The sequence below is a fragment of the Collinsella sp. An7 genome (genome assembly GCF_002159335.1).
Taxonomy (GTDB): Bacteria; Actinomycetota; Coriobacteriia; order Coriobacteriales; family Coriobacteriaceae; genus Coprousia.
Genome location: NZ_NFHP01000007.1, coordinates 1 through 57671, shown reverse-complemented (window position 1 = coordinate 57671; position 57671 = coordinate 1). Strand labels below are relative to the sequence as shown.

Below are 57671 nucleotides of genomic sequence, written 5' to 3'. Positions count from 1 at the left end.
GGCCCTGCGTTCTGCGCGGGGCCGTTTTGGTACGGGGCACCGCGTTGCGCCCCCCGTCCCGCCTCAGTCCCATTCTCCCGCGTTCCATCCCGGTCCCACGAATTGGATGGATGCAAATTGGTCCATCATGGGGCCGAATTCAGCCTCATCATGGACCAATTTGCATCCAATTCGGCAAGCCATCCGCCCCGTCGCTGCGGGGCGCGAAAGCCCTTAATCGGCATCTCTTTGGGGGCCATAGAAAACTCGACCCTTAAGTGAGAGCCTGTTTTTGAGCCTGTCGAGTACACTGTATCATACTAAAGTGCTCAACTGGCCTTTTGCTGAGGTTTTGGGGCTGATTTCGGCGGTCTACTCGCCATTTCCAAAATAAGGCTCTCACTTAGGGGTCGAGTTTTCAATCTGGTGCGGGAAACCCACGGGCTGGGCCCCCGACGGCCTCCCGCGACGGGCCGGCGTGCAGCCGCCGTATTCACGCGGTCTCTACCACGGCCTCATATCGCGTTGAGCCCTTGTGTCGAAGGTGTCGGGTTGCCGTGGAGGTGCGACGGGTTGGGTACGATGGAGACCTTGCCAGGCCCGAGCAGCGACGGAAAGGAGGGGCCATGGCGCAGCGGGAGTATAACGACCCCTCGTATAACAACGCGCAGTGGGAACCCCTCTCCGACGATGCGTGGCGAGCCCAGAATGACCCGGCTGGTGTGGGGGACGTGGCAGCACAGGCTGGTGGGCAGCATGCGGCACCGGCGTATGCCGCGCCCCGCGCGGCACGGCCGGATGCCCGACGCTCCGGTGTGCCGGCGGGGTATGTCCCTGCGGCAGGACCGCAGGATGGCGCGCCGGCGGGCGGTCGGGCAGCGCAGCCGCACGATCCCTTTGCGGGGTCTGCCGCTCCCGAACCGCCGGCGTACCGGCCGGTAACCGACCGTGCGGCATCCGATCAGACGGTCATGCGCCCTATGGCGTGGGCCGGCTCTGCCCGAAGTGCCGAGCGTGCTCGCACTCCCGCAGGCTCCACGGTGCCCAGCTATGGCGTCACCGCCGCCCGGCAGTCGCGCGGGAGCGCGTTTAGGCGCTCCGGCGCGCGGGGAGCGGCAACTTCGGCAGTCCCGTCAACCGCTTCCGCCGGCGGCGGAGACGGCACGCCGCCGCGTTCCCGGCGCGAGCGCGCCCCGCGTGCGCCAAAGCCTGCCAAGCACGGCTGCCTCAGCATGTTCCTGTGGCTTGCGCTCATCGTGTGCGCCGGGTTCATGGCGCTCCGCTGCCTGCCGGCGAGCCTCGCCAACGGGCGCGCGGTGCCCGAGCTCGTCTCCTTTGTGCCGCTGCTCTTTATCCCGCTGGTTGTGTGCCTGGTGCTCGCCTTCCTATGGCGCCGCCGGGTGCTGCTCGTGTTCACCGTTGCCGCACTCGGTCTTATGGGTTGGTGGCACGCGGGGTATTTCTTGCCCACCGCCGGGGTCTCCGCCGCGGCCCAGACGGCCGTTGCCACCGCCTCCGTCGATGACGGGGCGGCGCGCATCATGACGCTCAACACGCTCGCCGGCCGCGCCTCTGCGGCTGAGATCGTGCAGCTTGTGCGCGAGCAGCACGTGGAGGTGCTCTGCCTGCAGGAGCTCTCGGACAGCTTTGCCTCGGAGCTCTCGGCGGCGGGTATCGATGAACTGTTGCCCTACCACGTGATCTCCGACCGGGCCTCGGGCGTCAACAACGGCGGCCGCAACGGCATCTGGACGCTCGCCCCCATGAGCAACATCTCGCAGAATCTGTTGCCCATCGAGACGAGCTCCATGCCCGCCGCGACCATCCAGGTGGGCAGCGCGACCGTCCGCGTAGTGAGCGTTCACCCCAACTCGCCGGTGCGCGGCGCGCAAGACCTGTGGGAGGAGGGGCTCTCGACCATCGGGTCGCTCTCGGGCTACGACCATACCTACCTCATCATGGGCGACTTTAACTCCACGTGGGACCATGCGCGCTTCCGCGAGCTGCTGGGCTCGGCGTTTGTGGACGCCGGTGCCACGGCGGGCGAGGGCTTTCACATGACCTATCCGTCCAACACCGTGATTCCGCCGCTGGTCGAGATCGATCATATCGTCTACGCCAAGGACTCGGGCATCGTGGTGAGCGAGCTCGCCACGGCGACCATCTCGGGCACCGACCACCAGGCGCTTTTGGCAACGCTCGAGGCAGTGGGGTAGGGCGTAGGCCCCAGCAAGTAGCGGCGATCGTTCCGGTGGCGCCGGCCCTCTGGCCCGGCACCGTTGCTCGAGTATGTCGCCTTTCGGCGACTCCGGGCTCGCCACCGTCGCCCAAGCATGCGGCCGCGCGGCAGGCCACGCCCCACCGTCGCCCAGCCACGACGCAAGCCTACCCTCGCCCGCCCACAAAACGTTACGCTGCGGTTACATTGCCCCGGTCTTTGCCGCCCGGGGGTACAATCGGACGCAGGTTATACGCGCACCCCGCGGGGTACGGCCCCGGACGGCGTGCAACGTGTGTTTTCGGCTTGCAAAGGAGCACGTCATGGCAGTGGAGAAGAAGGATATCGATTGGGGCAACCTCGGGTTTGCCTATCAGCCGACCGATTACAGCTACGTCTGCAACTACAAGAACGGCGCTTGGGAGGAGGGCGGCCTCACGACCGACCACACCCTCACGCTCTCCGAGTGCGCCGGCATCTTCCATTACTGCCAGGAGGTCTTTGAGGGCCTCAAGGCCTACACCACCGAGTCGGGCGACATTGTCTGCTTCCGCCCCGACCTCAACGCCAGCCGCATGGCCGACTCCGCGCGCCGCATCGTGATGCCGCCCTTCCCTGAGGACAAGTTCATCGAGGCCGTTAAGATGGTCGTCAAGGCCAACGAGGCCTGGGTGCCGCCGTTTGGCTCGGGCGCCACGCTCTACGTGCGCCCCTTTATGGTGGCAACCGGCGAGGTCATCGGCGTTGCCCCGGCCGACGAGTACCAGTTCCGCATCCTCGTGACGCCTGTGGGCCCGTACTACTCGGGCGGCGTTAAGCCCGTGGCGGTGAAGGTTCCCGAGTTCGACCGTGCTGCACCGCACGGCACTGGCAACATCAAGGCCGGCCTCAACTACGCCATGAGCCTCTACCCGAGCGTGCAGGCGCACGCCGAGGGCTTTGCCGACAACATGTTTCTCGACCCCGAGACCCACACCTACGTTGAGGAGTCCGGCGGGGCGAACTTCCTGTTTGTCGACCACGAGGGCACGCTCGTGGTGCCCAAGTCGCACACCGACTCCATCCTGCCGTCGATCACGCGCCGCAGCCTGGTGTACGTGGCCGAGCACATGCTCGGCATGAAGGTCGTGGAGCGCCCCGTGCCGTTCTCGGAGGTCGAGATGCACGAGTTTGTCGAGTGCGGCATGTGCGGCACCGCGGCGGTTATCAGCCCGGTGGGCAAGGTCGTCAAGGGCGACGAGGAGATCGTCTTTGGCAAGGGCGGCATGGAGCACGTCGGCCCCGTGATGCAGAAGCTCCGTGAGACCCTGACCGGCATCCAGTCCGGCGAGATCGAGGGCCCGGAGGGCTGGGTCGTCAAGATTTGCTAGGTTTGGCGTTTGGACAAGCTGATTGGTTGATGAGCGGGACGTGCTGCGCAGGCGCGTCCCGCTTTTTGCGTACAACGCGCTGCGGGGTGCGGCGGGCTCGACCCCTCCCTGCCTGCTCCTCTCTTTTGGCGGACGGGGAAGGGGAAAGAGCGGTGGCGAGCGTTCGCGGGATGACGAGCGGGCGCTTGGTCGTGACGCAAACGGCAGATTGCTGCGGAGGTCGGGTACGGTGGGCCGTTGCGGCAATGGCGTGGCCCTCATTTATCGGGCTGGGCAGCTTGCTGAAAGCCCGGGGCTGACGCCGAAGGAAAAAAAGAAGGCGTCTGTGGCCAAAAACGGCCTCGAAAAAGTAAAATGCGCCTGTAAGATCGGCGGCTGACCGGTCGTTAGCGCCTTGGGGAGGCGCTGGGTCCTCGTTTAGATGGTCGATGGCATGCGGTGGGGCCCTGTAGGATGACCAAAATACTTTTTCGACGCCGTTTTTGGCCACAGAGTCAATTCGTTTTGCCCAAAGGCCTTGCGGATGCCAGGGCAGCGGGCTCTCCCGGGCTGTTTGGCGGTGGTTCTTGTTGGGCACGCCGGCGCAGCCTTGTCGCGAGTGGGATATGGCTCGGTTGGGCCGCGGGCGACGGGGACAGCGTGCTGGCGTGCCGCAGGGGTGCCGGCCGGCTCGCGGCATGCGGTGTGGGGGCGGCACCGTTCAAGTGGGACTTATGCCCCAGGCTATTGCGTTGCGATAAGAAACGGGCGGAGAGAGAGGGATTCGAACCCTCGAGACGCTCACGCGCCTAACGGTTTTCAAGACCGCCGCATTCAACCGCTCTGCCATCTCTCCGTAACGCGTAATGATAGCATCGAATGAACGAATGCGGCGAGGCGAGGAGCACCTGTGGGCGAGTCGTGGACGGATAAAGCGGCATCGGCCGGTGGAGATGGGCGAATGCCGACGGCGGGTGCTGCGGAGGAGCCCCGCGCGGCAGCGACGGTCCGTCTGCCTGTGTCGAGGTCCGCTCTGGCGGAACATGCGCCGGCTCCCGGGCAGTCCGTGCAGGGGTCGACGCTCGTCCCGGCGACAGATGGCGCGCAGGGGCCGGCGGACGCTCCAACGGGGGGCCGGCGGGAGCCGGGGTCAACGCCAGAGGACACGCCGACGGGGGACCGGCCGGAGCCGGGGCCAACGCCGGTGGACGACGAGCGCTTTATGCGCGAGGCGCTGGCCGAGGCGCGTGCTGCGGCGGCGGAGGGCGAGGTGCCCATTGGCGCCGTGGTGGTGTACGAAGGACAGATCATTGCACGGGCGCACAACCGTCGCGAGCAGGACGAGAATCCCTCGGCGCATGCCGAGTTCTCGGCCATGCTCGCCGCGGCGCGCGCACTCGGCTGCTGGCGCCTTACGGGCTGCACCGTCTACGTTACGCTCGAACCCTGCGCCATGTGCGCGGGCCTTATGGTCAACGCGCGGGTGAGCCGCTGCGTGTACGGCGCCGCCGACCCCAAGGGCGGGGCGCTCGGCACCCTGTACCAGCTCAATGACGACAGCCGGCTTAATCATGCCTTTTCGGTTACGGCGGGCGTACTGGAGGACGAGTGCGCCGAGGTGCTGCAGTCGTTTTTTGCCGAGCTGCGGGCCGCGCGCCGCTCAGAGGCTCAGCCTAAGGAGGCTTGCACTCAGTGCGCCGGCCGCGCAGAGGCGGCTGGCGGCGCGGGCGCGGAAAACTCGCAGGCAAAAGGCGAGGGCGATGCTCGGGAAGCCGCTGGCTGCGCACAGCAGGGCGGCAAGCCGCGGGTTGCGCTGACGGGGATCCGCGCGCCCCGGGTGCTCGTTGCTATCGACTCCTTCAAGGGTTCGGCTACGAGTGGGCAGGCAGAGCGGTGGGTCGCCGAGGGTATCCGCCACGCTGCGCCGGAGGCACAGGTGAGCTGCATCCCCGTTGCCGACGGCGGCGAGGGCACCGTGGAGGCGGTGCGCGCGGCTTGCGGCGGTACGCTGCAGGAGCTTGAGGTGACCGGGCCCTTTGGCCGTACGGTGCGTGCGCATTACCTGCAAGGGGAGTCCGAGCTGGCGGATGGCGATGCAACGGGTGCCTGGGCGGTTATCGAGATGGCCGAGGCGGCGGGCATCGGCTACTCGCCCTGCACCGCTCAGGCGGCGCTCGCAGCCTCTACGCGAGGCGTTGGCGAGTTGGTGCGCGACGCTGTGGCGCAGGGCACGCGCCGCATCTACCTGGGCCTGGGAGGAAGTGCTACAAGCGACGGCGGCGCGGGCTTTCTGCAAGCCCTTGGTGCGCGCGTAGCCGATGCGGCGGGCGATGACGTGGCGCCGGGGCTCTTTGGTCTGCGCGACGTGGTGCGCATCGACCTTGCGCCGGCTCTGCGAACGCTTGCCGGCGTCGAGCTCGTGGTGCTGGCCGATGTGCGCAACCCGCTGGTGGGCCCGCGCGGTGCGGTCCGCGTGTTCGGTCCGCAAAAGGGGCTCGCAGAGCTTGACGGGGAGGAGCTTGCCGAGGCCGATGGCTGGACGGCTGCCTACGCGGCGCGGCTCACGGAGGCGCGCGACGCCCTCGACGGCACCGATATGCAGGTGGGGGCGCCGGGCAAACGGCCGCGTTCCTTGGCGGGTGTGCCGGGTGCGGGTGCCGCCGGCGGGCTTGCGGCTGCCGCGCTCGCGTTGGGTGCGCGCCTCTCCTCAGGCGTCGACGCCGTGCTCGATCTTGCGGGCTTTGATGCGGCAGTGCGTACGGCGGACCTGGTCATCACCGGCGAGGGCACGCTCGACGCGCAGACGGCGGCGGGCAAGGCTCCCGTGGGTATTGCGCGCCGAGCCAAAGCGGTCAACCCCCGCGTGCCGGTCATTGCGGTCTGCGGCGGTCGGACAGACGATCTTGATGCGGTTTACCAGGCGGGCATCGACCTCGTGCTCCCCATCGTGCGCCGCCCGATGCCGCTTGAGCAGGCACTCAGCCCGGAGGAAACGCGCGCGAATCTTCGTACCGCCGGCGAGGCTGCGCTCCGCGCCTACCTTCTACGCGCCGGACGCTAACGGGAGATTCCGGGGCGAGGCTTGCCCCGTCGCTGCCGAGCGGGTAAGATAACTGCACGCGCCCTGCGCGTTCGATGGGTTCGGGTGACGATATGTTCCGAACCTGGTCAGGTCCGGGAGGAAGCAGCCATAAGGAGCCTCTGCCGGGCACCCGTTCCCATCGAGCGCACGGGGCGTTTTGCGTTCTGCGCCCGCCGCCCGGCAATGCCGCCGCCCGCGCCTCAGCTTTCTGTTACGGCGCTGCGGAATAACGAGCTGCGCCCCGCCGATGCCGTATCATTAGACAGGTCGTGCGGCCCGCGGCGCGGCCGTGCCCCATCGTTCCCAGGCGCGCCGCCAGGAGATGCCTATGCTCCAGATCGCCCGGCGCTTCTTTGGCCGGTTTCGCGTCAACCTTATCGTAGGGCCCCTCTGCAAGTTCATCGAGGTCGTCTTTGACGTGCTCACGCCGCTTGTGGTGGCGGCGATGATCGACGAGGGCGTTACCCACCGGGACCTCTCGGCAGTGTTGTACTACGGCGGCATGCTGGGCGTCTTTGCGCTCGTGGGCATTGCCTTTGCGCTCGTCTGCCAAAAGATGGCGAGCCGCGCGTCGCAGGGCATCGGCACCGATATCCGCACCGCGCTCTACCATCACATCAACGAGTTCTCGTACGCCGAGCTCGACCGTTTTGGCACGCCCTCGCTCATCACGCGCATCACCAACGACGTCAACCAGGTGCAGCTTGCCGTGGCGCTGGCCATCCGTCAGCTCATCCGCTGGCCGTTTTTGGCGGTGGGCTCCATGATCGCCGCGTTGCTGATCAACGTGCAGCTTGGGCTCATCTTCCTCATCTCGACGCCCATCATCGCCGCGGTGTTCTGGTGGGTCATGTCCCGCAGCGTCCCGTTCTTTCGCGAGGTGCAGGCCCGGCTCGACCGCATCGGCCTCCTCACGCGCGAAGGGCTCTCGGGCGTGCGCGTGATCCGCGCCTTCTCCCGCGAGGCGCACGAGCGAAAGCGCTTCCGCAAGGCAGCGGACGACCAGGCGGCCGTGGCGATCGCCGTGGGCAAGCTCTCGGCGGTGCTCAACCCCGTGACCTTTTTGGTGATGAACCTCGCGGTGTGCGCCATCCTCTGGCAGGGTGGCCAGCTCGTAAGCGTGGGCAGTCTTTCGCAGGGCGAGGTCATGGCCTTTGTAAACTACATGACCCAGACGCTGCTTTCCATTGTGTACGTGGCGAATCTCGTGGTCGTCTTTACCAAGGCGAGCGCGAGCGCCTGGCGTATCAACGAGGTGTTTGACTGTACGCCGAGCATCATCGATACGGGCAACACAAAGGTGGAACTGCCCAATGCCGCAAATGCGGTGGCGGAGGAAGCAGCGAACTTGAAGGCCGCTCTTGCGGCCGAAACCGCTGGCGGTGTGAGCGCTCTTGCAGCCGAGGACGCCGCGGACCCCGTAGGATCCGCCCCCGCCATCCGCCTCCGCGACGTCTCCTTCACGTACCCCGGTGCCTCCGCACCGGCGCTCGACGCAGTGGATCTCTCGCTCATGCCCGGCCAGACGCTCGGCGTGATCGGCGGCACGGGTTCGGGCAAGTCGACCCTCGTCAACCTCATCCCGCGTCTCTACGATGCGAGCGAGGGCGCGGTCGAGCTCTTTGGCACCGACGTGCGCAGCTGGCCGTTGGCGCAGCTCAGACACGAGGTTGCGGTGGTGCCGCAGACGGCGAGCCTCGTCTCGGGGACCATCCGCTCCAACCTCTGCTGGCGCTGGCCTGACGCCTCCGACGAGGAGCTGTGGCGCGCGCTTGAGGTCGCGCAGGCGGCCGACGTGGTCCGTGCACTCGAACAGGGCCTCGACGCACCGGTTGAGGCCGGCGGCAAGAACTTCTCGGGCGGGCAGCGCCAGCGCCTCACCATCGCCCGTGCGCTGGTGGGCGAGCCGTCGGTGCTCATCTTGGACGACTCCGCCTCGGCGCTCGACTTTAAGACCGATGCGGCGCTCCGCCGGGCACTCCGCGAGCTCTCGGCTGCACGCGCTGCGGAGGGCGGACTGCCGTTCACCACGGTCATCGTGAGCCAGCGCGTCTCGTCGGTGCGCGAGGCCAGCCTGATCTGCGTGATGCGCCGCGGGCGCGTCGTGGGGCTTGGCACGCACGCCGAGCTCGTGCGGAGCTGCACCATTTACCAGGAGATTTGTACCTCCCAGGGCGAGGAGGTGCCGGGTGCGGAGGAGCGGCTGCGCGCGCAGGGCGGCATGGGACCGGCCGCCGTCCAGCCCGGCGAGGTCGTGCCGGGCAATGCCGAGTCGGCGCCGGGCGCCACGTCCGCGCCGGAAGCCCCCGCCTCGTCCGTGCTTCCCACCGAGGAGGTGACCGACCGTGCCTAATCCCTACGCATCGACCGGATCGGTGGCAACCGTCACCTCGAGCATCGCCGGCGGCTCCTCCTCCGGCCCCAACGCACCTGGCGGTCCGGGTTCGCTCGCGGGCGGTCCCGTACTTTCTCCGGCAACGGTTGTCCGCCGGCTCGCCCGCTACGTTCGTCCGCATGCGGGACTCTTTGTGGTGTCGTTCGTCACCGCGGCGGTGTCCGTTATCCTCCAGCTCTACGTGCCCATTCAGGTCGGCCAGGCCATCGACTGCATCATCGGGACGGGCAACGTCGATTTTGCACGGCTCGGCGCGATTGCGGTGCAGCTTGCCGTTGTGGTTACGATTGCCGCGGTGACCCAGTGGGTCCAGGGCTACTGCATCAACCGGCTCTCGTTCCGTGCCATTCGCGACCTGCGCGTCGATGCGTCCGAGAAGATCGGTCGCATGCCGCTTTCGTTTATCGACGCGCACCCGCACGGCGACCTCATCAGCCGCGTGGTCAACGACGTTGAGCAGATCGGCGACGGCCTGCTCCAGGGCTTCACGAATCTCTTTACCGGCGTCGTCACCATTGTGGGCACGCTTGTCTTTATGCTCTCGGTGTCGGTTCCCATGGCCATCGTGGTAGTGCTCGTCACACCGCTCTCCATCCTTGCGGCCTGGCTCATCGCCAAGCTCTCCAACCGCAGTTTTGCCACGCAGCAGCGCATCCAGGGCAATCTCGGTGCGCACGTGGAGGAGTACGTGGGCCAGCAGAAGCTCGTGGACGCGTTTGCCTTTGGGCCGCGCGCCGAGGAGCGCTTTGAGGGGCTTAACAGCGAGCTGTACGTGGCGGGCGAGCGCGCACAGTTTTTGAGCTCGCTCTCTAACCCCGGGACGCGCTTTATCAACAACATCATCTACGCCGTGGTGGGCGTGCTCGGCTGCGTGTGCGTTATCACCGGCTGGCCCGCGCCGCTCACCGTGGGCGGGGTACAGACGTTCTTGAGCTACGCCAACCAGTACACCAAGCCGTTTAACGAGGTCACGAGCGTAATCACGCAGATTCAGATCGCGTTTGCCTCGGCCCGGCGCATATTCGCCCTGCTCGACGCAACCGAGGAGGCCCCCGACGCGCCCGATGCCGTGGAGCTTGTCGATCCCCGCGGCGATGTGGCGATCGAGCACGTGGATTTCTCGTATGTGCCCGAGCGCCCGCTGTTGCGCGACATCTGCGTGCACGCGCGGCCCGGCATGCGGTTTGCGCTGGTGGGACCGACCGGCTGCGGTAAGACCACGCTCATCAACCTGCTGCTGCGCTTTTACGACGTAAACGCGGGGCGCATCGCGCTCGACGGGGTGGACATCCGGCAGCTCACGCGGCGGAGCCTGCGCGCAGCGTTTGGCATGGTGCTGCAGGACACATGGCTTTTTGAGGGCACGGTGGCTGAGAACATCGCCTACGGGCGGCCTGATGCCACGCGCGAGGAGATTGTGGCGGCGGCCGAGCGGGCGCACGCCGACTCGTTTATCCGGGCGCTGCCCGCGGGGTATGACACGGTGATCGGTGAGGACGGCGGGACGTTCTCTCAGGGGCAGCGGCAACTGCTCTGCATCGCCCGTGTGATGCTCACCGACCCAGCGATTCTTTTGCTCGACGAGGCTACGAGCTCGATCGACACCCGCACGGAGCTGCAGGTTCAGGCGGCTTTTGACCAGCTCATGGCTGGGCGGACGAGCTTTGTGGTGGCGCACCGCCTGAGCACGATTCGCGAGGCGGATTGCATCCTCATGATGCGCGACGGCCGGATTATCGAGCGCGGCACGCACGACGAGCTCATCGCCGCGGGCGGTGCCTACGCGGAGCTGTACCGCGCGCAGTTTGCCTGATCTGCGAATCTCACCATTGCCGCCTATTGTCGTCTAAGGGCAGGCAAACGACCCGTTACGTGAACGACTGGTAGAGGCGCCGGTAAAGCTCGAGGGCCCGTGCGGTGCTGTGCGCGGGGTCGTGCTCGATGAGGCCGCGGTCTTTGATGAAGACGATGCGGTCCGCAATGGCGTCGATGTTGTCCAGGATATGCGAGCTCATGACCACGGCGGCCCCACGCCGCGCGATGCCGCGCAGAATCTGCGAGTGCAGCTGCACGTTGGTGGGGTCGAGGGCGTTCATGGGTTCGTCGAGCAGGAGGTAGCGCGCGCAGGTGAGATAGGCGATGGCGAGTGTGAGCTGCTGCTTCATGCCCTGCGAGAGCGCGCGGACGCGCTTGTGCGCAAACGCGTCCGTGCCGGTGCGCCGGGCGACGACGTCTGGGTCGAGTGGGCTTGCCCACAGCCGCGCCGCCATGCGCAGGTGGTCGCGCGCCGTAAGGTTAGGGTAGAGGAGCGTAGCGTCGCCCGGAGCGTAGAAGACGAGGCGGCGCAGGGCGCTCCCATCGCGCGGGCCTGTGCCATCGACGTCGAGCGCGCCGCGCGCCCGCGCCCCGTCGATGCCCGCAAGGGCGCGCAGCAGCGTGGTCTTGCCAAAGCCGTTGGGTGCAACGAGCCCGGTGACGGTTCCCGGCTCGAGCGTGAGCGAGACGTCCTCCAAAAGTACGGTCCTGCCGTATCCAAGGCTGAGATGGGTTGCGATGAGCATGAGGCCTCCTTACCGATGGCGTGATGAAGGGATGCGGTGCAGGGTGCGGCGCGTATCGCGGGAGAGCGCGGCGCCGGCGACGCCTGCGATAAGCGCGATGCCGAGGATGACGAGGGAGACGGAGAGCGCTTGCCGGGCGATCACGTCGCTTGCGGGGGCGAACGCCGCCGCGGAGACGAGGGACGGCGTTTGCGGGTCTCCCCAGCCGTTGCGCGCGCATGCGAGCGCCATGGCGCCGGCGAGTGTGATCGCGCAGGCGATGACTCCCGCGATAAGCGCCACGAGGCATGCCACGGCACCGCGCCCGCGCGCGGGGACGGGCGCCTGCCGCATGATGCCGCAGCGTACGCGCGCCACCGTCACAGCGCCTGTCGCGAGGGAGGGCATACCCCAGAGCGGGACGGGTGCGAGACGGGCGAGGTGGGCGAGGTACGCAACAGCGGGGAGCTCGGAGCTCAGCGTGATGACGCGTGGGTCGGGGAGGCCTGCGAGGGCGGTGTAGAGCTCGGCGCGGCGCGCGGCGTCCGCGGATGCGCCGGGATCGCTCGGCACGAGCTCGCCCGAGGCGATGAGCTCGCAGCGCCAGGTTTCGTAGGTGGCGGCTGCCTCGGCAAACGCTCGGTCTCCGTCGGCGTAGGCGGCGTTGTGCACAAGGCGTTGCTCCTCGGTGGCGAGCGCGGCGTCAAATGTGGCTGCCTGGGGGTCCTGGGTCTGCCGATGCTGCCGGATCCGCTCGCGATAATGCTCTTGGGTGAACGGGTCCATGCCGGTGCGCAGCGGCAGCGCGGCGGGCGCCGTAGCGACGATGACGAGCGCTGCTACGGCGACGGCGATCACAGGCGCGTGTGCGACGGTGAGGGCAAGGCTCGCAAGGAGGTGTCGCGTCGTACGCGCGGCTGGCCGGCTGTCATCCGCCGTGCGCGCGCTGCGGTGACGCTCGGTCCCGCGCGCATCCGGGCCGCTCTCGTCGTTGTGATGGCGGTTTGTCACGTTCTTATGGCCGGGCGCGGGCAGGCTGCCGGGGGCGGTGCCCTCGCTGCCGGATGTGGGCAAATCGCCGTGCGCGGCGCCCTCACTGCTGGGCGCGGGCAGATCACCGGGGGCGGTGCCCTCGCTGCCAGGCGCGGTGCCCCCACCGCCGGTTCGGTCCGCTCTCGCGCCGTGCCGCAAGCCGCCGGTGCTCCAGCGGAGCGCCTCGATTCCCGCACTGAGCGCGAGCGCTGCCAAGGCGGTGGCGCCAAGCACTGCCCGTCCGCGCGCTACGCTCACCCCGGGCAGGCTCATGATGGCGCTGGTAAGCGAGGGGATGCTCTCCGCCGCTCCTATGGTCTCGGGTATGCAGAGGTATGTGCTGGGGAGCCAGGGGACGATGTCGGCGAGGGGCCCCAGATGGTCGAAGTATTGCGGTGCGAGGGGGAGCGCGGCGAGCGCACCCAGAACGATTGCACCGGGCAGCACGCGGTGCGAGATCGTGGCCGCGGAAAGGGCCAGGGCGGACACGCAGAGCGCTACGAGCAGGATGCGACAGACGAGGGCACAAAGGGCGAGCCCCGCTGTCGTGAGCACGGGCTCGGTGCCAAAGTAGTACGCCACGGGGTAGGCAGCGTCGCCCATGCCGTTGCGTAGCAGCACAAACGTGGCGGTCGGCAGCATGATCGCGCCGAGCATAGCCGTGGTGAGCACGGTGGAGACGACGAGCGTCGCCGCGAGCGCGCCTGCGCGCGGAACGGGCGCCTGCGCGGCGAGGCGGCGGTGGGTCTGCCAGCGCGTCGCTACGAGCGCCACGGCAACGAGCGGTATCGTAAAGAGCGCATGCGCCGCATAGCCGATGGGCGGCTGCAGAGCGGGGTCGTCGGCCGCACCGCTGGCGAGCACGAGCGCGTCGGTGAGCGCGCTGATGAACGGGATGCGTCCCAGTCTCTGCCAGTGCGCGGTGAGAAGGGTCAGAAGGGGCATATCGGCGGTCCGCTCAAAGACGCGCGGATCGTCGAGTGTGACGAGTTGCTCCAGAAAGGCAGCCTCGAGCGCGTAGTCGCCCGCGTTGCCGCCCAAGAGGTTGCCCGCGCGCGTCTGCTGCTCAAACCATCGGAGCTGTCGCGCGAGGGCGGTGTAGAACGCGCGGTCGCCCTCGGCGGCGAGCAGGTCCTCGGCTAGGGCGGCGCTTGTGCGTGCGTCCTCGAGCGCTCGGTGGTCGGCGGCGCTGAGGGGGCGCCCTGCCTCGATCATGCGGGCAAATACCCCTTCTGTCGTCTGCGCGCCCTCAAGGGCGAGGCGGGCGCCCGCCGTCGCATCGGCGCGGTTGAACGGAGTGGGGATCAGCTGCCCCGGTGGTAGGGCGAGGGTGAGGCACAAGAGCAGCGCCTCGGCCGCGGCGAGGGCCCACAGCAGGCGGTTCTTGACGGTGGTGCGGGTGAGTTCTCGCGCGTAGCGCACGGTGAGGCCGAGCGCTCCCGGAGTAGCACGGGTGCCTTGTCGGCGATGCGCGCCATGGACTTTCAGCATGTGAATCATCTCTCTTTCGCTCTCGTGATCATTTGCTCCTTGGGCTATGGGGGAGGAATGCGCGAGTGCGTAAGGGAGACGAGTCGACACCACGCGACGTACGGGGACGCATTGAGCTGTGCCGGTACCGGCTTTGGCGGGCCGTGGGCAAGAGGATCGCCGGGTGCGCGAGCAGCGCAAGCGCGTGGGGCGTCGCCGATGCGAAAGAGTACGCGCCGGGAGGGCAGCGGCAGACGCACGGCCGCGCCCCTCCGCCCGTTGCGGCCGAGCCATCGCGCGACCGAGCGCGCGAGAAGGCCCGCGGCAAGGGTGCAAGCGAAAAGAAACGCTGCGCCGCCTGCGATGACCGCGATCCCGGTTTGTGCGTCGATGCCTCCGAACCCGGCCGCTGGCAGGCCGCTCATGTCGGCCTGGGCGCTTCCCGTCGCACGGCTGGGGTCGAGGTACGTTGTGGGGAGCAGCGGAGCGACCCCGCGCAGAGGGCTGAGCGGGGCGAAGTACCAGGATTGCGCCGCGAGGACGATACTGCCCGCAATGAGCGCCGCTGCGGGGATGCGCGAGCGGGTGAGCGTGCGAAGCGCCACCGCGACGGCGGACGCAAGCGCCGCGATGCCGAGCATGAGGGTGCCGCGCTCCACAAGGACGGCGCCCACCGTGGTGGAGACGGTGGCGTTTCCGCCGGTGAGGTAGACGATCGGGTAGGAGGGGTCGCCGACCCCGTTGCGCAGCGCCGCCGCCATCGCCCCGGAGAGCGTTACTGCAAGCGCGGCACCGGCGCCCCACGCCGTACCCCGCACCCACGCGTGCCCAAGGCTGCGCGCCCAGGTTCCGTTGCGCATCCGTGTACCTGCGGCGCAGGCGCCGCCGCGGGTGCTGCCCCGACGGACGACGCCGCTTTCCACCCCGGCGAGCACGCCCGCTGCGAGGGGGATCATCCAAACCGCAAAGTCGAGCGACCCATCGTAGCCCGGCACGTCGTCTGGGAGCAGCCACGCGCCCCAAGGGCTGAGCGCGAGCGGTGCGAGCACATAGAGATCGGAAGTGAGGTACACGAGCGCGGGCATGGTTTGGGGAAGCCGGTACACCACGGGCGTCGCGAGCTCGGAAAGGGCGCGCTCAAATGACGCCCGTGCGCTCCAGTAGGTGCGCATGCTGTTGGTATCCTCGGCATTCAGCTCATGGAGTTCGGCATAGGCGCCCCAGTACGCTGAGGCGTCGGGTGCTTCAACGATGCGCGCAAGAATCGCCACGGAGCGCTCCAGCTGGTCTTGCATGCGCTCAAGCGCGGGGTCGGGACCTTTTTGTGCGAGCAGGCGCTCTCCCATCTCAATCAGCTCGCGATAGGACGCAAGAGCATCGCGCGCCTCGGTGAAGGTGGGGTCAGAGCGAAAGGCCTGCTGCTGCGCGGAGGGGTCGTTCGACCAGCCGACAACCGGTCTGAGCGCGGGCAAGGCGGCGAGTGCGGCCGCAAGGAGGGTCACCGCGACGAGTGCGCGGTGTCGCGCGATTGCCCGCTGCAAGCTCAGAAGCACCCGACGCACGAGCCCTCCCTCTCCGTGCCGATGTTTCCATCGTACCCAAAAAAGAACTTGCACTGTGTATATGAGTGTATATACTGTACTTATCGAGTATATACAGTGTACCCGATGCGGAGACGGTCGAAGACGTCGGGCCGTCGCCGCGCCGCGCTGTGGGGACGCCCGCCGCGCGGCATCCCGGCAAGGGACGCCCCGCCGGGCGCACAGAAAGGATATCGATTACGTGGAACTCATCATCTCAAATTCCAGCTCGGCCCCCATCTACGAGCAGATTACAAGTCAGATCAAGGGCCTCATCCTCACCGGCGAACTCACCCAGGGCGAGCAGCTGCCGAGCATCCGTGCACTGGCTAACAGCCTGCGCGTGAGCGCCATCACCACCAAGCGCGCCTACGCCGACCTCGAGGCCGCCGGCTTCATCGAGACGGTTCAGGGAAAGGGCAGCTTCGTGGCGGGCGGCAACGCCGAACTCATCCGCGAGGAGCAGCTCCGCCATGTCGAGGGCTATCTGGGGCAGGCGATCGATGCCGGGCGCTCGCTCGGGCTCACCGACGCCGAGCTCACCGAGATGTTCGAATTTGCGCTCGAAGAGGGGGCGCAGCCGTGAGGGGATGGAATGAACCCGTCCCCATCCATCCCCATCCAGGGGATGAAATGAACCTGTCCCCATCCATCTCCATCCGACCGAAAGAGTGATTCGCATGGCGATTATCGTCGATGATACAAAGGACTCCCTCGCCACGAGGGGCCTTGCCGAAACCTCGGGCCGATCCCGCTTTACCCTCAGCGATCGTGGGCACATCATCGAGGCGCGCGGCATCACCAAGCACTACGACGGCTTCTCGCTCCAAGACGTGAGCTTCGCCGTCGACGAGGGCGAGATCGTGGGTTTCGTCGGCCAGAACGGTGCCGGCAAGTCCACCACGATCAAGGCGCTGCTCGGACTCATCGCGCTCGACGGGGGCGAAGCCCGCGTGCTGGGCATGCCGTCCCATGCGCTCTCGCGCCCGGAGCGCGCGGAGGTCAAGGAGCGGGTTGGCGTGGTCTTCGACACGGTCTCGATGCCCGGACATCTGCGTGTGGTCGACGTGGGACGGGTCTTTGCGCACGCCTACCGCACGTGGGACCAGCGCGGTTTCGAGCGCCTGACGCACGAGTTCGAGCTCGCGGGGTCAAAGCAGGTCAAGGACCTCTCCCGTGGCATGGGTATGAAGCTCTCGCTCGCCTGCGCCCTCTCGCACGATGCCCGGGTGCTCATTTTGGACGAAGCCACCGCTGGCCTCGACCCCATGGCGCGCGACGAGCTGCTGGACCGCCTGCGCGACTTCGTGGCCGAGCCGGGCCGCGCCATCTTCATGTCGAGCCACATAACCTCGGACCTCGAGCGCATCGCCGACCGCGTGCTCTGCATCGACGCGGGGCGTATCGTCTTTGACCTCGCCAAAGACGAGATCACTGACGAGATGGGTATCGCCCGCTGCCGCGTGGCAGATTTTGAGCGCGTGGCGGCCTCGGGGCTCATTCCCGAGCGCGAGCTGCGCTACCGCAAGCACGACTACGGCATCGACGTGCTCGTGCCCGACCGCTTTACGTTTGCCGAGCGCTTTCCGGAGATCCCTGTCGACCGTATGGCCATCGACGACTACCTTACCCTCACCCTGAAAGGCGGTGTGCGATAGATGAAGCGCGCATACCTTATGGAGCTGACGATCTTTCGCGACTACATCAGGCAGCTCATGGGCGTCGGCTTTTTTGTGGCGATCTTTGTGAGCGCCGGCATGGGCTCCATCGTGGCTGCGCCCGCCATCCTCACCATGATGTTCTTTATGATGGGTACCATGGCGGCGGCTGCGTACGACGAGCAGAACGGCTGGGGGCGCTTTAGGCTTACCATGCCGGTGAGCCGCCGCGACATCGTGCTTGGGCGCTACGGCGTTATCGTGACGCTCGGTCTGGTGGGGCTTGTGGCAGGGTGGGCCGCCTGCGCGGTGCTGCTTGCGCTCTCGGGCGTTGTCGACCTGCCGTTTGGCCTTTCGCAAGCTATCGCCTTTGACCAGGAGATGCTGCAGGGGGCGGTCTTTGCCACGGCGTTCTGCCTGGCGCTGGGCGCGCTCATCGCCGCAATCGAGACACCCATCTACTTCAGGTTTGGCCAGAACAAGACTACTCAGTGGCTGCCCATGATCACGGTGCTCCTCTTTGTAGGGCCCATGCTCATCGTCAACGGCACGGGCATCCTCGATAGCGGCGCCGTCCACATGGAGACGATCACCCGGCTCCTCGGCTTCATCGAGACGCCGATGGGTGTGGCGGTGTGCTTCGGTATCGCCGTGGCCTTTGCCGTCGTGGTGCTCGGCATTTCGGCCGCCGTCTCGCTCAAGCTCTACGAGCGCCGCGAGCTGTAATGGGTCAGTTGGGGACGTGTTCCATCTGATCCATGTTGCGCGGCATGACTCAAAACAACCCCGTCCCGAAATGCATGGGGGCAAGTTGGGTACAAGACGGGGGATACCAATGGCAGGAGGCAGAGATGACGTGCTTGATCGTGGTGAGCAGCAAGAGTGGTAACACACGGCTCGTGGCAGATGCGTTGGCGAGCGAGCTGGCCGGTGCCGGCGTGGCAGCGGCCGGCCCGTTTGCGCCCGAGGAGGTTGCCGAGACGGAGCTCGGCGGGGCGGACACCGTGCTCGCCGGGTTCTGGACCGACAAGGGCGACTGTGCGCCCGACCTTGCCGCGGTGCTCGAGCGGCTCGGCGGTAAGCGTGTCTTTCTCTTTGGCACGGCGGGCTTTGGCGGGAGCGAGGCGTACTTTGCCCAGATTCTCGACCGCGTGCGCGCCCACCTGCCCGAGGACGCAACCTACCTGGGCGGCGCGATGTGCCAAGGCAAGATGGGCGCCGGCGTGCGCGCCCGCTACGAGGCGATGCTCGCGGAGCATCCAGGCGATGAGCGCATCCGGGGTATGATCGACAACTTCGACGCGGCGCTCGCGCACCCCGACGAGGCCGATCTGGCGCGTATCGTCGCAGCTGCCCGCGAGGCCCTGGCGTAAGGGCCGCTGCCGAGCCCGCACGTAGGGTAGCGGCCGATGCGTCCGAGTGCATCCCATGTTGCATGTGGGCGTCGAGCCCGCGGGCCGCGTCCGTGCACTGGCCCGCGGGCTCTCCATGGCCGGGCGGGGCTGTGTGGGGGCGTCCCGCAGTATGGCGATCGGCCTCGCTGTAGCGCCCTGCTGCCAGCGGGATCTCGGTGACGTCCGGCCGCGGCGCCCTGCGCGCATGTCCAGCCGCGGCGCCTTGCGGCCAACGGGCCCCACCCGGCGATGTCCAACTGCGGCGCCCCGCTCATGTATTGCGTAAGCGTTCGGTCAGCATTCGGCAAGACGGACGGCGTATCGGGTAAGGTACATCATATGGTTACCCTGACTTCCCCCGCCGGAGGGGTCCGCATCATGCCCGCGCCCAAGCCCTATACGTCCCAGCCGCTGCCGCTCGTCGGCGTGCGCAACACGCGCGACCTGGGCGGCTTTCCCTTTATGGACGAGCAGGGGCGGAGCGGCACCACCGCGCGCGGCGTCTTTCTCCGGTCCGGTTCGCTCACCCGCCTCACCCTGCGCGACCGCGATGAGCTTGAGGCGTACGGTCTCGTGCGGGTGGTCGATGTGCGAAGCAACTTTGAGCTGCGCTTTTTGTCCGACCCGTACGCCCGCCGCCCGCACCCCGGAGTGTCGTACGCGCACATCCCCCTTATGGACCAGCTCAACTCCAACGGCTTTGCGGGGCTCTTGCCCGAGAGCATGTTCGCAAGCTATCGCGACCTCCTCGACGGCGACGCCCCAAACGTGGGCCGCGTCATGGCGGCGCTCGACGTGCCGGAGGGCTGCGTGCTCTTTCATTGCCGCGTGGGCAAGGACCGCACCGGCGTGATCTGCATGCTGCTGCTCGAGCTTGCCGGCGTGCCGCGCGCCAACATCGTTGCCGACTACGCCGTCACCCAAAACTATATGGGCGGCTTCTTGCGGCTGCAGCGCGCAGCCGTGTCGGTGGCGCTGCGCCGTCGCGTGCCCCGTTGCCTCTTTGAGGCGAATCCCCGCGAGATGGAGCGCACCATCGACCACCTGCACGGGCGCTACGGCGGCGCGCGCCGCTACCTTGTGGAGCAGGCGGGCTGCGACCCGGCTCTCCTTGACCGACTTGCTGCGCGACTTCGGGGCCGGGCGTAGCCACGGAGTCGCGCCTAGCGCAAAAACTCGACCCCCGATGTGAGTGCATCTTTTGGAATCCCCGAGTAGACCGGGTAAATCCGCGCGAAATTCTCGGCAAAAGACCAGTTGAGCACTTTATCTCAATGGAGTACTACCGAGCCATTCTAAAAGATGCGCTCACATCGGGGGTCGAGTTTATCCAGCGACCCTCGTGGCCGGGCGCCCCCACCGCGAGGGGCGCCCGGACAGGCTGTCTTACTTGATCTTCGTCGTTCCCGGGGCGAGGTTGGGGTCGGTCTCGTTGGCGGCGTCTTGCTGGTGCTTGGTAAAGATGCCGCCTCCGTGTCCAAAGAGCTCAAAGTACTGGATCATCGAGAGGTCGTAGCGCGTGGTCGCTGCGCGCTCCGCGGCGGAGCCCTCGGGCGCATCGATCTTCTCGCCCGTGAGGAACCACGTGCCGTCGGCGTCGCAGTAGCCGGTCGTGTTGATGGCCGGCATCTCCGTGCGTGCCGCAATCTGCGCCTTCTGGTAGTCGGTGAGCGGCGCCCCGATGAGCTCGAGCAGCATCGAGCCGAGGTAATTGGTGGAGGTGTCGACCTGCTCGCTCGTCTGGCTCGAGCCCGCCACGTCGTAGTTTGCCCAGATCACGTAGTCGGTCTGCCACAGGCGCTCGGCGTGCACGGCCTCGTCCTCGTTGGTAAACCAGGCGTCGTTGTACGTGTCGGGGAAGAACGGCTGGTGGTCGCCAAAGAACACCAGCACAACCTTGCGGTCAAGCTTCTCAAGCTTGCTCAGGAACTCCTCGAGCGCGCGGTCGGATTCCTGGATGAGCGCAAGGTACTCGTTGACCTCGGGGTCGGACACGCCGTCGACGAGATAGTTGACCTGCTTGTCGTACGGCAGAAGCCCCGTCTCGTAGCCGGAGTGGTTCTGCATCGTCACGTCAAAGATAAACTGCGGATCGCTGTTCTCGTTCAGCAGGTCGAGGATTTTGTCGTAGGTCGCCTCGTCGGTCACCATGCCGCGCAGACGGTCGGCATCGGCAAAGTCGTTGATGGTGAGGAAGTTGTCAAACCCAAAGTCGCGGTAGACGTTCTCGCGGTTCCAGTTGGTGCCGTGGTTGGGGTGCATGGCCGTGGTGGCGTAGCCCAGGTCGCTGAACTGCTGGGCGAGGTTCTTGGTCTGCGTGAGGTTGTAGGTGGAGTAGGGGTACACGCCGTTGCCGAGGTAGGCCATGGAGTTGCCGGTGAGGAACTCAAACTCGGTATTGCACGTGCCGCCGCCGTACGCCGAGACGTAGAGCGTGCCGCGCGCCACGGCGTCGGAGATGCTCTTAAAGAACGTGGGGCCCTCGTAGCCGGCGTGGAGGTTCTGGTAGATGGAGAGGTCGGAGAAGGTCTCGTTCATGATGGCGATGACCGTGGGCTTTTCCTCGTCAAACTGCGCGGTGGCCTGGGTGCGCGCCTCGTTGGCGGCATCCTGCTCGTCGTAGGTGGCAACGTACTCGTCGAGCAGCTTTTCGGCGGTGCCGGTGGAGTAGTTTTTGGGCTTGGGCGGGATGATGGTCTGCGCGCTCGAGATAAACGAGGGCAGGTAGCCCTGGCGGTAGTAGCTCTCGAGCGGGCGCCAGGTGTAGATCTGGATGCCGAGGGTGTTGTAGTAGTCGATGAGCGTGACGTGCGCGGTGATCCCCGCAAGGCAGAGCACGCCCACGATGAGGTTGATTACCAGGCCGCGGCGGCTGCGCTGGGCGCGCTCGGGGCGCCACGCGCCGGCGGCGAGGCAGAGGAGCGCGGCCACGGCGGCGAGCGCGATGCCGTAGAGGCAGTAGGCCGAGAGCGTGTAGGTGTAGCCGGCGCTTACCGCGGCGGCCGTGCTGAGGGCAAAGAGGTCGCCGGGCTGGATGGGCATCGACTTGAAGAGGATCACGAAGTACTCGGCGATGCCGAGCATGCAGAGCGCGAGCGCGAGGAAGGCGCTCGCGCCGCCGCGGCGCTGCGAGATAAAGAAGAGCCCGGCCATCGCGACGGTGATGAGCGCAAACTCGAGCAGCAGGCAGAGTGGGTACATCCAGGTGATGTCGTGGTTGCTGGGAATCTCGAGCCCAAACGTGGCAAAGACGCCCGCGAGCACGAGGGCGATGATGCTGGCTGCGAGCGGATGGGGGAAGCGTCCGCCCTCCGCAGTGAGGGCGCGCAGGCGCGCGGTGAGGTGGGGGCGGGTAAAGCAGGCCACGGCGCAGGCGGTGATCACGAGGTTCATGATGAGCGACGAGAGGACGTCGTTCTGCACAAGGCCGAGTGCCGCCCACACACCGATAAAGACCTGGAGGGCGGTAAAGACGACGCCCCAGACGATGCCGCTCGTGCGGAAGGGGAGCGCCTTGGTGCGATTGGCAGGCGCGTCAGCATTGCCCGCGGGTGCTCCGGCCTCCTCGGCAGGCAGGGCGGCAAAGCGCCGGTTGGCGAACACGCCGAGCGCGATGCTCGCTACGGCGGCGATGAACGATATGATGGCGACGACCATAGAGGACCCTCCATCTCGGTGGCGCGCGCCTTGCGTTGCCTTGACACGCACCTCACGAAACCCTGATATGCAACAACCCACTATCGTAGCCGCAGATTGTCTAGAATCTGCCGACGACCTGCAGCTTGTATGGAAAAGCTATAAGGTCGTAAGGGTTTGATAAGGATGATGGATTTCGGGCGAAGTGGAGGCCTTGTTACGGCGGGTATGGCGGCTCCGGTGCGCTCGGGGAGGGCCGGCGACCCGCGCAACCGCTACAAAAGGGCGGGGCTTTGTGGCGGGGATGCCCGCGACACCCAGGGAGGGCCGCGACCCCGTCCTCTCGGTTCCTTTGGTTGTCCGTACATTTCTCGGCCGCGCCCGCGCGCTGGGCGGCTAAGATGATGCGCGGCAAGATATTGCACGTGCGCAGGAGGACTACATGCCCAAATTCGACCTCATTGCCTTCGACCTGGACGGCACCGTCTACGTCGACCACGCCAAGTACATTCGCCCCCGCGTGATCCGCGCGTTTGAGACCGCCCACGAGGCGGGTGTGATGCTCTCCGTGGCCAGCGGCCGGCCCGTCGGCATGCTCGGGGCAAGTTTGGTCGATGCGCCGTGGCTCGACTGGAACATCACGGTCAACGGGGCCTGCGTGAGCAGCGCGCGCGACGGCCGGGTGCTGAGCGCCCGCATGATGCCGGTCTCGCAGGTGCGCGCCGTGGTGGAGGCGGTGCGCTCGCTCGGCGGTACGGCGGGGCGCGGCGGCTGGAGCCTCTTTGCGCCCAACATCAGCGGTTTTGACCGCGAGCTCAACCGCGAGAAGTTCGCCAGCCGCGGCACGGGCGACGGCGACCGCACCAACTTCAGCTTTGTGGAGAACGCTCTCGCCGGCGGTCAGGACGTGGCGGAGATCCCCAGCATCGACGAGGCGCTCGACGAGCTCGATACCGATGTGTACAAGGTGGGCTGCATGCTCGACACGGTCGAGCAGACCCAGGCGGCCATCGACCTGCTGAGCGCGAGCGATGCCGTCGGTGGGCTCGAACTCGCCTGTGTGGGTCCCACCGAGCTCGAGATCACGCGCGCCGGCGTGAGCAAGGGCTCGGCCCTCTCCATTCTGTGCGAGCGGCTCGGGATCGACGAGGGCCGCGTGGTGGCCTTTGGCGACTCGGGCAACGACGTCACGTTTGGCGAGAGCGCCTGCACCTTTGTGGCCATGGGCAACGCCACGCCCGAGATCAAGGCCATCGCCGATGACATCTGCCCGCCCGACACCGAGGACGGCGTGGCGGTCTGGCTCGAGCAGAACCTGCTGTAAAGAAAAACCCTGGCGATCCCCGGCGCGGGTGCCGGTGGAAGTCGCCCGGAGCGTGCAGCCCGTCAGCGCCGGAAACCCTGCCGGTCAACGGCGGCCGCGCGGCGAGCGCACCGTGCGAAGGGCGCGGCGCCCGCCGGAACGCGTCGCTCACCCAAGCATAGCCCTCAACACAAAAAGCGCCCTCCCTCGGCATAGCTACCGAGGGAGGGCGCTCAACACTCGCGCAGGCAACGCGCGGCGCGGCGCAGCGCCAAGCCAAACCGGGCCGGTCACCCCGCCAAGCTGCGCCGCTACGGCTGGTCGTTCACGCCGATGCGCTTCATGCGGCCGACCGAGCGGAACTTCGTGAACATCGGCACGTACTCAACCGAGACGCTCGAGTTCTCGAGGCCGTACCACCGCGCCGGCGACCCCGCCCAGCGGCGGATCGCGTACTTGAGCGCGATGGCGGTGCGCTCGTGATGGTCCACGTCGCTCTCGGGCGAAAGGGTCTTGCGCAGCATGTAGAACTGGAACGACCCCACGGGGCTCGGCTTTTTGTAGACCGAGTACTCGTGCACCTGCGCCGGCAGCTCGCCCGTGGCCGAGAGGTCCTGCACCACCTGGCGCAGGTACGCGTTCACGCGCTGCGGCACCTTGTAACCCAGGTAGAGGTGCACGCGGTAGACGTAGTCGGTCCCAAAGTTCTCGACCGAGTAGGCAAAGGTGTGCGGCTCGTCCATCGTCTGGATGTTGATGAACCACCACGCCTTGGCGCGCTTGGGGTGCTTATCGAGGATCGAGTAGAGAATGTCGCGGTCGAGGAAGTTGGTGTTGGTGCCGTTGGTGAGGTAGACGAGGTTGTCGCTCACGAGGTCGTAGGTGGTGTCGTGGCGCAGACGGTCGAGCTGGCCCAGGTAGTTTTTAATGGGCAGCAGCGTGGCCTGGCGGCGCTCCACCGCGGTGCCGGCGTACCAGCAGAGCATGATGGCCATAATGAGCGCGGCCATGAGCAGCGTAAAGTAGCCGCCGTGGAAGAACTTGGTGAGCGACGACACGAGGAACGACCCCTCGAGCAGCGCAAAGAACGTCACAAAGATCCAGGGCGCCACGCGCAGGCCGCGAATCTTATGCAGATAGAAGAAGAGCAGAAGCGTTGTGCAGAGCATAGTGATGGTGATGGCCAGGCCGTACGCCGCCTCCATGTGCGCCGAGCTCTGGAAGAGGAGCACCACCACGACGCAGCCAATCCACAGCACGTAGTTGACCATGGGGATATAGAGCTGGCCCTTGGTCTCGGCCGGGTAGAACGTCTGCATGTGGGGCATGAGGTCGAGGCGGATGGCCTCCGAGACCAGGCTGAACGCGCCGGTAATGAGTGCCTGCGAGGCGATGATCGCCGCGGCGGTAGAGAGCAGCACCGCAAACGGGCGGATCCCCGGATCGAGCATCTGGAAGAAGGGGTTGAGGTCGTCGACGGCGAGCAGCTCGGCATTGCCGGCGTTGGCGAGCAGCCACGCGCCCTGGCCAAGGTACGAGAAGAGCAAGCAGACCTTAACAAACGGCCAGGTGGCGTAGATGTTGCCGCGGCCCACATGGCCCATGTCTGAGTAGAGGGCCTCGGCGCCCGTCGTGGCGAGGAAGCAGCTGCCGAGGATCATAAAGCCCGCGTGGTTGTTGGGCGAGAGCAGAAACTGGATGCCGTAGACGGGGTTGATGGCCAGAAAGACCACGGGGTTGTCGAGCACGTGCAGAAGGCCCATGACGCCCAGAAAGACAAACCAGAGCGTCATGACCGGGCCAAAGGCGCGGCCGATCTTGCTCGTGCCGGCACGCTGCACCACAAAGAGCAGACAGATGATGGCAAGGGTGATGGCCACGACGTTCATCTGGTTATCGCCGATGACGCCGTAGACTTCGGGGATGGTGCGCAGACCCTCGATGGCGGTGGTCACCGTAACGGCGGGGGTGAGGATGCCGTCGGCGAGCAGCGCCGAGCCGCCGAGCATGGCGGGGATGATGAGCCATTTGCCAAAGCGCCGCACGATGCTGTAGAGGGCGAAGATGCCGCCCTCGCCGTGGTTGTCGGCCTTGAGCGAGATGAGGACGTACTTGACCGTGGTGAGGAGCGTGACCGTCCAGATGACGAGCGACAGCGCGCCGAGCACGAACTCCTGCGTGACGCTCATGATGCCACCGTTGCCGGCCACGAGCGCCTTGGTGACGTACATGGGCGAGGTTCCGATGTCTCCGTAGACAACGCCCAGGGTGACGAGCATCGCGCCGATGCTCACCGGGATGGCGGGGTGCGTCCCGCCGGCGGCTTTATCGCCCGGTTTAGCCGAGGTCGATAGCTCGCCATTCTGGTGTGTGCTCATGGAAGAAACTCCTTGTAGCAGCCGATACGCGCTGCGCCGGCGCGGCGGGCGGGCGCGCGGCCCGCGCAGCGCCTCCGTACGCAGGAGGCCGCATGCGCCCAAACGGGAACACCCGGCCTAGTAGCATCGCATCATAGCTATAGACCTACCGGTATGCAAGGGGTTCTACCTTGGGGTTTATAGCCTGGTTATGGGTTTGGCGCCCGGCTCGGGCCGCCCGCCCCGCAGGAGGCATCTGCCGGGTGCGCCCAGGGCCCGCTGTGGCGCGTCAGGGAAACTCAACCCCCGATGTGAGTGGATCTTTTGGAGAGGGCGAGTAGCACTTTGGCTAGATAAAGCGCTCAACTGGGGATTCGATGTCCAGAATCGCGTTTTGGAGTCGGTGTGCTCGCGAGTTCTAAAAGATACACTCACATCGGGGGCCGAAATGTTTTAGCAGGCCCCTGTCGGCGATGCGGCAGGGCCATCGCGTGCGGGGAGTGCGCTGCGCCGCGGCCCGCGCTAGCGGCGGCGCACCAGGTAGCACTGGTGGATGCGCGGGTTTCGGGCAAAGTCCTCGGGGATGGTTTTGGCCGTGATGTTCTCGAGCTCCACGCCGGCGCGGCCGAGCGCGCGCAGGTCGGGGCGGAACGAGCGTAAATTGCACGAGAAGATGGCCTCGCCCTCGGGAGTGAGGAGGTCTGCCACGCCCGAGATGAGCTCCACGTGGTCGCGCTGCACGTCAAAGCTCGCGCGCGACATGCGCGACGAGTTGGAGAACGTGGGCGGGTCGCAGAAGATGAGGTCCCAGCGGTTGGCCGGCCGCCGCTTCTGCTGACGGATCCAGGCCATCACGTCCGCGCGCACAAAATGGTGGTCGGGCCCGGTAAAGCCGTTGCGCGCCATATTGCGCTCGGCCCAGTCGAGGTAGGTGTTTGAGAGGTCCACGGTTACAGTCTCCTCCACGCCGGCGTCGGCGGCGTAGCAGGTAGCGGTGCCGGTGTAGGCAAAGAGGTTGAGAAACCAGCGCCGACCGCGCGCCCGCTCGCGCACCATGCCGCGCGTGACCCGGTGGTCGAGAAAGATGCCGGTATCGAGGTAATCGTCAAAGTTGACCTCAAAGGTGAGGCCGCCCTCTTGGATGAGCGGGTTGCCGGAGATGTCGCCGCGCGTCGCCCCGGCGCGCTCGCCGGTGCCGCCCTGGCGCGGATCGGCGCCGGCGGCCTGGAGGGCGTACTGCGAGCCGCCGCGGGCGCGCAGCCGCTCGCGCGCGTGGACGTGCTCGGCCGGCACGTCGAGCACGGCGGGGGCGAGGGCGAGGATGTCGGCCATGCGGGCGCGCGCGAGCAGGGGGTCGATGGTTTTGGGCGCAGCGTACTCGGCGATAACGAGCCAGCGGCCCGGGGTCTCGCCCGCGCCCTGATAGAGGTCGATGGCGGCGGCGTAGTCGGGGAGGTCGGCGTCGTAGACGCGGTAGCAGCTGACTCCCTCGCGCGCGGCCCACTTGCGGCGCAGGCGCGCGACCTTCTTGAGCCGGTTGGCAAACTGTTGGGATTCTTCCAGGTACACGGGCACCGCCACGTTATCGCCCACGATGGCCGTGGCGTGCGGTGCGCTGAGGTCGGGGTCGATGCTGGTGTCCATGGAGCCTCCCCTTACTAATTACTGTGGTCGCGTGCGGGTTAGGGTCCATTCTGCACTGATGGGCGTCAGGTGCCAAGCGGTGGGGGAGTAAAAAGCTGGGGCGCAGAAGACGTGCGCGGCGCGGAGGGCGGGGGTGGTGCGGAGCGGACTGGAAGGCGCGGTGGAGCGGTGCTCGCCGGGCTGGCGCGGCGCGGGCGGAGGGTTGATGCGGAGAGTACGGGAAGGCGAGACGGGGGCACCGGAGGGTGCGGAAGACGGGCGCGGCGCCCGTGGCAGAACGATGCCCAGCGCATTGTTTGACGGGTCAATTGTTATGAACCCATATAATCTTAAAACCTAATGATTTGGTACCTTGCGATTTGTTCTCAAGGGGAGTAGACTGCTTTCGCTCAAGAGAAACGGGAGGAGAGAGAGGAGTGAAACGAATGCAGGAATCCCATGCTGATCAGCCGGAAACGTCGCAGGTAGCGGGCGCTTCTGATGCCGCAGCTGACGCCAGCGCCGCGCCCGAGGCTGCCCCCGCCAGCGACGCCGTCCTCACTGCGGACGATCTCGCCAAGGAGCTGCTGCACGGCCTCGGCTTCTGCGGACACTACATGCACTTCCACGGCGGAGGCATGTCCGGGCGAGCGCCTATCATCTGCTTCATCGCCAAGCGCGGTGGGGACGTGTCGCAGCAGGAGCTCGGTGCGAGCTTTGAGCTCAAGCCCGGGTCGCTGTCGGAGGTGCTCAACAAGATGGAGGTCGCTGGCCTCATCGAACGCGAGCGCAATCCGGAGGATCGCCGGCAGCTTACCATCCGCCTGACCGAGGCGGGGGTGGAGCAGGCGCGCTTAGAGCAGGAGAGCCGTACGCGCTTTAGGAGCGAGGCGTTCACCTGCCTGACCGATGCCGAGAAGCTCGAGTTGCTCGGTATGCTCCGCCGCATTCGTACCAGATGGGAGGAACTAGATGCTTAAAACTCTCATGGCAAGCATCCGTGAGTATAAGAAGGCGGCTATCGCCACGCCGCTCATCGTGTCGGGCGAGGTCGTCATGGAGGTGGCGATCCCGTTCGTGACCGCCCAGCTCATCAACGCCATTCAGGCGGGCGCGACGGTGGCCGATATGCTTCCGTACGCGGGGATCCTCGTCGCGATGGCGCTCGCGTCGCTCGCCTTTGGCATCGGCGCCGGCCTGACCTGCTCCGAGGCCAGCTGCGGCTTTGCCAAGAACCTGCGCCACGACGTGTTCGCCGCCGTCCAGCGCTTCAGCTTCGCCAACATCGACCAGTTCTCGAGCTCTTCGCTCGTGACGCGCCTCACAACCGACATCATGAACGTGCAGCTCGCCTACATGATGATTATCCGCACCGCTATCCGCTGCCCCATGCTGCTGCTCGCCGGCATCATCATGGGCTTTGTGATGGGCGGCCCCATGGCAATCGTGTACGTCATCGTGGTCCCGATCCTGGGCTTTGGCCTCTATAAGGTCGTGCGCACCGTGCACCCGATCTTCCGCGCCGTCTTCCACAAGTACGACGCGCTGAACGAGTCGATCGAGGAGAACGTCACCGGCATGCGTGACGTCAAGAGCTACGTGCGCCAAGATTTTGAGAAAGAGAAGTTCGGCCGTGCGGCGCAGGACGTCTGCCGCGACTTCACCAAGGCAGAGAAGATCCTCGCTCTCAACACGCCCATGATGAACCTCGCCGTGTTCACCGTATTCGCCGTGGTGATCCAGTTCGGCAGCTACCTCATCGTCTCCACGCACGGCGTGGCCCTAAACGTCGGTCAGTTCTCGGCGCTCACCACCTACGGCTTCATGATTCTCATGGCCCTTATGATGGTGTCGATGGTCTTTGCCATGATCACCATGGCGCAGGAGTCCGCCGAGCGCATCGTTGAGGTCATCGAGACCGTGCCCACCATCAAGAACCCGGAGAACCCGGTCACCGAGATGGCGGACGGCGCCATTGACTTCAACGGCGTGACCTTCAAGTATTCCGAGAAGGCCGAGAACGCGGCCCTGACCGACATCGACCTGCATATCGCAAGCGGTGAGACCATCGGCATCATGGGCGGAACCGGTTCGGCAAAGACCTCGCTCGTGAACCTCATCAGCCGCCTCTACGATGTGACCGAGGGCTCGGTCAAAGTGGGCGGCGTGGACGTGCGCGACTACGACCTCGAGTTCCTGCGCAACAACGTGGCTGTCGTGCTGCAGAAAAACGTACTGTTCTCGGGCACCATTAAGGAAAACCTGCGCTGGGGCGACCCGGATGCCTCCTACGACGAGCTCGTCGAGGTCTGCAAGCTCGCGCAGGCAGACGAGTTCATTCAGGGCTTCCCGCAGAAGTACGACACCTACATCGAGCAGGGCGGCACCAACGTCTCCGGCGGTCAGAAGCAGCGCCTCTGCATCGCGCGTGCCCTGCTCAAGCACCCCAAGGTCCTCATCCTGGACGACTCGACGTCTGCCGTCGATACCAAGACCGATGCGCTCATTCGCGAGGGTTTGGCGCAGTACCTGCCCGAGACCACCAAGATCATCATCGCGCAGCGCACGAGCTCCGTGGAGCACGCCGACCGCATCCTCGTGCTCGACAATGGCCGCATCGCCGGTCTCGGCACGCACGACGAGCTGATGGAGAGCTGTGATATCTACCGCGAGACCTACATCTCGCAGAACCGCACCAGCGAGGATATCGAGGGCACCGAGGCGCCCGCCTTGGATGTCCCGGCAACGGAAGGGGGTGTCGCCGATGAGCGGTAAGAGGAAGGATGCCGGGCTCACGCCCGAGGAGCGCGCCGCGCTTGAGCCGATGGGAAGCAAAGCCTCCGGCGGCGATGACAACTCCTACCCCGCGCCGCAGAAGCGCGACCCGCGCGTTATTGATGAGAACGATACACGTCAAAACGTCGCAGGCCGCCGCGCCATGCCCAAAAAGAAGGGCGCGGGTGTGCGGCTAAAGACGCTTGTGCGCACCATCAAGACGCTCTTCTCGTTCTATCCCAAGATGCTGCCGCTCGTGCTCGTGTGCATCGTGATCTCGGGTATTCTGGGGACGCTCCCCGCCACGTTTATGCAGCGTGCGCTTGAGATCGTGACCGCGGTGTGGCAGACGGGCGATTGGGCGAGCGTGTCTGGGCAGATTACTACGCTCACGCTCACGCTTATCGGCATGTACTGCGTGATTCTCGTGCTCAACTTCAGCTACACCCGTATGATGGCCATCATCACGCAGGGCTCGCTCGAGAAGTTCCGCGAGCGGCTCTTCGACCATATGCAGGACCTGCCCATCAGCTACTTCGATACGCACCAGCGCGGCGATATCATGAGCCACTACACCAACGATATCGATACGCTGCGTCAGATGATCGGGCAGTCGCTACCCAACATCACGCTCACCATCGTCACCATCTGCTCGGTGACCTGCGTTATGGTCTACTACAGCCTATGGCTCTTCTTGGTGGTGTTTGCCGGCGTGCTCTTCATGGCCTACATGACCAAGGTGCTCGGCGGTCGCTCTGCGCGCAACTTTGTGGCGCAGCAGAAGGAGATCGGTGTCGTCGAGGGCCACGTCGAGGAGATCATGAACGGCCAGCGCGTCGTGAAGGTCTTCTGCCACGAGCAGGCGGCGCAGGAGGACTTTGACGTGCGCAACGAGGCACTCTTCCGCGCGTCGCGCGCCGCAAACATGTACACCAACACGCTCGGCCCCATCCTTATGAACCTCGGCAACCTGCTCTATGTGGTGGTGGCGCTCATGGGCGGCGTGTTTATCGCCTACCAGGTGCCTAACGTCTCGCTTTCGGGCCTGCCGCTCACCATCGCCGTGGCGGTGCCGTTCCTTAACATGACCAAGCAGTTTGCCGGCCAGATCGGTCAGATCTCGCAACAGATCAACGCCGTGGTCATGGGCCTCGCGGGTGCCGAGCGCCTGTTTGAGCTTATGGACGAGGAGCCCGAGCACGATGAGGGCTACGTTACGCTCGTCAACACCAAGATGCAGAACGGCGAGCTCGTGGAGACCACGAAGCGCACCGGCCGTTGGGCGTGGAAGTGGCCGCATCACGACGGCACCGTCGAACTCGTGCCGCTTGAGGGCGACGTGCGCCTCTACGACGTGGACTTTGGCTACAAGCCGGGCCACACGGTGCTGCACGACATCTCGGTCTGGGCGAAGCCGGGCCAGAAGATCGCCTTCGTGGGCGCGACGGGCGCCGGCAAGACCACGATCACGAACCTCATCAACCGCTTCTACGACATTCAGGACGGCAAGATCCGCTACGACGGCATCAACGTCAACAAGATCCGCAAGGATGACCTCCGCCGTTCGCTCGGTATGGTGCTGCAGGACGTGAACCTCTTTACCGGCACCGTGATGGACAACATCCGCTACGGCCGTCTCGACGCTACGGACGAGGAGTGCATCGCCGCCGCCAAGCTCGCGGGCGCGCACGGCTTCATCGAGCGCCTGCCCGAGGGGTACCAGACGATGCTCACCGACAACGGCTCCAACCTCTCCCAGGGCCAGCGCCAGCTGCTGTCGATCAGCCGCGCCGCGGTGGCCGACCCGCCGGTCATGATCCTCGACGAGGCGACGTCTTCCATCGACACGCGCACCGAGGCCATCGTGCAGCGCGGTATGGACGCCCTCATGAACGGCCGCACGACTTTTGTGATTGCGCACCGACTCTCGACCGTCCGCAACTCTGACGCGATCATCGTGCTCGACCACGGTCGCATTATCGAGCGCGGCAGCCATGACGAGCTGATCGCCAAGCGCGGTACGTACTACCAGCTCTACACCGGAGCGTTTGAGCTGGAGTAACCGCTTGCTACATGCTGCTGGGCTGCGGTCTGGCGGGGTGGACGGGGGCGCTGCACGGTTGTGCGGCGCCTCCTTTTCTTGTGTCGCGGTGTTCGTTCCCGGACGTAGGGGAGGCCCCGGGCGTCTCTCGGCGCTCGGCGGCCTGCGGCCTCGCTTCGCGACTCGCACCGCGAGACGCCCGAGGCTTCCCCTGCGCGCCGTGGGTTGGAGGGGCGGCAGAGCGTGCGGGGCCGGCTGGGCCGTTCCCGGGCGCCGCGCTTTCCCGCTAGACCGAGAATGCCCAGAGGTTGTTGCATTGGCTGAGTACGCGCTCGATGTCCCAGGTTTGGGCGCTCCGCTCGGGGCTGTTGGGGTCGTGGACGATGAGCTCGCCGTTCTTGGCCAGGCCGGCGAGCACGATAAAGTGGCCCGTGGTCGTAAAGTCGCCGGGGCGCACGCTCGCGATGACGGGGTGGCCCGCCTCGAGCTCGGCGCGCAGGCGGTCGGCGTCGGCAGGGACCTCGGAGGAGGAGAGGCCGAGCTCGGCGGCGCCTTCGGTCATAAAGGCCCAGGCTGTCATGCCGTCCACGGTGTAGCCGCCCCGCTCGCTCAGTGCGGCCATCTCGGCCGGGCCGTGGTCGGTCTTACCCGTGAGGTCCACGTAGACCATGGCGAGGCACGTAGGGCCGCAGCCGTTCTCGCGGATGGTGCCGCCCGCATACGGCTCATTCGCCCATGTGGGGTCGGTCTGGTAGAGAAACGGCACCTCACCGCGCCGCCAGTCGGAGACCGGGGTCGATGCTGCACCGCCCGAGTCCGCCCCGGTGGCAGCGCCCGCAGCTCCGGCACTCAGCAGTCGTCCGAGCGAGGCGATTGCCGGTGCTCCGAGCGCCACAACGAGCGCGATGCCGAGCGCTGCCACCGCCAGCACAGCGGGGAACCGCCTCCGCCTCGGCGCGGCAAAGATCATCGTAGTGTCGGGTCGGGTTGCGCACCGCCTCGGTGTCGTCCGTCCCTTCCGCCAGATGCGCGTGCCGTAGCTGCTCGTCTCGTAGGTGCTCATGTCCGCCCCCGTCGTATCGTTGCCGTACAGGGCCACGATACGGGTGCTCGCCATAACGGCGCTTGAACGGGTTCCTAAGATTTCGCTAACCGGGGTCTGGCCAGCTGGCGCGCATCGGGGTGACACGCGCCGGGATGCCACGCGCCGCAATCAGACGACCCGGATGCGGTACTCTGCCGTCAATAGCTGTGTCGATTGCTCCCGATGGGGAATAATGGGTGTCAAGCACGAACGACCCGGGGCCGCCGCCCGGCACCTGGAGCGAAAGGACCGCTATGCCTGCGCTGATTACCCATCACCTCTTTGGCGAGGAGAGCATCGATCGCCTACCGCTCGACACCATCACCTCCGAGGACGAGCGCGCCGCGTTTCTCATTGCCAACCAGGGCCCCGACCCGTTCTTCTTCCACGTGCGCTCGCTCAACGCCAAGAACTGCATGGAGCTCGGTCGGAGCATGCACCGCTGCCGCACGACCCGGCAGTTCCAGGCGCTGCACGACGGCGTCCGTCATCTGCACCATCACGATGCGGGCGTTGGGCGCGCCTTTGCGCTGGGCCTTCTCTCGCACTACGCGCTCGACCGCGTGGCGCACCCCTTTGTGTACGCGCAGCAGTGGGGCATCCAGGAGGTCGACCCCTCGCTCGACGCGGCGGGCTCGCAGATCCACGGCATCATCGAGGCCGATCTCGACGTGCTGATGCTCCAGCTCAAGCGCGACGGCGCCACCACGGCCGACTATCCGCCCGAGAGCGAGCTCGTTACCACGGCGCGCATCAACAAGGTGGCCGGCGCGCTCATGAGCTACGTGGCCACGAGCGTCTACGGCCTCCACGTGGGCGCGGCCGAGTACGGCGGTGCCGTGGCCGACATGAAGCTCGCCTATCGCCTGATTGAGCCCGCGGGCTCGCCGCTCTCGTTTACGCTGGGCACCCTCGAGGGGCTCGTCAAGGACTACTCGCTCGTGGCGTCGCTCGCGCACCGCGTAACGACCGAGCCGCCCGCCGGTGCGGGCAACCTGGCGCACCGGGCATGGGAGAATCCCTTTACGCGCGAGGCGTCCAACGAGAGCTTCCCGGAGGTCTTTGAGCGTGCGCTGGTCGATTACGCCGAGCTTGCCGCGCGCTTTATCGACGGCACGGAGCTCGCCGAGCTGACTGGCCACATCAACTACTCAGGTCGTGTGCTCGACGCAAGCGAGGAGTTCGACCGCGAGGAGTAACGGTTCGTTCTGGGACGGGGTTGTTTTGAGCCACGGCGGGCGCCCGCGGCGCCGTCCATGGCTCAAAACAACCCCGTCCCAGAATGAGCCGCGCCCTCCCTGACCAAAACCTGATGCGCGCTTTACCTCTGTTGACGTACCATGAACCGGTATGTACCAACGAGAGGGGACGCGATGAAGTACACCAAGCTCGAACGGAACTGGGTTATGTACGACGTGGGCAACTCGGCCCTCGTGCTGCTCAACACCTCGGTTGTTCCGATCTACTTCGATGCCATCAACACCGCCGCCAACTCGGCCGAGCTCGTCACGGCGTGGGCAAACGCCCAGACCATCGCCTCGCTCGTGGTGGCGCTCCTCATGCCCATTCTGGGGTCCCTCGCCGACTTTGCCGGCAACAAGATCAAGTTCTTCCTTGGGTTCTTCCTTACGGGGCTCGTGCTCTGCTTTGCGCAGGCCATCCCCATGAGCGCCATGCCGTTTCTGGTGCTCTACGTGCTCTGCACCATCGGCCTCAACAGCTCCATGACCTTCTACGACGCCATGCTCCCCGATGTCACCACCGACGAGCGCATGGATGCGGTCTCGAGCTCGGGGTACGCCTGGGGCTACGTGGGCTCGTGCGTGCCGTTTATCGTGTGCATCGCGCTCATCATGCTCGGGCCCTCGGTTTTGGGGCTCAACATGATGCTCGCCACGCGTCTCTCGTTTGTGGTCACGGGCGTCTGGTGGCTCGCCTTTACCATCCCGCTCGTGCGCACCTATCGCCAGCGCTACGGCAAGGAGCTCAAGCCGGGCGAGACCTTTGGCGGCGAGGTTGCCAAGACCTTCCGTGGCCTTGCCGAGACCATGCGCCGCATCGCGCGCAACCGGGCGCTCCTCGTTTACATGGTGGCGTTCTTCTTCTACATCGACGGCGTGCATACGGTCATCTCGATGGCCACCACCTATGGCACCTCGCTCGGCATCGACTCCACGCAGCTCATCTTGGCGCTGCTCGTCACGCAGTTCGTGGCGTTTCCCTCGGCGATTGCCTACGGCAGGCTCGCCGGCCGCTTCGGTACGCTCCGCATGATCATCGTGGCCGTGGTGGCGTACGTGGCGATCGTGCTCTTTGCAGCGTTCTTCCTCCAGACGGCGGTTGAGTTCTGGATCCTCGCCGTCTTGGTGGGCATGTTCCAGGGCGGCATCCAGGCGCTCAGCCGCAGCTACTTTGGCAAACTCATCCCCAAAGTCCACGCTAACGAGTACTACGGGTTCTTTGACATCTTTGGCCGCTACGCCTCTGTTATGGGAACTCTGCTAGTATCTGTCGTGACAGCGCTCACGGGCGATCCTTCTTTAGGAGTGCTTTCCATCGGGATCCTGCTGGTCGTGGGCCTTGTCATGCTCATGAGGCTTGCCCACATCAAGGGTGTCGCCTAAGCGCCATGGGTCATTTGGGGACGTGTTCCATCTGACTCATTGCCGCAAAATGGGTCAGATGGAACACGTCCCCAAATGACCCATGGGCGATGCGCGCTCACCGGCGGTGGGGAGGGCTTATGGGCATCAGTAAAGCCCTCCACAGAACAGAAGGTGAACGCTCAGCATGAAATCCAATCGTATCGCCCAAACGGGCATGATCGCGGCCGTCTACGCCGCGTGCACGCTCATGACCATGCTCTTCTTGGGCAACCTCGCCTGGGGCCCGGTGCAGTTCCGCGTGTCCGAGGCCCTGTGCGCGCTTGCGCTCTTTACACCCAACGCCATCCCCGGGCTCACGCTCGGCTGCGCCATCGCCAACCTCGCTAACATCGCGCTCTCGGGCACGGGGGCCTTGGGGCTCCTCGACGTGGTCTTCGGCTCGGCCGCCACGTGCGCGGGCGCGTTTATCACCTGGAAGCTCCGCCGCCATCCGGTTGTGGCGCTCCTGGGCCCGGTTGTGGCCAACGCCGTCATCGTTCCGGCGTATCTGCCCATCCTCCTCACGGCAACGGGCTTTTACACCATTCCCTTTACGAGCATCTCGCTCGACGGGGCCTATCCCCTCATGTACCTCTTTGGCCTTGTGACCACCGGCGCCGGCGAAGCGGTTATCATGTATGTGCTAGGGTACCCCCTCGCGCGCTCGCTGGCCCGCGCCCCGTACTTTAAGGACGCGTCGCCCTTTGGCGCGGGTGCCGGTCGCGCGGCATAACGGAGCCGCGCCTCTAGACGCCCCGCCCCGGCTCGCCGGCTCGTGCGAGACACCCGCGATACGGTAGGGCAGACGGTGCAGGCGCGGCACCGCCAGACCGGGGCAGGGGAGCGTGAGCACGATGGCACTAAGAGCCGCGATCGTCATCCCGACATACTGGGCGAGTGGGAGCGAGAACCTGCAGTCGCCCGGAGCATACGATCACACCACCGAGCTCGGTGCCGCACGGCCCGAGCTCGAGCGCTGCCTAGCGTCGCTCGAGCAGGTGCGCGATCTGCCGCGCATCATCCTGCTCGTGGTCTGTCCCAAGTCCGCCACCGTGGAGGTGGCGCGCCGCGTGGCCGAGATCGTTCGCAACCATCCGCGCCTTACCATAACGACCGTCACTAACGTCGAGGCGGCCCGCATCGCCGACCGCGTGGGCGACCTCGCCCCCACGGGCACGGGGGAGTGCGTGTCGCTGCGCGGCTACGGTGCCATCCGCAACATGGGCCTCGCCGTTGCTTCGATCTTTGCGCACGACGCGGTGATCTTTCTGGACGACGACGAGGTTGTGCTCGGCCCCGACTTCATGCGCCGCGCGCTCTACGCCCTCGGCCACGAGACCCGCCAAGGGCTCCCCATCCTTGCCAAGTCGGGGTACTTCTTCGACCGGTCGGGCTCGCCCTATGCCGACTCCACCAAGGCCGGGATCACCCATCGCTGGTGGACCAAGCGCTCGGAGTTCAACGCCTGGATGAAACGTGCCCTCTCCGGCACGCGCATCTCGCGCTCCAATTACGTCTGCGGCGGCTGCCTCGCCATTCACGCGCGGGCCTTTGCCCGGGTGGCCTTCGATCCGTTCATTACGCGCGGCGAGGACCTCGACTACCTCTTTAACCTGCGCCTTATGGGGCTCGACATGTGGTTTGACAACGAGTGGGTCGTGCGCCACCTGCCGCCCGAAAGCACCCAGCGCGCGCCGCGCTTTATGCAGGACGTCTATCGCTGGTACTATGAACGGGCGAAGCTCGCCTATGCGAGCCGGCAGAACGACCTCACCGCCGTCACGCCCGCCTCGCTCATGCCCTATCCGGGGCCGTGGGTCTCGGCGGAGCTGGACGACCGGGTGCGCAAGACGGCGCTCGTGCGCGCGCTCTTTACGCGCGAACACCTGGGCTACCTGCGTATCTGGCGCCGTGGCCGCCACGAGGCCGAGCGCTATGCCGCCGCCTACCAAGACGCCTACCTGCGTTTTGCGAGCTTCTGGCCAGGAATCATCGAGGGGCTGTGGAACAACCGCGAGCTCGCCAAGCTGTGGGAGGATGCGTAAGAGATGGCTTCAACCTATCGGGGGCGGCACGCCGCCGACGTGGCGCTCTGGGCGGGGACGGTCGTCTGCGCGCTCATCGTGGCCGTGACGCTGCTCTATCTGCTGGTGGCGCGCGTGGAGTTTACCCTCACCGGCATCGCCACCGTGGCCTTTGCGGTGTTCTTCGTGCTGTTTGTGAGACTTTGCCGCAACCCCGACACCCTGCGCTCGCGCTATACCGAAGAGACGCTCTCGGTTGCCTCCGAGATGCTCGAGAACCTCAAGGACGGCCTCACCGCCGAGGCCGCGACGGCCATTTGCGAGCGCCTCATGCCGCAGACGCGCGCGAGCACCATCGCCATCACCGATACCGAGCGTGTGCTGGCCTGCGTGGGCGACATGGTGGAGGACTTTCCGCCGGGCTCGCCCATCCACACGCGCGCTACGCACTACGTGATCGAGCACGGGCTCGCGCAGTCGTTTATGCACGGGGCGGTGGCCCGGAGCGAGGACGGCAAGCCTCGGCAGATTCCGGCGGGGATCATCGCCCCGCTCAAGGTGGGGGAGCGCACCGAGGGAGCGCTCAAGTTCTACTTCTCGTCGCCGCGGCTCGTCAACCGCACGCAGTACGCGCTGGTCACGGGCTTTGCCGAGCTGCTCTCTACGCAGCTCGCCATCCACGAGCTCGAGCTGCAGGAGGAGCTCACGGCCCGCGCCGAGGTCCGCGCGCTGCAGGCGCAGATCAACCCGCACTTTCTCTTTAACACGCTCAACACCATCGCGTCGTTTACCCGCACCGATCCCATGCGTGCCCGCGAGCTTCTGCGCGAGTTCTCGGCGTTCTACCGTTCCACGCTCGACAACTCCGGATCGCTCATCCCCGTGGAGCGCGAGGTGGCGCAGACCCGGCGCTACCTCACCTTTGAGCAGGCCCGCTTTGGCGAAGACCGCATCCAGGCCACGTTTGAGGTCGACGACGACGTGGCCGACACGCTCGTGCCCGCGTTTTTGATCCAGCCGCTGGTAGAGAACGCCGTGCGGCATGCGCTTTCCGACGAAGGGCCGCTCCACATCGCCGTGCGGGTGCGCGCCGATGCCCCGGAGGACGAGGGCGGGCGAGCCGCGGAGGGCGGCGATGCGACGGGCGTGGACCGGGCTGCCGCGGCGGGCGCGGCCGTCGATGACGCCGATGCGGCCGCCCCGGTGAACGCCGTCGTCATCGAGGTTTCCGACGACGGCGTGGGCATGGACGAGGAGACGGCGGCGCGGCTCTTTGATGCGTCGCTCCCCAAGCCCGACGTGCACGCGCCCCAGGGTAGCGGCGCGGGCGTGGCCATGCACAACATCTCCGAGCGCATCCGCCGCTTCTACGGTCCGCACTCGTTTGCGCGCGTACAGTCGGCCCCCGGCGAGGGCACAACGGTCACGTTGCACCTCAATTTGGTCGACAGCATCTTCGCGCGCGAGGATGGAGTAAAATAACTAATCGTTGCGCACGTGCGCGGTGCACGTTGCCGCTATGACCCCGTGTTCGATGAGGAATCTCGCCTCCGGCGCTAGGGGAACAAGAGACAGGTTCGAAGGGATTTGCGTCTATGCTGCGTGCCATGATTGTCGACGATGAGGCCCCTGCTCGCTCCGAGCTGCGTTTTCTGCTGGAGCAGACGGGCAAGGTTGCCTCTATCATCGAGGCGTCGAGCGTGCGCTCTGCCATCGAGAAGCTCATGGAGAATCGAGTCGACGTCGTCTTCTTGGATATTTCGATGCCGAGTGCCTCGGGTTTGCAGCTGGCCGAGGCGCTGCACAAGCTCAAGAACCCGCCCGCGGTGGTCTTTGTGACCGCCTATAGCGATCACGCCGTGGAGGCGTTTGACGTCGACGCCGTCGATTATCTGCTCAAGCCGGTGGAGGAGGAGCGTCTCGAGCGCGCGCTTGCCAAGGTGGCGGCGCATGTTAAGCCGCAGGCCGAGACCAAGTCGAGCATCGAGCGGATTCCCGTGGAGAAGGGCGGCCGCAAGGTGCTCATCCCCGTCGATCAGATTCGCTACATCATGGCCAAGGACGACTACTCTTGCATCTACACCGACGACGACCGCTTCCTCTCCACCACCTCGCTCGCGCAGTTTGAGGCAAAGCTCGGCGACTTCGGGTTCTTCCGGGTGCATCGCCGTTATATCGTCAACCTCGCCTGCGTGGAGGACGTGGAGACCGTGCCCTCCGGCGCCATCCAGCTGGGCATCACCGGCACCGACGAGCGCGTGCCCGTGAGCCGCCGTCGCGTGGTGCCGCTCAAGAAGGCGCTGAGCCTGTAGGGGCGCTCCCGCGGTTGCCGCCGCCACTTGGCGCCGGCGTTTTGCCGCGGTTTTACCGGGCACGAGCAACCCCCTCCCCATACAACCTCTATTTTGGCCTGCGAGCTGCGGAGATTCTGCGGGCGACCGGCCGATGTGCTACACTGCCTGCTCGGATACCGAGCAAAAGGACACGTGCCCATGAAGCGCATCGACATCATCTCCGACACGCACGGCCGCCTCTCGCGCTCCCTCCTTACGGAGCTTGCCGGCGCCGACCTCATCATCCACGCGGGCGACCTCACCTCAGAGGCCGACTGGGAGAAGCTCCAGACCATCGCACCGGTTGAGGGCGTGCTGGGCAACAACGATACCTACTACTACAACTACGAGCCGCCGCTGGAGCGCCTTAACACCTTTGTGTATGAGGGGCTGACGTTTGCGGTGTCGCACTACCGCGAGGACCTGCCGGTGGGCGCGGTCGACGTGGGCGTCTGCGGCCACACGCATCGCGCGCGGATCGCCGAGCAGGGGCGCTGCCTTGTGGTAAACCCGGGCTCTGCCACGAGCCCGCGCGGGACGGCGATCCCCAGCATGGCGCGGATGTTCGTGGAGGACGGCAAGGTCGTCTCGGTCGATCTGGTTAAGCTGGAGAGCGCTTGGGTGTAGTTTTGCGCGCGCCGTGCCGCCGGTGTGCGTGCGGGCTGCTTGTTGTGGGCCCGTGACCTGCGTAAACCTTCTTTTTTGGCCTGTTTTTAAAAAATGCTGAAAAAGGGCTTGCGCATACGGAGCGGTTCTGTGTATACTTACCACCGCAGCATTTGCTGAGGGGAGTTAGCTCAGTTTGGTTAGAGCGCCGGCCTGTCACGTCGGAGGTCGCGGGTTCGAGCCCCGTACTTCCCGCCATTGCAAAACAGCAGCTCATCCGGTAAATCCGGGTGAGCTGTTTTGCTTTTGAAGACTTCTGCTGCCCTTTCCGATGGTCAATAATGCTCGTGGTTGTGCGGGTTAAAGGGTGGAACGTGCGCCCGATGCACTCCTATCAGAGCAGCTAGACGTCGGAAAACCATGTCACTGCATCCCCAATTTCTCAGAAGCTCGAGGCGGCTCTTCCGAGAGTGGACAGTATGCCGAAATTTCCATTTTTGGCGGGACTAAGCCCTCGCTTAACACGCTTCGCATAAAACTTCGCGTCAATGTAAGGATGGAATTGGGCTTTGCCAAGTAGCCCAAAAATGGATAACGCATCTACCAGCAGGTTTTCTGCATGTCTTGTTGGCTCTACTCTGCAGGACGCGATTCCATCCTTACATTGACGCGAAGTTTTTCGAGCATGGTGTTAAGCTGCCGTTTGCATCGGGATTTTAGGGTGTGACGAGACCCTGCTCTTTACCATGGGGTTGGTGCACTTTATAAGCCTTCTGGGGGAGATGCTGGCTAAGGCACTTCGAGCGTCGAGCATCGGTGCACGTCCCGTCTTCGTTCCGATTCGCCTCGTCGCTCCCATCCGGGGCGCAACGGCTCTAGTCGGCGCCTCCCTGACCCTAGGGTCCCGGGCTGCGCCGGGCCTCCCTATCGCGCGTTGTTGTAAAACCGTGCAGACGGCGGGCGCCCATGCAGTCGATGGTATAGTACCTGCTGTGTAACAATTTACCGATATCATGCAATGGCTACCACCGCGCAAGTTCGTCTCTTGCCGGGAGCATGCCGCGAGGGGACGGAATGGATATCTCGAGAAAGACTGACTACGCGCTGCGCATTCTCTCTATGCTCGTGGAGGGCGGCGACGGCCTGCTCTCTGTGCGTACGGCTGCCGACCAGGTAAACGTTCCGTATTCGTTTGCGCGTTCCATCCAGCACGGTTTGGTGCAGGCTGGGATCATCGAGAGCCTGCGCGGTGTTCACGGCGGCATGCGCCTCAAGGTCGACCCGGCCGAGGTTACGATTCGCCAGGTGGTCGAGGCGGTGCAGGGGCCGCTCTACTTTAACGACTGCACGGCGCCCGATGGCGCGTGCGACCGCATGGATACGTGCTGCTTTCATCCGCTGTGGAACGGCCTCACGGCGCTCGTGGCCGACTACCTCGATTCGGTGACGCTCGAGGACGTGGTGCTCCGTCGCAAGTTCCCCGCGGTGAGCGGACAGTTTGCCGACCGAGACTCGTTCTGCTCGTATGCGGGCTGCGGCCCTTCGTGGCAGCTCGATGCCGAGCCGAGCGCCTAACCTCGCGAGCATTCATGGAACTCGACTCCTTCCGCAGCCTGATGCGCGCCGAGGGGCGGCGCCTCTATCGCGATTTGCCCTGGCGCCGCACGCGCGACCCGTATCAGATCTGGCTCTCTGAGGTTATGCTCCAGCAGACGCAGGTGCCGCGCGTTGAGCAGCGCATGCCTGCGTGGCTTGAACGTTTTCCGAGCGTGGAGGCGCTTGCCGCTGCCTCTGCGGCCGATGTACTCGAGGCGTGGCAGGGGATGGGCTACAATCGGCGGGCGCTCGCCCTGCACGAGGCGGCGCGTCAAATTGTGGACCGCTACGACGGCGTGTTTCCGCACGATGCTGCCGAGCTCCGGGCGCTGCCGGGCATCGGCCCCGCCACGGCGCAGGGAATCCGCGCCTTTGCCTTTGATCTGCCGGGCGTGTATCTCGAGACCAACGTGCGCACCGTCTTTTTGCATCACTTCTTTCCCGATGTGCCGGGCGTGCCCGACCGCGAGCTCATCCCGCTTATCGAGGCCGCCTGCCCGGCGGCTCCCGCGGGCTCGGCCGATGCTGGGGACGCGGACGATGATTCCGCCGGCCGCTATGCCGTTCCGCAGGATGCGGAGGATACGCCGCGCAACTGGTACTACGCGCTCCTCGACTGCGGGGCGTACCTCAAAAAGACCGTGCCCAACCCGTCGCGTCGCTCGGCCGGGCACGTACGCCAGTCGCGCTTTGAGGGGTCGCGTCGCCAAAAGCGCGCCGAGGTCGTGCGGATGCTCCTCGCCGCGCGCGGTGCCGAGCCGGCGGGCCTCTCGTTTGATGAGGTGCTGGCGGGCCTGGATGCGTTTGAGCATCAGGCGGGGCGTGAACCTGTGGAGCGCAGCCTGGTAGAGGAGCTGCTCGGGGCGCTCACTCGCGAGGGATTCTGCGCGGAGCGGGATGGTCGCTGGCTCATCGCCTAACCTCGCGCACGCATGCAAAATTGCAATCAAATACGTAGCAATGATGATGGGTGATTCTTCCGCGGTACGTTGGGGGAATTGCCAAGCGGATTGGGTATAAGCAAAAACAAGCGCACAACGGTGCGGAATCGTTCTCACAGAGGGAAAGGAACACCCATGGACTTTGAGAACTCCCAGACTAAGAAGAACCTCGAGACCGCGTTTGCCGGCGAGTCGCAGGCGCACACCAAGTATCGCTATTATGCCTCCCAGGCCAAGAAGGACGGCTACGTTCAGATCCAGAACATCTTTATGGAGACCGCTCTGAACGAGTCCGAGCACGCCAAGCTCTGGTTCAAGTACCTGCACGGCGGTGCGGTGCCGGGCACCCTCGACAACCTCAAGGATGCCGCCGCGGGCGAGAACTACGAGTGGACCACGATGTACGCCGAGTTTGCCGAGACCGCCGAGGCCGAGGGCTTCAAGGAGATCGCGGCTAAGTTCCGCGGCGTGGGCGCCGTTGAGAAGGCTCACGAGGAGCGCTACCTCAAGCTCGCCGAGCGCGTGGAGAAGGGCGAGGTCTTCGATCGCGAGGGCGTCAAGGTGTGGAAGTGCCTCAACTGCGGTCACCTGCATGTTGGCCCGACCGCTCCGCAGATGTGCCCGGTCTGCAACCATCCGCAGAGCTACTTTGAGGAGCAGGTCGTCAACTACTAGGCGACTCTAGGCTATCCGCCACACGGTACGAGACGGGGGCGCTGCCTGCGGGCGGCGCCCCCGTTGCATATGAAGGGGCCGAGGACAAGCCGTCCGTTTTGCGCGCGTCGGTTTGCCCTCGGCCTTTTTCGTGCCGTTTGACAAGCGCCGGGCAAGCGGTCATGCTAAAGACCCGTCTCCGCACTCCCCGATCAGGGGAGGTTTTGTCATGAACCTTTTTGTCGAGACGGCGGAGATGCGCGCGCGGCGGACGGCGGCAGGGGAGGGCGGCTCTTCCGCAGCCCTGTGGCAACCGAGTGCGCCAGAAGCGGATTCCCAGCAGCAACAAGCGAATCGCGAGCATGAGGCGGCGCGCCGTGAGCGCGTGGTAGCGCGAGAGGATGCGCCGGATGAGGTGCGCCCCGATGGCTCCTACTCGCTCGAGCAGGAGAGCTACCAGACCGAGCTTGCCTTCGATCGGGCGCGGACACGCCGGCGCAAGCTTGCCGCGGTGGTACGGACAATCGCGGCAATCGTGCTTGTCCCCGCGGTGCTTGCCGTAGTCTTTGTGGCGAGCTACACCCTCACCTGCATCCTCAACGGCGCCACGCCCCAAGAGGTGGTCGAGCTGCTGGGCGACCTTGCGCACAACGTCATCGAGCTCATCCAGTCCATCGTATAAGGCAAGCAGACAGCGGGCTGCTTCTTTGGGAAACGCGGATGTGTGGCCGGGCGCCCCGCTGCACGTCGATGGAGTCCGTAAGGCCCTATGGGCACCCGCCGATTCCCTGAATGACTGTCTGCGGCAATGACGGGGCTGCGAGCGATTTCCGCACTTTGTCACCTAAGGTCGTGCTGGGAGTGTTTTACGTGACATTCTGCGGTAACCGTGAGAGGGGCTGGTCGCCGTTGCCGCAGATTGTTACCTAAGCCCGTACCGCAGCCTTCTTAGATGACGATCTGCGGCAACGGCGAGACGTGGAGCCACGGTTACCGCACTGTGTCACATAGGACTGTTCTGGAGATGCCTTAGGTGACATTTTGCGGCAACGGCGACACTGCCTCTTCGCCGTTGCCGCGGATCGTACTTTACCTTAGTGCCCGGGGCGGATGGCCGTCTCGTGGTAGGCAAAGAACCCCGGGCATTGGCGCGACTCGGTGTACTCGATCATCACGCCGTCGGCGTCAAAGGTGTGCGAGCGCATCACGCCCACAGCGTTAAAGTCGCCGAGGTCCATGTAGCGCCGGTCCGCCTCGGTGGCCGGCTCTACGGTGATGGTGCGCTTGCTCGTTACGATCTTCATGCCGAGTGTGCCCTCGAGGTAGGCGTAGACCGAGTTGCGCACGGCCTCGGGGGTGAGCCCGGGAACCTCGCTTGCCAGATAAAAGCTCTCGTCGGTAGAGATGCGCAGGCCGTCGGCCGAGCGTGAGCGCAAAATGTGGGCAAGGCGGCTGCCCGGCGCAAAGCCGGTGATCTCGGCGAGCTTCTCGTCGGCCTCCACCTCGTCGAGGGTGATGAGATGGGTGTGCGGGGTAAAGCCGCAGCGCGCCGCGAGCTCGTTGAAGGTCTCGAGGCCGTTGTAGCCCGCTTGGTCGATGAGCTGCGGGTTGCGGATCACGCGCACGCCCTTGCCCTGCTGCGACTGCACGTAGCCGTCAGCCGCAAGGGCGCCGAGGGCACGCCTCACCGAGCTCCGCGAGCAGGCGTACGCCTCGGTGAGTTCCGCCTCGGAGGGAAGAAATGCCTGATAGGGATAGTCACCGCGCTCGATACGCTCTTTAAGGTCGCGGTAGATGTCCCGAAAGACCGCTTTGGGCATGGGATACCTCATTCTTGTTCGTACAACTATTAACTAGTGTAGCGCATCTTGGCACACGGTACGTGCCGCAGGGTGTCGCGTGGCACAATGGGGACGGGTACATGTTGTGCCATTTTTCACGGCGTTCCGCCGGATGGCACAACATGTACCCGTCCCCATTGTGACGCGATAAGAGGGGGAGGACCCATGATTCGCACCGACCGCGAGATTACCGACCGCGAGCAGCAGCTCGCCATCCTGCGCGATTGCGACGTCTGCCGCATTGCACTCAACGATCCCGATACGGGCGCGCCCTACATCGTGCCGCTCAACTTTGGCGTGGACGTTGAGGAAGACGGGACGGTCTACCTCTACTTCCACAGTGCGCGCCGGGGCGAGAAGCTCGAGCTCATCGCCCGGGACCCGCGGGCGAGCTTTGAGGTGGACTGCGATCATCGCTTTATCTTCTACGACGAGCGCATGACCTGCACGATGGGGTACCGGAGCGTCATCGGCCGCGGGGTGATTGAGGTTCTGCCCGACGAGGAGCGCGCCGTGGGCCTCGACATTCTGATGCGCCACTACCACGAAGAGGACTTTCCCTACAACCCCAAGTCGGTTCTCGCTACGACGGTCTACCGCCTCAAGGTGGAGCACATGACGGGGAAGTTCCGCGATAACGAGCGCCCCGGCGAGCACCGGCTGCCGCTGCCCGAGACGGGTCCCGCGGCGCCGTGCGCGTGAGGGAGCTGCTGAGAAACCAGACGGCTTGGACGTACCGCGTCCTTTGGGCAAGTGCCGACACGCGGATGCGCCCGCGGTCGAGCAAGGAGGATACGATGGGCAAGCGCAAGAAGCACATGACCCCGGCCGAGCGCGCGGCGGCCCGCCGCACGTCAGGGGTGGCAGAGGAGCAGAGCGAGGCGCCCGGGCGCGAGGTCCTGCGCCGCGACCGGGTGGCTCGCAACCTCGAGAGTGCGCGCGAGACGCTTACCCGCCGCATCGTTACCACCGTTGAGGTGGTGCTCGTCATCTTTCCTTTTGCGGTGTGGGGCTACGTTGGCCTGGGAGGCGTGAGCCTCGAGGAGGCGTTTGCCGGCGACCCGGGTTTTGTGGTGAGCTTTCTCGCCGCAGTGGCGCAGCCGTTCGTTGCGTGGCTCATCCGAATCGCGTACCACCACTACACCGAGGGCGACGGAGGGTATGCCCTCGGCAACCTCATCGGTCTCATCTGCGCCGAGCTGATGCTGCAGAACGTAGTGGGCCTCGCGGGGTGCGCGGTGCTGTTGTGGCGGCTGTGGCGCCCGGCGGCCGGGGAGCTCACCGAGTGGCGCGAGCGCCGCGGCGTGGGCGGCGTGGTGGTGGACATCTCGGGCGCGCTGGTCGTGATCGTGATCTGCGCCGTGTGCGCCTTTGCCTCCTGGAGGCTTGGACTGGCATAGCGGCGGCAAAGAAGGCGCGCGAGGCCCGGTTTGGCGAGGCACTGTCAACTCAGGACGGAAAACTGTGTAAGATTCGGGACCCGTTGCGTAGACGCCCCGACCTGTGCAAAAAAGCGCAGGTCGGGGCGTTGTCGTATTTTAGGCTACTCGGTCCGGCGCGATTCTTGCACAGTTTTCCGGCCCGAGTTGACAGAACTTGTCGGTGCGGTCTGCCACGGCGGGCGATGATGCCGGCCCCACGCAAGCAGCGGTCCCACGTGAGCGCGACTCCCGTGAGCGGAGGCCAACCATCGTCAGCCCCAAGGCCGGCTCGTTACACCCGCACGTTCGGGCAGATGTCGGCGAGAGGGCACTCGCCGCAGCGGGGCTTGCGGGCATCGCAGATCTCGCGCCCAAAGCTGATCCACTGGTGGTTGACCTGGCTCCAATACTCGCGCGGGATGATTTTGAGCAGGTCCTGCTCGGTTTTGAGCGGCTCTTTGGCGTGCGTCTTGGGCGAGAGCATGAGCCGGTGCGCGATGCGGTTGACGTGCGTGTCCACCGCAATGCCCTCCACAATGCCAAAGCCCACGTTGAGCACGATGTTTGCGGTCTTGCGCCCCACGCCGGGGAGTTTGACGAGCTCCGCCATGTCGGCCGGCACCTCGCCGCCGTAGTCGGCCACGATCATCTGGGCGCACGCCACGGCGTGCTTGGCCTTGGTCTTGTAAAAGCCGAGCGACTTGATGACCTCGCCCACCTCGGTGGGGGTGGCGCCAGCGAGCGCCTCGGGGGTGGGCCAGCGGCGGAAGAGCTCGGGCGTGACCTTGTTGACCTGCGCGTCGGTGGTCTGCGCCGAGAGCAGCACCGAGATAACGAGCCGGAAGGGGTTGGCGTGGTCGAGGAAGCACTCGACGGGGCCGTAGCGGGCGTTCAGGCGCTCGCAGACCTCAATCGCGCGCTCGCGCTTAACGGCGTTGGACTCGCGGGGCATGGCTGACCTCCTTGTGTGCCGGGCGCTGCGGGCCCGGCGGTGCATACGCTCTCATCATGGCACATCGCTGAGGGACGCGCTGCGCGGTTTTACCTAAAACGCCCGCAGCGAGGGGAGGCGCTGCGGGCGTTTGCGGGTGCACTTGGGGCGGGGTCGGTGCTGTTTGAGCTTGCTTATTGAGCGGTATCGCCGGCGTCGGCATCTTCTGCGCCAGTTGCCTCGATCTCGTCCGCCGCGTCGTCAGCGGTGTCGTCCTCCAGCAGCTCGTCCTCGGGCAGCCCCTCAATCTCCAGAATCCGCGCGGCCTCGGCAGGGTCGTCCAGCTCGGTGATGCTTCGGAGCTTGCGCTCCATGGCGCGCGAGCGCGTGCCCACGAGTGTGTCGACCGTGCGGCTCACCGTGCCGAGCTGCTTTTGAGCGCGGCGCAGCAGCTTTTGATAGGTGCCAAACTCTGTCTTTACCGCGGCGAGCACCGTTTGGATCTCGCTCGCGCGCTGCTGGATGGCAACGGTCTGAAACCCCATCTGCAGGCTGTTCAGCAGCGCGGCCATGGTGCTCGGCCCCGCCACGGTCACGCGGTAGGTGCGCGAGAGTTCCTCGAGGAGTCCCGGCCGGCCCGCCACCTCGGCGTAAAGTCCCTCAAAGGGCAAAAAGAGGATGCCAAAGGTCGTGGTCACGGGCGGCTCGAGGTACTTGTCGCGGATGTCCTTGGCCTCCTCCTTAAGGCGGCGCTCGAGAATCTTCCACGCGGCGTCGACGGCGGCTGCGTCGCCTCGGTCTGCTGCGTCGCGCAGGTGCTCGTAGGCGTCGCCGGGAAATTTGGCGTCGATGGGCAGGTAGACGGTGCCGCCGGAGTCGCCCGGCAGCTTGATGGCAAACTCTACGCGCCGGTCGGAGCCCGGGACGGTTGCCACATCGCGGTCGTATTGCCCCGGCGCGAGCATCTCGGCCAAGATAGCGCCGAGCTGCACCTCGCCGAGCATGCCGCGCGTCTTGACCCCCGAGAGCACCCGCTTGAGTCCGCCCACGTCGGCGGCGAGGCTCTGCATCTCGCCCAGACCCCGGCCCACCTTGTCGAGGCTTTCATTTACCAGCGCAAACGACTGCGTGATGCGGTCGTTGAGGGTCTTCTGCAGCTTCTCGTCCACTGTGGCGCGCATGCGGTCGAGCTGGGTGTTGGTGTCGCTGCGGATGTCGGTGAGCTGGCGCTCCATGCTGCCGCGCACCTCGGTGAGCTGCGTGCCCATGCGCTCCGTCATCTGCGAGAGGCGCGTGTCGAGCGTTTGCCGGCTGGCATCGAGCCGCTCGGTTACCTCGCGGCGCTCGGTGCCGGCGCGCTCGTCGGACTCGGCAAGGCGCTGCACCAGGGCGTCGTGGCGCTGGCGGTCGAGCGCCGACTCGGTGGCGGCGTGCTGGGCGAGTACGGTGAGGTTGCCGCGCATGCCCTCGAGCTCGCCGAGCTTGTCGCCAATCTCGCGGAAGGCGCGGTCGATCTCGGCGCGCTGCGTCTCTACGTCGCGTTCGATTGGGCGGCGGCGGATGATGCTCACGGCAAGCAGCACCCACGAGAGGCAGATAACGATAACGAGAAAGATCTCAAACGGGTCCATAGGGTCCTTTCGGTGGGGCGGGGCTGCGCGGGCCGGGATGTGGTTGCGTGGGGCCGGGCTGTTTGCGCGGGCCGGCCGGTCGTTTTGCTCGGAGGCGCGAGCTATCTGGCTGCGTCGGCGCTAGCCCTGATAGTCGTACGCGCCCACATCGCCGGCAAGCTGGTCCAGCCAGGCGCCGCGGTCGAGCTCGGGGCCGGAGGTAACCGTACCCTCCGCATCCGCCGTGGCCGTAAACTTCATGTATTCGTAGTGTTCGGTTGTCTCGAGCTTGTCCAGCTCGCTGGCAACAAAGGCGCTGAGCTCGGAGCGGTCGTCTTCTGAGAGGTCGCCGATGCGCATCGATCCGGACGTGAGGTCGGAGAGGTAGTCGGCCGCGTCGTAGCCCAGGTCGCGGAGGTCGGGCGCGTAGGTATAAAAGTACGAGCTGCACTCAAAGGCAAAACCGTCGGCCGTGGCGTCGCCATAGGCGTAGATGCTCTCAACGTTGTAGGTCATCTTGGTGAGCGCCTGACGGGCGAGCTCGTTTGCGTCGATGCCCACCTCGGAGGGGTCGATTCCGGTGGAGATAGAGAACGCGTCGCTAAAGGCAAAGGCCATCCGTGCGACGTAATCCTCCTCGCCGGCAATGGCGCGGTCGAGTTCCTCGGTCGTGGCGTTGCGAACATTCTCCTTGAGCGAGGTCTGCGCAAGGTCGTAGGCGTCGTAGCTGTAGTCGTAGGTGGGACCGTCGTCGACGTCGCCCAAGGGAGGATCGACGAGCTCGCTGAAGGCATCGCCTGCAACCTCGGCAATGCTGCCGACGCAGCCCACAAGGAGCGCTCCCACGTTGCTGAGAAGCGTAATGCCGATGATGGCCAGGATGATGCAACCAAGGGTCGAGCGCTTTCGCTGGAGGCGGCCGGTGCTGCCCGAGTTGCGGGTGCCGCTGGCTTGCTGCGTCCAGCTGTGCCGTGGGCCCGCGGGGTGCGATGGGCTGCTGCCACGCCCCGCCGTACCGTTGTTCTCGCTGTTGACGGTCTGGCTGTCGCGCTCAGCGAGCGGTTCTTCGTCCTGGATGGGGGAGACAGGTTCCTCGTCGGGCTCATTGGCATCACCGATCGCAGGACCTGCCGTGAGGGCGCTGGGACCCGACCTTGAGCCTCGCCCCGTGCCGCCGGGTATTCCCAGCGTATCGGAGAGGTCGCTCGCCCGGCTCGAACGCTGCGGACGATGCGCACCGTGGCCGGGCTCCTTGCGCTTGTTTCGGCGGATCATCCGCTCAATGCCGTCGCTGCGGTCGCGTGCGGCCTCGGGCTCCTCGGCCTGCTGGTCGTCTAGGCTCGTGACCTCGGGCTCGCCGCCCGGCATAACGGGGTCGGGCGCGTTAAAGGGGTCGATGTTGGGCTCGGTGCTGCGGGAGCGCGGTTTCCAGGCCATGGGGTCACCTTCTTACGAGCGGGTGCGGATGAGCGGAGTCAGCGGGGGTGGGGTGGGGTTGGCGCGGAAGGCCTCAGTCGCCTATGGCTGGGCGATCGGCCTGGCTGCCGTTCCGCTCCGGCCAACGCTGCTAGGGAAAAGCCGGTCAGAGCATTTCGCGCCCGGTGCTGCGGTGACGGGCGCTTGCGGTCTCAGGCTGAGTCGGCGTCGGCGCAGCTCCACTGCGCTCGCCTTGCCTTTGGTCTGCCCGCCTCATCACGACGGCGTGCTGCGCGAAAGCCCCAAATCGGTGGTTCCCTAGAGCGTCCAGCCGTCCTCGTCCTCGCTGGTGGGGCCGCGGTCGACGTAGATCTGGTGCGTGCGGCGCTCGGTCACTGCGGCAATGATCGCAATGACGGCGATGCCTCCAAAAAAGAGCACCGCAAGCCCCGCGCGCGTGCTAAACAGAAAAGTAAAAAACGCTTCCATACCGGTGGCTTCTCGCCTTCTTCATCGGGGTCAGGATGCAATAAGTATATACTTGCCAGAGCACGGGGCGCGTACGGTCCGTACCGGCACCGCCCGTAGGAGCATATGACCGGGAGGAATCATGCTCGATATTAAATTTGTTCGCGAGAACCCCGACGCCGTCGACACGGCCATGGCAAACCGCCAGACCTCGTGGGACCGCGACCGCTTCTTTGCGCTCGACGAGGAGCGCCGTTCTGTGATCACCGAGGTCGAGGAATTGCAGGCCACGCGCAACGCCGAGTCTAAGAAGATCGGCGCGCTCATGCGCGAGGGCAAACGCGACGAGGCCGAGGCCGCCAAGGAGGCCGTGCGCGAGGTTAACGAGAAGATCGAGGGTCTGGCCGAGCGCCGCAGCGCGCTCGAGGCCGAGCTCAACGACTTTATGGCGCACCTGCCCAACATCCCGTGCGCGGCCACGCCGGTGGGCAAGGACGAGACCGAGAACCCCGAGCGTCGCCGCTGGGGCACCCCGCGCGATTTTGCCGCCGAGGGCTTTGAGCCCAAGGCGCACTGGGATTTGGGTACCGACCTGGGCATTCTCGACTTCGATCGCGGCGCAAAGCTCTCCGGCGCGCGCTTTACCGTGCTCGCCGGCGCTGGCGCCGCGCTCGACCGCGCGCTCCAGAATTTCTTCCTCAACACGCACATCTCCCGCGGGTTTAAGGAGTTCATCCCGCCGGTGATCGTCAACCGCGAGATCATGTACGGCACGGGCCAGCTGCCCAAGTTTGAGGACGACGCCTATCACACGGGCGAGGACCAGTTCCTCATCCCCACCGCCGAGGTGGCGCTCACCAACCTGCATGCCGGTGAGGTGCTCGACGCCGCCGACCTGCCGCTGCGCTACACCGCGGGCACGCCGTGCTTCCGCGAGGAGGCGGGCTCGGCCGGTCGCGACACGCGCGGCATCATCCGCCAGCACCAGTTCACCAAGGTCGAGATGGTCAAGTTTGCGCGCCCGGAGGAGTCGGACGACGAGCTCGAGAGCATGACGGCCGAGGCCGAGTACCTGCTCCAGCAGCTGGGGTTGCCGTACCGCGTGATCAGCCTCTGCACCGGCGACCTTGGCTTCTCGGCGCGTCAGACCTACGACGTTGAGGTCTGGCTGCCGAGCTACAACGCCTACAAGGAGATCTCGAGCTGCTCCAACTGCGGCGATTTTCAGGCGCGGCGCGCCAACATCAAGTACCGCGACCCGGCGGCGTTCAAGGGCAGCCGTTACGTGCACACGCTCAACGGCTCCGGTCTGCCCACGGGCCGCACGATGGCCGCCATCATGGAGAATTACCAAAACGCCGATGGTACCATCACCGTCCCCGAGGTGCTGCGTCCCTACATGGGCGGACTCGAGGTGATCGAGTAGGCGAGAATATGGGGACGGGTGCGTTTTTCTCAGTGCTCCGGGCGAGTTCCGCTGCTGATCGTCAAACAAAGGGCACGGCGTCACGCCCCGATTGACAAACTGCGTTGCAATCCACCGGCTCATCCGTATTGAGCTGCAGATTGTCAAGGCGAGGGGACGATTCTCCTCTCCGTTTGACCATCCGCGGCACAACTTGCCGCGCTGCCCTGGTTTCCTTGCAGTTTGTCAATCGGTGGCGGGTACCTTTGACCCCGTCCCAAAATGAGTCACTTGGAATGGCTCCAGGGGACCCATCCCCCCGTGACACGAGTCGCGGTCGTCCGTGTTATCCTCAACAGAGAATAATGTCGGGAGACGGGGAGGGCCGCCGTATGCTGGACCGCGCGCCGCACGAGCTGCACGACGGCTATGGCCGCGGCATCTCCTATCTGCGGATTGCCGTGACGGACAAATGCAACTTCCGCTGCATCTACTGCATGCCCGCCGAGGGTGTTCCGCCGCGCGCGCACGACGAGCTGCTCTCGGCAGAGGAGATCTCTCATTTTGTTCGCCTCGTGGCGGGCGAGGGCATCCGCCGCGTCCGGCTGACGGGTGGCGAGCCGCTCGTCTCGCATCGGATCGTACCGCTCATTCGCGAGCTGCGGGCCATTCCCGGTATCGAGGACATCTCGCTTACTACCAACGGTGCGCTGCTGCCCAAACTGGCCCCGGAGCTTAAGAAGGCCGGGCTCGACCGCGTTAACATTTCGCTCGACACGCTCGACCCTGGGCAGTTTTCGCAGATCACGCGACTCGGCCGCTTGGAGCAGACGCTCCGCGGCATCGACGCGGCGCTTGCCTGGGGGTTCGATCCCGTCAAGGTCAACTGTGTGGTGGTGCGCCGGCTTAATCAGGATGTTTTTGGGCTGGCGAAGCTCTCGGTTGAGCGGCCTGTGCACGTGCGCTTTATCGAGTACATGCCCATCGGCGACGAGCAGACTGGCACCGATCGCGCGCACGATGCGGCCCAGGATGCGCCCACAGCCGCCGCGTTCGAAGCCGACGCGCCGGCGGTGCTCGAGGAGGGCGGCCCCGCCACGGTGGCCGGCATTTGTCCCGGTGGGCCGCAGCCGGACAAAAACTCAGCTCCCGATCCGCATTGCCTCGGCGGCAATCTCAATGCGAGCGCGTGGGACGCGAGCGACACCGTCCCCTCGGCAGAGCTCTGCGAGCGCATCTCGCATGCGGGTGTGGCGGCGGGGCTGGGCGGGCTCGAGCCGGTTGCCGACGGCGGTCCCTCCGGTGCGGGCCCGGCGGCCTACTGGCGGTTTTCCGGGGCGGCGGGCACGGTCGGTTTCATCTCGGCCATGTCCAACCATTTTTGCAGCTCCTGCAACCGCATGCGCCTTACGGCGGACGGCTCCATCCGCCCGTGCCTCTTCTCCGACGCGGAGTATCCCGTGCGCGAGGCGCTCCGTGCGGGCGATGACGCCCGGGTGCTCGCCATCTGGCGCGACGCGGTTGTCCACAAGCCGCAGGAGCACGAGGTCATTGAGGGGACCGAACGGTTCATGTCCCAGATAGGCGGCTAGTGCGGGAGCATTTTGGCGGGCATGACGGGCGGCTCGGTGCGCCACAATTCCGCACCACGACCATGCCCCTCCGCGCGCGATCCCACCCGGACGCAGCTTCGTTCGCAACGGCAAGAAAGGTCGATACCATGGATCACCAGGCAAAACGCGACGCCTATCGCGATGAGCTCACGCATGTGGACGAGCGCGGCGACGTGCGGATGGTCGACGTCTCGGAAAAGGCGGAGACCAAGCGCATCGCCCTCGCTGAGGGGTCTATCCTCATGCACCCCGAGACGCAGGCGATGGTTCTCGAGGATCGCGCCAAAAAGGGCGACGTGCTCGCCTGCGCGCGCGTGGCCGGCATCATGGCCGCCAAGCGGACGAGCGAGCTTATCCCCATGTGCCATCCGCTCATGATTACCAAGGCAAAGGTCGAGATTGAGCCCATCGCTGCGCCGGGCGAGAGCCTCGCCGAGGGCTGGGCTTCGGCGCGGGCGGACGGGCGCGTGGGGTTCCGCGTGCGGACGACCTGCGGCGTGACGGGCGTGACGGGCATCGAGATGGAGGCGCTTACGGCGGCGAGTGTCGCGTGCCTCACCATCTACGACATGTGCAAGGCCGTCGACCGCGGCATGGAGATCGTCGACGTGCGTCTGCTCCGCAAGGAGGGCGGCCGGTCCGGGCTTTGGGAGCGGGGCGCTGCCGAGGTGGGCGAGGCGCCCGAGGAGGCCGGGGGCGAGCGCGAGGGCATATCGCTGAGCGGCGCCGCCGATGCGGCGGGTGCCGTCGACGAGGGCGCTGTCATTGCGGCTTCCGCGGTCGGCACCGCGCCCGCGACCGACGCGCCGCGGCCCGCGCCCGCGAGCCCCGACGCCGCCTGCCCCGTGCCCGTCGTGGCCTTTGTGGGCTACCAGAACTCCGGCAAGACCACGCTCGTGGAGAAGGTCATCGCCGAGCTCACCCGTCGCGGCATCCGCGTGGGCACCATCAAGCACCACGGCCACGCGGGCTTTGATATCGACGTGCCGGGCAAGGACTCGTGGCGCCATGCGCACGCGGGGAGCCGCCACGTGGGCATCGTCTCGGCCGAACGCTATGCCGAGTACGCCGACACCGACTCTGAGTTGCCGCTCGAGCATATGCTCGCACGCTACACAGACGTGGACGTGGTGCTTGTTGAGGGGTACAAGGCGGCTGGGCTCGCCAATATCGTGGTCGCCCGCTCCGGGGTTGACCGCATGCGTGGCGCCAGCTCGCTCGAGCTCGTTGATGACCGCACCCTCGCCCTCGCTTGCAACGACGCACTCGCGATGCACATTCGGGTGGATGTGCCCACAATCGACATCAACGACGAGCTCGCCGTGGCCGACGCGGTGGAGCGCTACCTTTCGCGCTAGCCTGGCAGAGCACTCCGGCGGAGGGCCTAGGGCGGGTCCGCCTCTCTTGCATGTAGGGGGCGGGCCCGTCCTTCACACCTTGGAGGCTACGAGAGCGTGAAGAGGGGGACGTCTCCGTGCAAGAAGGCGTCGAGTGGTGTGTTCCGGCCGCCAACGATGATGGGCAGCGCTTCGCTATGTCGTTGGCAGAACGCGCCGATTCCGCTCTTCTTAATACGTCCGCTTTTGACTTCGATGGCGCTGAGGTCATCTCCCCGTTTGATGACAAAATCGACCTCGAGCGATCCATCGCGCCACCAATAGAGATCGAACCCCTCCGTCTTGCTCCGCGCGAGCAGCGTAGCACCGACAGCGGATTCAACCAGATGTCCTCGCAGGTCTGGTTGTTCCAGCAGACTGCCCGTTCCGTGCCAGCTGGCGGTCATAAGGGATGGGTCGTGTACCAGGAGACGCGGAGAGCTCGCACGGCTTCTCAGCTGCTTGTCGTCATATTTCTGCAGGCCAGATAGCATGCCTGCCCCATCAAGCAACGTGAGGTAGTGCTTGAGGGTGTCGGTGTTGCCTCGCTCGTCAAGCTGACCAAGTATCTTTCGATATGAGAGTTCCTGTCCGGAATACTGAGCTCCCAGTTCAAAGAGTGCGCGCATTAGTGCCGGCTTGCGAATCTCCTCCATCTGCAGGATATCGCGCGAGATGGTCGCCTCGATGATGGAGTCGCGCATGTAGGCTGTCCAGCGCGGTTTGTCGTGGCGCAGAGCGGCGGCACCGGGATAGCCTCCGAACTGCAGGTACTCATCGAGCGTGTAGCCAAATGCGGCTTGCATCTCGGCAAAGGCCCAATGCGTGGAGCGCAGTAGCTCAAAGCGCCCGGCCAGCGAATCGGAGATGCCGGCTTTGAGCAAAAGCGATGACGAGCCAGAAAGCACCACGTGAAGGGGCGTCTCCTCCCATGTGTCCTCGTCCCAGAGGCGTTTTACGGTTTCGGACCACTCCGGCACCTTTTGGATTTCGTCGAGAATGAGGGCGGCAACGCCGTGTTGTTTGGCGAGCTGGCGCGCCTGGCGCCATGCAACGTCTATCCAGGCGCTCCCCAAGTCTTGCTTTCCATCTGCTGCCTCGGCTTGATACGGGATGCCAGTTGCCTTGATGGCCTGGTTGATGGCCGTGGTTTTGCCTGTCTAGCACGCGTTTTTAGTACCGGCGTTCCTCGGGGGCGGTACCGACCCTCCGGGGAGACGGTACCGCCCTTCCGCCTATCGGGTACCGGGCGTCAGTCCCAGTAGCCCTTCTCCG

43 protein-coding genes, 2 tRNA genes, 1 other RNA gene and 1 pseudogene are annotated in these 57671 nt (G+C 65.7%); 32 read left to right on the top strand and 15 right to left on the bottom strand.

All coding sequences use genetic code 11. From position 1 onward, the window contains the following. The first annotated feature begins 605 nt into the window (after positions 1-605). Together B5G20_RS10190 and B5G20_RS08525 are read left to right on the top strand one after the other, a co-directional pair. Positions 606-2195 (top strand): endonuclease/exonuclease/phosphatase family protein, encoded by a 1590-nt coding sequence (locus B5G20_RS10190; RefSeq protein ID WP_143750256.1) that lies wholly within the window; start codon positions 606-608, stop codon positions 2193-2195. A 325-nt stretch (positions 2196-2520) separates the two neighbouring features. Beyond that, positions 2521-3567, top strand: coding sequence for a branched-chain amino acid aminotransferase (locus B5G20_RS08525; RefSeq protein WP_087356487.1), 1047 nt, complete (start codon positions 2521-2523; stop codon positions 3565-3567). A gap of 748 nt (positions 3568-4315) precedes the next feature. Here B5G20_RS08525 and B5G20_RS08520 read toward each other — a convergent pair. Beyond that, positions 4316-4402 (bottom strand) — tRNA-Ser (locus B5G20_RS08520). Positions 4403-4750: 348 nt separating this feature from the next. Here B5G20_RS08520 and B5G20_RS08515 point away from each other — a divergent pair. The 4 genes from B5G20_RS08515 (at position 4751) to B5G20_RS08500 (ending at position 10836) form a co-directional block, all read left to right on the top strand. Then, on the top strand, positions 4751-6607 hold the full coding sequence (locus B5G20_RS08515) for a glycerate kinase (protein WP_239286943.1): 1857 nt from the start codon (positions 4751-4753) through the stop codon (positions 6605-6607). Positions 6608-6679: 72 nt separating this feature from the next. Continuing rightward, positions 6680-6773, top strand: an RNA gene (gene ffs, locus B5G20_RS08510) — signal recognition particle sRNA small type. A 183-nt stretch (positions 6774-6956) separates the two neighbouring features. Next, positions 6957-8981: an ABC transporter ATP-binding protein gene (locus B5G20_RS08505; protein WP_087356486.1), complete on the top strand. Its 2025-nt coding sequence runs from the start codon at positions 6957-6959 to the stop codon at positions 8979-8981. After that, on the top strand, positions 8974-10836 hold the full coding sequence (locus B5G20_RS08500) for an ABC transporter ATP-binding protein (protein ID WP_087356485.1): 1863 nt from the start codon (positions 8974-8976) through the stop codon (positions 10834-10836). Before B5G20_RS08505 ends, B5G20_RS08500 begins: the two co-directional genes overlap by 8 nt. A 55-nt stretch (positions 10837-10891) precedes the next feature. Here the strand turns inward: B5G20_RS08500 and B5G20_RS08495 are convergent, their stop codons facing one another. Genes B5G20_RS08495 through B5G20_RS08485 form a run of 3 tightly spaced genes read right to left on the bottom strand, consistent with a single transcriptional unit; the run spans position 10892 to position 15567 of the window. Next, positions 10892-11584 carry an ATP-binding cassette domain-containing protein gene (locus B5G20_RS08495; RefSeq protein ID WP_087356484.1) on the bottom strand — a complete coding sequence of 231 codons (693 nt, stop codon included), beginning with the start codon at positions 11582-11584 and terminating at the stop codon, positions 10892-10894. Between the two features lie 9 nt (positions 11585-11593). Next, positions 11594-14086: a hypothetical protein gene (locus tag B5G20_RS08490; protein WP_143750255.1), complete on the bottom strand. Its 2493-nt coding sequence runs from the start codon at positions 14084-14086 to the stop codon at positions 11594-11596. 44 nt (positions 14087-14130) lie between these two features. Next, positions 14131-15567, bottom strand: a complete 1437-nt coding sequence (locus B5G20_RS08485) for a hypothetical protein (RefSeq protein WP_158094429.1) — start codon at positions 15565-15567, stop codon at positions 14131-14133. Positions 15568-15847: 280 nt separating this feature from the next. Between B5G20_RS08485 and B5G20_RS08480 the strand changes: the two genes are divergently transcribed. The 5 genes from B5G20_RS08480 (at position 15848) to B5G20_RS08460 (ending at position 19846) form a co-directional block, all read left to right on the top strand. Beyond that, positions 15848-16231, top strand: a complete 384-nt coding sequence (locus tag B5G20_RS08480) for a GntR family transcriptional regulator (protein ID WP_087356481.1) — start codon at positions 15848-15850, stop codon at positions 16229-16231. Positions 16232-16325: 94 nt separating this feature from the next. Then, on the top strand, positions 16326-17303 hold the full coding sequence (locus B5G20_RS08475) for an ABC transporter ATP-binding protein (RefSeq protein WP_087356480.1): 978 nt from the start codon (positions 16326-16328) through the stop codon (positions 17301-17303). Beyond that, positions 17304-18029 (top strand): ABC-2 transporter permease, encoded by a 726-nt coding sequence (locus B5G20_RS08470; RefSeq protein ID WP_087356479.1) that lies wholly within the window; start codon positions 17304-17306, stop codon positions 18027-18029. Between the two features lie 125 nt (positions 18030-18154). Further along, entirely contained in the window at positions 18155-18676 is a 522-nt protein-coding gene (bilS, locus tag B5G20_RS08465) for a flavodoxin family protein BilS (RefSeq protein WP_087356478.1), read from the top strand. Positions 18677-19036: 360 nt separating this feature from the next. After that, the gene (locus tag B5G20_RS08460; protein WP_239286942.1) at positions 19037-19846 is read left to right on the top strand and encodes a tyrosine-protein phosphatase; all 810 of its coding nucleotides are present in this window, start codon (positions 19037-19039) and stop codon (positions 19844-19846) included. Between the two features lie 237 nt (positions 19847-20083). Here B5G20_RS08460 and B5G20_RS08455 read toward each other — a convergent pair whose 3' ends face one another. Next, complete coding sequence (locus tag B5G20_RS08455; RefSeq protein ID WP_087356476.1) at positions 20084-22354, bottom strand: LTA synthase family protein; 2271 nt, start codon at positions 22352-22354, stop codon at positions 20084-20086. Positions 22355-22775: 421 nt separating this feature from the next. Here B5G20_RS08455 and B5G20_RS08450 point away from each other — a divergent pair, with 421 nt between their 5' ends. Beyond that, complete coding sequence (locus tag B5G20_RS08450; RefSeq protein ID WP_087356475.1) at positions 22776-23657, top strand: HAD family hydrolase; 882 nt, start codon at positions 22776-22778, stop codon at positions 23655-23657. A 290-nt stretch (positions 23658-23947) separates the two neighbouring features. On the opposite strand, the gene B5G20_RS08445 is transcribed toward B5G20_RS08450, so the two are convergent. Continuing rightward, positions 23948-25915: a KUP/HAK/KT family potassium transporter gene (locus B5G20_RS08445; RefSeq protein WP_239286952.1), complete on the bottom strand. Its 1968-nt coding sequence runs from the start codon at positions 25913-25915 to the stop codon at positions 23948-23950. Between the two features lie 600 nt (positions 25916-26515). Beyond that, positions 26516-27637, bottom strand: coding sequence for a class I SAM-dependent methyltransferase (locus B5G20_RS08440; protein WP_087356473.1), 1122 nt, complete (start codon positions 27635-27637; stop codon positions 26516-26518). A 425-nt stretch (positions 27638-28062) separates the two neighbouring features. Here B5G20_RS08440 and B5G20_RS08435 point away from each other — a divergent pair, with 425 nt between their 5' ends. The 3 genes from B5G20_RS08435 (at position 28063) to B5G20_RS08425 (ending at position 32453) form a co-directional block, all read left to right on the top strand. Continuing rightward, on the top strand, positions 28063-28596 hold the full coding sequence (locus tag B5G20_RS08435; protein ID WP_087356472.1) for a MarR family transcriptional regulator: 534 nt from the start codon (positions 28063-28065) through the stop codon (positions 28594-28596). After that, positions 28589-30391, top strand: a complete 1803-nt coding sequence (locus tag B5G20_RS08430) for an ABC transporter ATP-binding protein (RefSeq protein ID WP_087356471.1) — start codon at positions 28589-28591, stop codon at positions 30389-30391. Before B5G20_RS08435 ends, B5G20_RS08430 begins: the two co-directional genes overlap by 8 nt. A 163-nt stretch (positions 30392-30554) precedes the next feature. Next, entirely contained in the window at positions 30555-32453 is a 1899-nt protein-coding gene (locus B5G20_RS08425) for an ABC transporter ATP-binding protein (protein WP_087356541.1), read from the top strand. 265 nt (positions 32454-32718) lie between these two features. Here the strand turns inward: B5G20_RS08425 and B5G20_RS08420 are convergent, their stop codons facing one another. Next, complete coding sequence (locus tag B5G20_RS08420; RefSeq protein ID WP_239286941.1) at positions 32719-33549, bottom strand: C39 family peptidase; 831 nt, start codon at positions 33547-33549, stop codon at positions 32719-32721. Between the two features lie 221 nt (positions 33550-33770). On the opposite strand from B5G20_RS08420, the gene B5G20_RS08415 reads away from it, so the two are divergent. The 12 genes from B5G20_RS08415 to B5G20_RS08360 all read left to right on the top strand — a co-directional run bounded on the left by B5G20_RS08415 (position 33771) and on the right by B5G20_RS08360 (position 44997). Then, complete coding sequence (locus B5G20_RS08415; RefSeq protein WP_087356470.1) at positions 33771-34715, top strand: zinc dependent phospholipase C family protein; 945 nt, start codon at positions 33771-33773, stop codon at positions 34713-34715. Between the two features lie 174 nt (positions 34716-34889). After that, complete coding sequence (locus B5G20_RS08410) at positions 34890-36140, top strand: MFS transporter (protein WP_087356469.1); 1251 nt, start codon at positions 34890-34892, stop codon at positions 36138-36140. Between the two features lie 166 nt (positions 36141-36306). Beyond that, positions 36307-36894, top strand: a complete 588-nt coding sequence (locus B5G20_RS08405) for a QueT transporter family protein (protein WP_087356468.1) — start codon at positions 36307-36309, stop codon at positions 36892-36894. A 121-nt stretch (positions 36895-37015) separates the two neighbouring features. After that, positions 37016-38206, top strand: a complete 1191-nt coding sequence (locus B5G20_RS08400; protein WP_087356467.1) for a glycosyltransferase — start codon at positions 37016-37018, stop codon at positions 38204-38206. A 3-nt stretch (positions 38207-38209) separates the two neighbouring features. Next, a complete protein-coding gene (locus B5G20_RS08395; protein WP_087356466.1) occupies positions 38210-39667 on the top strand; it encodes a histidine kinase in 1458 nt (485 codons plus the stop codon). A gap of 113 nt (positions 39668-39780) precedes the next feature. Then, a complete protein-coding gene (locus B5G20_RS08390) occupies positions 39781-40497 on the top strand; it encodes a LytTR family DNA-binding domain-containing protein (protein ID WP_087356465.1) in 717 nt (238 codons plus the stop codon). Positions 40498-40677: 180 nt separating this feature from the next. Further along, the gene (locus B5G20_RS08385; RefSeq protein ID WP_087356464.1) at positions 40678-41145 is read left to right on the top strand and encodes a YfcE family phosphodiesterase; all 468 of its coding nucleotides are present in this window, start codon (positions 40678-40680) and stop codon (positions 41143-41145) included. Positions 41146-41304: 159 nt separating this feature from the next. Then, positions 41305-41382: transfer RNA gene (locus tag B5G20_RS08380), tRNA-Asp, on the top strand. 816 nt (positions 41383-42198) lie between these two features. Continuing rightward, entirely contained in the window at positions 42199-42699 is a 501-nt protein-coding gene (locus B5G20_RS08375) for an Rrf2 family transcriptional regulator (protein ID WP_143750254.1), read from the top strand. Between the two features lie 14 nt (positions 42700-42713). Then, positions 42714-43640: an adenine glycosylase gene (locus B5G20_RS08370; protein WP_087356463.1), complete on the top strand. Its 927-nt coding sequence runs from the start codon at positions 42714-42716 to the stop codon at positions 43638-43640. 156 nt (positions 43641-43796) lie between these two features. Continuing rightward, the gene (gene rbr, locus B5G20_RS08365; protein WP_087356462.1) at positions 43797-44336 is read left to right on the top strand and encodes a rubrerythrin; all 540 of its coding nucleotides are present in this window, start codon (positions 43797-43799) and stop codon (positions 44334-44336) included. A 208-nt stretch (positions 44337-44544) separates the two neighbouring features. After that, positions 44545-44997: a hypothetical protein gene (locus B5G20_RS08360; RefSeq protein ID WP_087356461.1), complete on the top strand. Its 453-nt coding sequence runs from the start codon at positions 44545-44547 to the stop codon at positions 44995-44997. A 412-nt stretch (positions 44998-45409) separates the two neighbouring features. On the opposite strand, the gene B5G20_RS08355 is transcribed toward B5G20_RS08360, so the two are convergent. Continuing rightward, positions 45410-46135 (bottom strand): UTRA domain-containing protein, encoded by a 726-nt coding sequence (locus tag B5G20_RS08355; protein ID WP_087356460.1) that lies wholly within the window; start codon positions 46133-46135, stop codon positions 45410-45412. 186 nt (positions 46136-46321) lie between these two features. Between B5G20_RS08355 and B5G20_RS08350 the strand changes: the two genes are divergently transcribed. Together B5G20_RS08350 and B5G20_RS08345 are read left to right on the top strand one after the other, a co-directional pair. Then, entirely contained in the window at positions 46322-46858 is a 537-nt protein-coding gene (locus B5G20_RS08350; protein WP_087356459.1) for a pyridoxamine 5'-phosphate oxidase family protein, read from the top strand. 95 nt (positions 46859-46953) lie between these two features. Further along, positions 46954-47556, top strand: a complete 603-nt coding sequence (locus B5G20_RS08345; protein WP_087356458.1) for a hypothetical protein — start codon at positions 46954-46956, stop codon at positions 47554-47556. Positions 47557-47869: 313 nt separating this feature from the next. Here B5G20_RS08345 and nth read toward each other — a convergent pair whose 3' ends face one another. The 4 genes from nth to B5G20_RS10485 form a co-directional block, all read right to left on the bottom strand. Continuing rightward, positions 47870-48529 (bottom strand): endonuclease III, encoded by a 660-nt coding sequence (nth, locus tag B5G20_RS08340; RefSeq protein WP_087356457.1) that lies wholly within the window; start codon positions 48527-48529, stop codon positions 47870-47872. A 173-nt stretch (positions 48530-48702) separates the two neighbouring features. Further along, complete coding sequence (gene rmuC, locus B5G20_RS08335; protein ID WP_239286940.1) at positions 48703-50139, bottom strand: DNA recombination protein RmuC; 1437 nt, start codon at positions 50137-50139, stop codon at positions 48703-48705. Positions 50140-50259: 120 nt separating this feature from the next. After that, entirely contained in the window at positions 50260-51555 is a 1296-nt protein-coding gene (locus tag B5G20_RS08330) for a hypothetical protein (RefSeq protein ID WP_087356456.1), read from the bottom strand. A gap of 297 nt (positions 51556-51852) precedes the next feature. After that, complete coding sequence (locus B5G20_RS10485) at positions 51853-52023, bottom strand: DUF6724 family protein (protein ID WP_204207742.1); 171 nt, start codon at positions 52021-52023, stop codon at positions 51853-51855. Positions 52024-52144: 121 nt separating this feature from the next. Between B5G20_RS10485 and serS the strand changes: the two genes are divergently transcribed. The 3 genes from serS to moaC all read left to right on the top strand — a co-directional run bounded on the left by serS (position 52145) and on the right by moaC (position 56378). Then, entirely contained in the window at positions 52145-53428 is a 1284-nt protein-coding gene (gene serS, locus B5G20_RS08325) for a serine--tRNA ligase (protein WP_087356455.1), read from the top strand. 371 nt (positions 53429-53799) lie between these two features. Then, on the top strand, positions 53800-54999 hold the full coding sequence (gene moaA / locus B5G20_RS08320) for a GTP 3',8-cyclase MoaA (RefSeq protein WP_087356454.1): 1200 nt from the start codon (positions 53800-53802) through the stop codon (positions 54997-54999). A 128-nt stretch (positions 55000-55127) separates the two neighbouring features. Further along, complete coding sequence (gene moaC / locus B5G20_RS08315) at positions 55128-56378, top strand: cyclic pyranopterin monophosphate synthase MoaC (RefSeq protein ID WP_087356453.1); 1251 nt, start codon at positions 55128-55130, stop codon at positions 56376-56378. Positions 56379-56464: 86 nt separating this feature from the next. On the opposite strand, the gene B5G20_RS10645 is transcribed toward moaC, so the two are convergent. Both B5G20_RS10645 and B5G20_RS10640 read right to left on the bottom strand, forming a co-directional pair. Beyond that, positions 56465-57232: a DUF4143 domain-containing protein gene (locus B5G20_RS10645; RefSeq protein ID WP_343283996.1), complete on the bottom strand. Its 768-nt coding sequence runs from the start codon at positions 57230-57232 to the stop codon at positions 56465-56467. Further along, positions 57212-57544, bottom strand: a pseudogene (locus B5G20_RS10640) (AAA family ATPase); the annotation flags it as partial. The pseudogene B5G20_RS10640 and the gene B5G20_RS10645, both read right to left, overlap by 21 nt. Positions 57545-57671: the final 127 nt, after the last annotated feature.

Excerpts from the sequence above, each read along its gene's own strand:
- B5G20_RS10190 (WP_143750256.1), top strand. The coding sequence starts at position 606 with ATGGCGCAGCGGGAGTATAACGACCCCTCGTATAACAACGCGCAGTGG.
- B5G20_RS08525 (WP_087356487.1), top strand. The coding sequence starts at position 2,521 with ATGGCAGTGGAGAAGAAGGATATCGATTGGGGCAACCTCGGGTTTGCC.
- B5G20_RS08505 (WP_087356486.1), top strand. The coding sequence starts at position 6,957 with ATGCTCCAGATCGCCCGGCGCTTCTTTGGCCGGTTTCGCGTCAACCTT.
- B5G20_RS08495 (WP_087356484.1), bottom strand. The coding sequence starts at position 11,584 with ATGCTCATCGCAACCCATCTCAGCCTTGGATACGGCAGGACCGTACTT.
- B5G20_RS08490 (WP_143750255.1), bottom strand. The coding sequence starts at position 14,086 with ATGCTGAAAGTCCATGGCGCGCATCGCCGACAAGGCACCCGTGCTACT.
- B5G20_RS08475 (WP_087356480.1), top strand. The coding sequence starts at position 16,326 with ATGGCGATTATCGTCGATGATACAAAGGACTCCCTCGCCACGAGGGGC.
- B5G20_RS08470 (WP_087356479.1), top strand. The coding sequence starts at position 17,304 with ATGAAGCGCGCATACCTTATGGAGCTGACGATCTTTCGCGACTACATC.
- bilS (WP_087356478.1), top strand. The coding sequence starts at position 18,155 with ATGACGTGCTTGATCGTGGTGAGCAGCAAGAGTGGTAACACACGGCTC.
- B5G20_RS08460 (WP_239286942.1), top strand. The coding sequence starts at position 19,037 with ATGGTTACCCTGACTTCCCCCGCCGGAGGGGTCCGCATCATGCCCGCG.
- B5G20_RS08455 (WP_087356476.1), bottom strand. The coding sequence starts at position 22,354 with ATGGTCGTCGCCATCATATCGTTCATCGCCGCCGTAGCGAGCATCGCG.
- B5G20_RS08450 (WP_087356475.1), top strand. The coding sequence starts at position 22,776 with ATGCCCAAATTCGACCTCATTGCCTTCGACCTGGACGGCACCGTCTAC.
- B5G20_RS08445 (WP_239286952.1), bottom strand. The coding sequence starts at position 25,915 with ATGCTCGTCACCCTGGGCGTTGTCTACGGAGACATCGGAACCTCGCCC.
- B5G20_RS08440 (WP_087356473.1), bottom strand. The coding sequence starts at position 27,637 with ATGGACACCAGCATCGACCCCGACCTCAGCGCACCGCACGCCACGGCC.
- B5G20_RS08435 (WP_087356472.1), top strand. The coding sequence starts at position 28,063 with ATGCAGGAATCCCATGCTGATCAGCCGGAAACGTCGCAGGTAGCGGGC.
- B5G20_RS08430 (WP_087356471.1), top strand. The coding sequence starts at position 28,589 with ATGCTTAAAACTCTCATGGCAAGCATCCGTGAGTATAAGAAGGCGGCT.
- B5G20_RS08425 (WP_087356541.1), top strand. The coding sequence starts at position 30,555 with ATGCCCAAAAAGAAGGGCGCGGGTGTGCGGCTAAAGACGCTTGTGCGC.
- B5G20_RS08420 (WP_239286941.1), bottom strand. The coding sequence starts at position 33,549 with ATGGCGAGCACCCGTATCGTGGCCCTGTACGGCAACGATACGACGGGG.
- B5G20_RS08415 (WP_087356470.1), top strand. The coding sequence starts at position 33,771 with ATGCCTGCGCTGATTACCCATCACCTCTTTGGCGAGGAGAGCATCGAT.
- B5G20_RS08410 (WP_087356469.1), top strand. The coding sequence starts at position 34,890 with ATGAAGTACACCAAGCTCGAACGGAACTGGGTTATGTACGACGTGGGC.
- B5G20_RS08405 (WP_087356468.1), top strand. The coding sequence starts at position 36,307 with ATGAAATCCAATCGTATCGCCCAAACGGGCATGATCGCGGCCGTCTAC.
- B5G20_RS08400 (WP_087356467.1), top strand. The coding sequence starts at position 37,016 with ATGGCACTAAGAGCCGCGATCGTCATCCCGACATACTGGGCGAGTGGG.
- B5G20_RS08395 (WP_087356466.1), top strand. The coding sequence starts at position 38,210 with ATGGCTTCAACCTATCGGGGGCGGCACGCCGCCGACGTGGCGCTCTGG.
- B5G20_RS08390 (WP_087356465.1), top strand. The coding sequence starts at position 39,781 with ATGCTGCGTGCCATGATTGTCGACGATGAGGCCCCTGCTCGCTCCGAG.
- B5G20_RS08385 (WP_087356464.1), top strand. The coding sequence starts at position 40,678 with ATGAAGCGCATCGACATCATCTCCGACACGCACGGCCGCCTCTCGCGC.
- B5G20_RS08375 (WP_143750254.1), top strand. The coding sequence starts at position 42,199 with ATGGATATCTCGAGAAAGACTGACTACGCGCTGCGCATTCTCTCTATG.
- B5G20_RS08370 (WP_087356463.1), top strand. The coding sequence starts at position 42,714 with ATGGAACTCGACTCCTTCCGCAGCCTGATGCGCGCCGAGGGGCGGCGC.
- rbr (WP_087356462.1), top strand. The coding sequence starts at position 43,797 with ATGGACTTTGAGAACTCCCAGACTAAGAAGAACCTCGAGACCGCGTTT.
- B5G20_RS08360 (WP_087356461.1), top strand. The coding sequence starts at position 44,545 with ATGAACCTTTTTGTCGAGACGGCGGAGATGCGCGCGCGGCGGACGGCG.
- B5G20_RS08355 (WP_087356460.1), bottom strand. The coding sequence starts at position 46,135 with ATGCCCAAAGCGGTCTTTCGGGACATCTACCGCGACCTTAAAGAGCGT.
- B5G20_RS08350 (WP_087356459.1), top strand. The coding sequence starts at position 46,322 with ATGATTCGCACCGACCGCGAGATTACCGACCGCGAGCAGCAGCTCGCC.
- B5G20_RS08345 (WP_087356458.1), top strand. The coding sequence starts at position 46,954 with ATGGGCAAGCGCAAGAAGCACATGACCCCGGCCGAGCGCGCGGCGGCC.
- nth (WP_087356457.1), bottom strand. The coding sequence starts at position 48,529 with ATGCCCCGCGAGTCCAACGCCGTTAAGCGCGAGCGCGCGATTGAGGTC.
- rmuC (WP_239286940.1), bottom strand. The coding sequence starts at position 50,139 with ATGGACCCGTTTGAGATCTTTCTCGTTATCGTTATCTGCCTCTCGTGG.
- B5G20_RS08330 (WP_087356456.1), bottom strand. The coding sequence starts at position 51,555 with ATGGCCTGGAAACCGCGCTCCCGCAGCACCGAGCCCAACATCGACCCC.
- B5G20_RS10485 (WP_204207742.1), bottom strand. The coding sequence starts at position 52,023 with ATGGAAGCGTTTTTTACTTTTCTGTTTAGCACGCGCGCGGGGCTTGCG.
- serS (WP_087356455.1), top strand. The coding sequence starts at position 52,145 with ATGCTCGATATTAAATTTGTTCGCGAGAACCCCGACGCCGTCGACACG.
- moaA (WP_087356454.1), top strand. The coding sequence starts at position 53,800 with ATGCTGGACCGCGCGCCGCACGAGCTGCACGACGGCTATGGCCGCGGC.
- moaC (WP_087356453.1), top strand. The coding sequence starts at position 55,128 with ATGGATCACCAGGCAAAACGCGACGCCTATCGCGATGAGCTCACGCAT.